56 protein-coding genes, 5 tRNA genes and 1 riboswitch (2 of these 62 only partly in view) are annotated in these 57,671 nt (G+C 39.4%); of the genes, 45 read left to right on the forward strand and 16 right to left on the reverse strand.

What is annotated here, in order from left to right; all coding sequences use genetic code 11:
* On the forward strand, window positions 1-648 hold the 3' portion of the coding sequence (locus QL995_RS10440) for a polysaccharide lyase family 7 protein (RefSeq protein WP_101216529.1). 540 nt of this gene lie to the left of the window's left edge; only the last 648 of its 1,188 coding nucleotides appear in the window; the start codon falls outside the window, past its left edge; its stop codon occupies window positions 646-648.
* Between the two features lie 77 nt (window positions 649-725).
* On the opposite strand, the gene QL995_RS10445 is transcribed toward QL995_RS10440, so the two are convergent.
* Window positions 726-1,697 carry a zinc transporter ZntB gene (locus tag QL995_RS10445; protein ID WP_101162841.1) on the reverse strand — a complete coding sequence of 324 codons (972 nt, stop codon included), beginning with the start codon at window positions 1,695-1,697 and terminating at the stop codon, window positions 726-728.
* Between the two features lie 285 nt (window positions 1,698-1,982).
* Here QL995_RS10445 and QL995_RS10450 point away from each other — a divergent pair, with 285 nt between their 5' ends.
* Genes QL995_RS10450 through QL995_RS10460 form a run of 3 tightly spaced genes read left to right on the forward strand, consistent with a single transcriptional unit; the run spans window position 1,983 to window position 4,370 of the window.
* The gene (locus tag QL995_RS10450) at window positions 1,983-2,417 is read left to right on the forward strand and encodes an ATP-dependent zinc protease (protein WP_007585784.1); all 435 of its coding nucleotides are present in this window, start codon (window positions 1,983-1,985) and stop codon (window positions 2,415-2,417) included.
* Between the two features lie 2 nt (window positions 2,418-2,419).
* Window positions 2,420-3,325 (forward strand): 30S ribosomal protein S6--L-glutamate ligase, encoded by a 906-nt coding sequence (rimK, locus tag QL995_RS10455; protein WP_002961977.1) that lies wholly within the window; start codon window positions 2,420-2,422, stop codon window positions 3,323-3,325.
* Window positions 3,312-4,370: a succinylglutamate desuccinylase/aspartoacylase family protein gene (locus tag QL995_RS10460; RefSeq protein ID WP_007585786.1), complete on the forward strand. Its 1,059-nt coding sequence runs from the start codon at window positions 3,312-3,314 to the stop codon at window positions 4,368-4,370. Before rimK ends, QL995_RS10460 begins: the two co-directional genes overlap by 14 nt.
* 88 nt (window positions 4,371-4,458) lie before the next feature.
* On the opposite strand, the gene QL995_RS10465 is transcribed toward QL995_RS10460, so the two are convergent.
* The 4 genes from QL995_RS10465 to recQ all read right to left on the reverse strand — a co-directional run bounded on the left by QL995_RS10465 (window position 4,459) and on the right by recQ (window position 9,097).
* A complete protein-coding gene (locus QL995_RS10465; protein WP_290294123.1) occupies window positions 4,459-5,031 on the reverse strand; it encodes a mechanosensitive ion channel domain-containing protein in 573 nt (190 codons plus the stop codon).
* Between the two features lie 69 nt (window positions 5,032-5,100).
* Window positions 5,101-6,810, reverse strand: coding sequence for a BamA/TamA family outer membrane protein (locus QL995_RS10470; protein WP_165735505.1), 1,710 nt, complete (start codon window positions 6,808-6,810; stop codon window positions 5,101-5,103).
* Between the two features lie 171 nt (window positions 6,811-6,981).
* The gene (locus tag QL995_RS10475; protein WP_007583724.1) at window positions 6,982-7,266 is read right to left on the reverse strand and encodes a DUF3630 family protein; all 285 of its coding nucleotides are present in this window, start codon (window positions 7,264-7,266) and stop codon (window positions 6,982-6,984) included.
* Between the two features lie 7 nt (window positions 7,267-7,273).
* A complete protein-coding gene (gene recQ, locus QL995_RS10480; RefSeq protein WP_010553279.1) occupies window positions 7,274-9,097 on the reverse strand; it encodes a DNA helicase RecQ in 1,824 nt (607 codons plus the stop codon).
* Between the two features lie 385 nt (window positions 9,098-9,482).
* Between recQ and QL995_RS10485 the strand changes: the two genes are divergently transcribed.
* Window positions 9,483-9,938 carry a thioesterase family protein gene (locus QL995_RS10485; RefSeq protein WP_007583728.1) on the forward strand — a complete coding sequence of 152 codons (456 nt, stop codon included), beginning with the start codon at window positions 9,483-9,485 and terminating at the stop codon, window positions 9,936-9,938.
* Window positions 9,939-9,989: 51 nt separating this feature from the next.
* Entirely contained in the window at window positions 9,990-10,907 is a 918-nt protein-coding gene (rarD, locus tag QL995_RS10490; RefSeq protein ID WP_007583730.1) for an EamA family transporter RarD, read from the forward strand.
* Window positions 10,908-10,924: 17 nt separating this feature from the next.
* Here rarD and QL995_RS10495 read toward each other — a convergent pair whose 3' ends face one another.
* Both QL995_RS10495 and QL995_RS10500 read right to left on the reverse strand, forming a co-directional pair.
* Window positions 10,925-12,160, reverse strand: coding sequence for a response regulator (locus tag QL995_RS10495; RefSeq protein WP_197141975.1), 1,236 nt, complete (start codon window positions 12,158-12,160; stop codon window positions 10,925-10,927).
* An 86-nt stretch (window positions 12,161-12,246) separates the two neighbouring features.
* On the reverse strand, window positions 12,247-12,621 hold the full coding sequence (locus QL995_RS10500; protein ID WP_007583734.1) for a DUF413 domain-containing protein: 375 nt from the start codon (window positions 12,619-12,621) through the stop codon (window positions 12,247-12,249).
* Between the two features lie 91 nt (window positions 12,622-12,712).
* Between QL995_RS10500 and QL995_RS10505 the strand changes: the two genes are divergently transcribed.
* The 8 genes from QL995_RS10505 to ung all read left to right on the forward strand — a co-directional run bounded on the left by QL995_RS10505 (window position 12,713) and on the right by ung (window position 20,811).
* Window positions 12,713-13,585, forward strand: a complete 873-nt coding sequence (locus tag QL995_RS10505; protein WP_007583736.1) for a LysR family transcriptional regulator — start codon at window positions 12,713-12,715, stop codon at window positions 13,583-13,585.
* Window positions 13,586-13,751: 166 nt separating this feature from the next.
* Window positions 13,752-14,684 (forward strand): porin, encoded by a 933-nt coding sequence (locus QL995_RS10510; RefSeq protein WP_290294124.1) that lies wholly within the window; start codon window positions 13,752-13,754, stop codon window positions 14,682-14,684.
* Between the two features lie 61 nt (window positions 14,685-14,745).
* Window positions 14,746-14,880, forward strand: a riboswitch (cobalamin riboswitch).
* 512 nt (window positions 14,881-15,392) lie between these two features.
* On the forward strand, window positions 15,393-16,205 hold the full coding sequence (locus QL995_RS10515) for an ABC transporter ATP-binding protein (RefSeq protein ID WP_290294125.1): 813 nt from the start codon (window positions 15,393-15,395) through the stop codon (window positions 16,203-16,205).
* Window position 16,206: 1 nt separating this feature from the next.
* Window positions 16,207-17,211 (forward strand): iron ABC transporter permease, encoded by a 1,005-nt coding sequence (locus QL995_RS10520; RefSeq protein ID WP_290294126.1) that lies wholly within the window; start codon window positions 16,207-16,209, stop codon window positions 17,209-17,211.
* Window positions 17,212-17,215: 4 nt separating this feature from the next.
* On the forward strand, window positions 17,216-18,700 hold the full coding sequence (locus QL995_RS10525) for a cobyric acid synthase (RefSeq protein ID WP_290294127.1): 1,485 nt from the start codon (window positions 17,216-17,218) through the stop codon (window positions 18,698-18,700).
* A complete protein-coding gene (gene cobO / locus QL995_RS10530; protein ID WP_007376484.1) occupies window positions 18,693-19,292 on the forward strand; it encodes a cob(I)yrinic acid a,c-diamide adenosyltransferase in 600 nt (199 codons plus the stop codon). The genes QL995_RS10525 and cobO overlap by 8 nt, the downstream gene beginning before the upstream one ends.
* Window positions 19,292-20,152 (forward strand): cobalamin-binding protein, encoded by an 861-nt coding sequence (locus QL995_RS10535; protein ID WP_290294128.1) that lies wholly within the window; start codon window positions 19,292-19,294, stop codon window positions 20,150-20,152. The genes cobO and QL995_RS10535 overlap by 1 nt, the downstream gene beginning before the upstream one ends.
* A complete protein-coding gene (gene ung / locus QL995_RS10540; RefSeq protein WP_290294129.1) occupies window positions 20,149-20,811 on the forward strand; it encodes a uracil-DNA glycosylase in 663 nt (220 codons plus the stop codon). Before QL995_RS10535 ends, ung begins: the two co-directional genes overlap by 4 nt.
* A 107-nt stretch (window positions 20,812-20,918) precedes the next feature.
* Here the strand turns inward: ung and QL995_RS10545 are convergent, their stop codons facing one another.
* Entirely contained in the window at window positions 20,919-21,107 is a 189-nt protein-coding gene (locus QL995_RS10545; RefSeq protein WP_007583746.1) for a DUF3545 family protein, read from the reverse strand.
* A 223-nt stretch (window positions 21,108-21,330) separates the two neighbouring features.
* Window positions 21,331-22,281, reverse strand: a complete 951-nt coding sequence (tal, locus tag QL995_RS10550; RefSeq protein WP_007376481.1) for a transaldolase — start codon at window positions 22,279-22,281, stop codon at window positions 21,331-21,333.
* Between the two features lie 225 nt (window positions 22,282-22,506).
* On the opposite strand from tal, the gene yaaA reads away from it, so the two are divergent.
* From yaaA to QL995_RS10565, 3 genes are all read left to right on the forward strand, one after another.
* Window positions 22,507-23,286, forward strand: coding sequence for a peroxide stress protein YaaA (gene yaaA, locus QL995_RS10555; protein WP_290294130.1), 780 nt, complete (start codon window positions 22,507-22,509; stop codon window positions 23,284-23,286).
* A 121-nt stretch (window positions 23,287-23,407) separates the two neighbouring features.
* Entirely contained in the window at window positions 23,408-24,364 is a 957-nt protein-coding gene (locus QL995_RS10560) for a mechanosensitive ion channel family protein (RefSeq protein WP_197187969.1), read from the forward strand.
* A gap of 236 nt (window positions 24,365-24,600) precedes the next feature.
* Window positions 24,601-25,284, forward strand: coding sequence for a hypothetical protein (locus QL995_RS10565; protein ID WP_007583750.1), 684 nt, complete (start codon window positions 24,601-24,603; stop codon window positions 25,282-25,284).
* A gap of 93 nt (window positions 25,285-25,377) precedes the next feature.
* Here the strand turns inward: QL995_RS10565 and QL995_RS10570 are convergent, their stop codons facing one another.
* Both QL995_RS10570 and srmB read right to left on the reverse strand, forming a co-directional pair.
* The gene (locus tag QL995_RS10570; RefSeq protein ID WP_010553266.1) at window positions 25,378-25,698 is read right to left on the reverse strand and encodes a BON domain-containing protein; all 321 of its coding nucleotides are present in this window, start codon (window positions 25,696-25,698) and stop codon (window positions 25,378-25,380) included.
* Window positions 25,699-25,970: 272 nt separating this feature from the next.
* Complete coding sequence (gene srmB, locus QL995_RS10575; protein WP_007376476.1) at window positions 25,971-27,197, reverse strand: ATP-dependent RNA helicase SrmB; 1,227 nt, start codon at window positions 27,195-27,197, stop codon at window positions 25,971-25,973.
* A gap of 75 nt (window positions 27,198-27,272) precedes the next feature.
* Here srmB and QL995_RS10580 point away from each other — a divergent pair, with 75 nt between their 5' ends.
* The 4 genes from QL995_RS10580 to QL995_RS10595 all read left to right on the forward strand — a co-directional run bounded on the left by QL995_RS10580 (window position 27,273) and on the right by QL995_RS10595 (window position 30,960).
* Entirely contained in the window at window positions 27,273-27,971 is a 699-nt protein-coding gene (locus QL995_RS10580; protein ID WP_290294131.1) for a methyltransferase, read from the forward strand.
* Window positions 27,972-28,032: 61 nt separating this feature from the next.
* Window positions 28,033-29,742 (forward strand): DUF4153 domain-containing protein, encoded by a 1,710-nt coding sequence (locus tag QL995_RS10585; RefSeq protein WP_290294132.1) that lies wholly within the window; start codon window positions 28,033-28,035, stop codon window positions 29,740-29,742.
* A 164-nt stretch (window positions 29,743-29,906) separates the two neighbouring features.
* Window positions 29,907-30,353, forward strand: a complete 447-nt coding sequence (locus tag QL995_RS10590) for a DUF2147 domain-containing protein (protein ID WP_290294133.1) — start codon at window positions 29,907-29,909, stop codon at window positions 30,351-30,353.
* A 139-nt stretch (window positions 30,354-30,492) separates the two neighbouring features.
* Entirely contained in the window at window positions 30,493-30,960 is a 468-nt protein-coding gene (locus tag QL995_RS10595) for a YHS domain-containing (seleno)protein (protein ID WP_169044284.1), read from the forward strand.
* Window positions 30,961-31,304: 344 nt separating this feature from the next.
* Here QL995_RS10595 and fldB read toward each other — a convergent pair whose 3' ends face one another.
* The gene (gene fldB / locus QL995_RS10600) at window positions 31,305-31,826 is read right to left on the reverse strand and encodes a flavodoxin FldB (RefSeq protein ID WP_007583764.1); all 522 of its coding nucleotides are present in this window, start codon (window positions 31,824-31,826) and stop codon (window positions 31,305-31,307) included.
* Window positions 31,827-31,920: 94 nt separating this feature from the next.
* On the opposite strand from fldB, the gene xerD reads away from it, so the two are divergent.
* From xerD to QL995_RS10690, 18 genes are all read left to right on the forward strand, one after another.
* Window positions 31,921-32,847 (forward strand): site-specific tyrosine recombinase XerD, encoded by a 927-nt coding sequence (gene xerD, locus QL995_RS10605; RefSeq protein WP_290294134.1) that lies wholly within the window; start codon window positions 31,921-31,923, stop codon window positions 32,845-32,847.
* 63 nt (window positions 32,848-32,910) lie between these two features.
* Window positions 32,911-33,639, forward strand: a complete 729-nt coding sequence (gene dsbC, locus QL995_RS10610) for a bifunctional protein-disulfide isomerase/oxidoreductase DsbC (protein WP_007583768.1) — start codon at window positions 32,911-32,913, stop codon at window positions 33,637-33,639.
* A gap of 81 nt (window positions 33,640-33,720) precedes the next feature.
* Window positions 33,721-35,442, forward strand: coding sequence for a single-stranded-DNA-specific exonuclease RecJ (recJ, locus tag QL995_RS10615; RefSeq protein ID WP_197111703.1), 1,722 nt, complete (start codon window positions 33,721-33,723; stop codon window positions 35,440-35,442).
* A gap of 143 nt (window positions 35,443-35,585) precedes the next feature.
* Window positions 35,586-36,684 (forward strand): peptide chain release factor 2 gene (prfB, locus tag QL995_RS10620; protein WP_165722105.1). Its coding sequence is split into 2 segments (ribosomal slippage): window positions 35,586-35,660 and window positions 35,662-36,684, totalling 1,098 coding nucleotides; the frame shifts between segments, so codons are not numbered across the junction.
* 26 nt (window positions 36,685-36,710) lie between these two features.
* Complete coding sequence (lysS, locus tag QL995_RS10625) at window positions 36,711-38,246, forward strand: lysine--tRNA ligase (protein ID WP_290294137.1); 1,536 nt, start codon at window positions 36,711-36,713, stop codon at window positions 38,244-38,246.
* 324 nt (window positions 38,247-38,570) lie between these two features.
* Window positions 38,571-38,753, forward strand: coding sequence for a hypothetical protein (locus QL995_RS10630; RefSeq protein WP_010553261.1), 183 nt, complete (start codon window positions 38,571-38,573; stop codon window positions 38,751-38,753).
* A gap of 128 nt (window positions 38,754-38,881) precedes the next feature.
* Window positions 38,882-38,974 (forward strand) — tRNA-Ser (locus QL995_RS10635).
* A 37-nt stretch (window positions 38,975-39,011) separates the two neighbouring features.
* A tRNA-Arg gene (locus QL995_RS10640) sits at window positions 39,012-39,088 on the forward strand.
* 74 nt (window positions 39,089-39,162) lie between these two features.
* Window positions 39,163-39,239, forward strand: a tRNA-Arg gene (locus tag QL995_RS10645).
* 51 nt (window positions 39,240-39,290) lie between these two features.
* Window positions 39,291-39,367 (forward strand) — tRNA-Arg (locus QL995_RS10650).
* A gap of 115 nt (window positions 39,368-39,482) precedes the next feature.
* Window positions 39,483-39,559, forward strand: a tRNA-Arg gene (locus QL995_RS10655).
* 745 nt (window positions 39,560-40,304) lie between these two features.
* On the forward strand, window positions 40,305-41,480 hold the full coding sequence (locus QL995_RS10660) for a DUF1343 domain-containing protein (protein WP_290294138.1): 1,176 nt from the start codon (window positions 40,305-40,307) through the stop codon (window positions 41,478-41,480).
* A gap of 9 nt (window positions 41,481-41,489) precedes the next feature.
* Window positions 41,490-43,148, forward strand: a complete 1,659-nt coding sequence (gene pbp4b / locus QL995_RS10665; protein WP_290294139.1) for a penicillin binding protein PBP4B — start codon at window positions 41,490-41,492, stop codon at window positions 43,146-43,148.
* 191 nt (window positions 43,149-43,339) lie between these two features.
* The gene (locus QL995_RS10670; protein WP_007583783.1) at window positions 43,340-44,716 is read left to right on the forward strand and encodes a Na+/H+ antiporter NhaC family protein; all 1,377 of its coding nucleotides are present in this window, start codon (window positions 43,340-43,342) and stop codon (window positions 44,714-44,716) included.
* A gap of 252 nt (window positions 44,717-44,968) precedes the next feature.
* A complete protein-coding gene (locus tag QL995_RS10675; RefSeq protein ID WP_197151707.1) occupies window positions 44,969-46,711 on the forward strand; it encodes a potassium/proton antiporter in 1,743 nt (580 codons plus the stop codon).
* 340 nt (window positions 46,712-47,051) lie between these two features.
* Window positions 47,052-47,198 (forward strand): hypothetical protein, encoded by a 147-nt coding sequence (locus tag QL995_RS10680; protein WP_175413907.1) that lies wholly within the window; start codon window positions 47,052-47,054, stop codon window positions 47,196-47,198.
* A gap of 120 nt (window positions 47,199-47,318) precedes the next feature.
* Entirely contained in the window at window positions 47,319-49,061 is a 1,743-nt protein-coding gene (locus tag QL995_RS10685; RefSeq protein ID WP_197153017.1) for a hypothetical protein, read from the forward strand.
* Window positions 49,045-50,736, forward strand: coding sequence for a hypothetical protein (locus QL995_RS10690; protein WP_138489630.1), 1,692 nt, complete (start codon window positions 49,045-49,047; stop codon window positions 50,734-50,736). Before QL995_RS10685 ends, QL995_RS10690 begins: the two co-directional genes overlap by 17 nt.
* A gap of 90 nt (window positions 50,737-50,826) precedes the next feature.
* Here QL995_RS10690 and QL995_RS10695 read toward each other — a convergent pair whose 3' ends face one another.
* The 3 genes from QL995_RS10695 to QL995_RS10705 are packed head-to-tail and all read right to left on the reverse strand — an operon-like array spanning window position 50,827 to window position 52,688.
* Window positions 50,827-51,450, reverse strand: a complete 624-nt coding sequence (locus tag QL995_RS10695) for a hypothetical protein (protein ID WP_290294141.1) — start codon at window positions 51,448-51,450, stop codon at window positions 50,827-50,829.
* Window positions 51,437-52,045 (reverse strand): sigma-70 family RNA polymerase sigma factor, encoded by a 609-nt coding sequence (locus QL995_RS10700; protein WP_290294143.1) that lies wholly within the window; start codon window positions 52,043-52,045, stop codon window positions 51,437-51,439. Before QL995_RS10700 ends, QL995_RS10695 begins: the two co-directional genes overlap by 14 nt.
* A gap of 13 nt (window positions 52,046-52,058) precedes the next feature.
* Complete coding sequence (locus QL995_RS10705) at window positions 52,059-52,688, reverse strand: energy transducer TonB (protein ID WP_290294144.1); 630 nt, start codon at window positions 52,686-52,688, stop codon at window positions 52,059-52,061.
* 155 nt (window positions 52,689-52,843) lie between these two features.
* On the opposite strand from QL995_RS10705, the gene QL995_RS10710 reads away from it, so the two are divergent.
* The 3 genes from QL995_RS10710 (at window position 52,844) to QL995_RS10720 (ending at window position 54,443) form a co-directional block, all read left to right on the forward strand.
* Window positions 52,844-53,350 carry a DUF3087 domain-containing protein gene (locus QL995_RS10710; protein WP_007583795.1) on the forward strand — a complete coding sequence of 169 codons (507 nt, stop codon included), beginning with the start codon at window positions 52,844-52,846 and terminating at the stop codon, window positions 53,348-53,350.
* 34 nt (window positions 53,351-53,384) lie between these two features.
* Window positions 53,385-53,834, forward strand: coding sequence for a low molecular weight protein-tyrosine-phosphatase (locus tag QL995_RS10715; RefSeq protein WP_010555493.1), 450 nt, complete (start codon window positions 53,385-53,387; stop codon window positions 53,832-53,834).
* 99 nt (window positions 53,835-53,933) lie between these two features.
* Window positions 53,934-54,443: a hypothetical protein gene (locus QL995_RS10720; protein ID WP_024607634.1), complete on the forward strand. Its 510-nt coding sequence runs from the start codon at window positions 53,934-53,936 to the stop codon at window positions 54,441-54,443.
* Between the two features lie 67 nt (window positions 54,444-54,510).
* Here the strand turns inward: QL995_RS10720 and QL995_RS10725 are convergent, their stop codons facing one another.
* The gene (locus tag QL995_RS10725) at window positions 54,511-55,626 is read right to left on the reverse strand and encodes an energy transducer TonB (RefSeq protein ID WP_197174399.1); all 1,116 of its coding nucleotides are present in this window, start codon (window positions 55,624-55,626) and stop codon (window positions 54,511-54,513) included.
* Between the two features lie 248 nt (window positions 55,627-55,874).
* Here QL995_RS10725 and ribA point away from each other — a divergent pair, with 248 nt between their 5' ends.
* From ribA to QL995_RS10740, 3 genes are all read left to right on the forward strand, one after another.
* A complete protein-coding gene (gene ribA / locus QL995_RS10730; protein WP_007583803.1) occupies window positions 55,875-56,498 on the forward strand; it encodes a GTP cyclohydrolase II in 624 nt (207 codons plus the stop codon).
* A gap of 81 nt (window positions 56,499-56,579) precedes the next feature.
* On the forward strand, window positions 56,580-57,368 hold the full coding sequence (locus QL995_RS10735; protein ID WP_007378958.1) for a BPSS1780 family membrane protein: 789 nt from the start codon (window positions 56,580-56,582) through the stop codon (window positions 57,366-57,368).
* On the forward strand, window positions 57,368-57,671 hold the 5' portion of the coding sequence (locus QL995_RS10740; RefSeq protein ID WP_024606256.1) for a regulatory protein RecX. 149 nt of this gene lie beyond the right edge of the window; 304 of the gene's 453 nt are visible here — the first part of the coding sequence; its start codon is at window positions 57,368-57,370; its stop codon lies off the right edge, out of view. The genes QL995_RS10735 and QL995_RS10740 overlap by 1 nt, the downstream gene beginning before the upstream one ends.

Genomic DNA, 57,671 nt, shown 5'->3' on the forward strand with positions numbered 1-57,671 from the left:
GACCTTGAAGGTAACGATCCTCATCCATTAGTAAATAGCGACACTTTAGAGTTTGTTCCTCTAGAAGCGCGTCATATCACTCCAAACGGGAATGGCTGGCGTCATGAATATAAAGTAAAAGAAAGTGCACGTGTTGCAATGACCGAAACCTATGAGGTTTTTGAGGCAACTGTAAAAGTTGAAATGTCAGATGGTGGTAAAACGATTATTTCTCAGCACCACGCTAGCGATACGGGTACGATTTCAAAAGTATATGTTTCAGATACTGATGAATCCGGTTTTGATGATAGCGTAGCAGATAACGGGATTTTTGACGTTTATGTTCGCCTGCGTAACACCAGTGGTAAAGAAGAAAAGCATGCACTAGGTACTATCAGAAGTGGTGGTTCATTCAATCTAAAAGTAGTTAATAATTACGGTGATGTAGATGTGACTGCATTAGGTACTACCTTTGGTATTCCGGTAGAAGATGATTCAGAATCTTACTTTAAGTTTGGTAATTATTTACAATCACAAGACCCATATACACTAGATGAGTGTGGCGAGTCAGGAAACTCAGATTCATTTAAAGAGTGCTTTAAAGATTTAGGAATTACAAAAGCTAAAGTAACAATGACTGACGTTAGTTATACGCGTAAAACTAACTAATTATTTAGTAGTTTAGAAAGCCACTCAGTTTAAAACTGAGTGGCTTTTTTAATGCTTTTTAAATGTATAAACTTAATTTATAACCATTTTTTATTTTTAAAATACACACCAATACCGCCAGTAAGTACAATCAAAAATATAACAAACGCACTAAATGCATAGGGGCTCTCGGTACCCGGAATACCTCCTACGTTTACGCCTAACAGGCCGGTTAAAAAGCCTAAAGGTAAAAACAATGCAGCCACAACCGACATTACATACATACGCTGATTTAATTGCTCAGACACTTGGTTAGTGATTGTTTGCTGAATGATTTGCGCACGTTCAATAGAGCTATCAAGCTCCTCTAAATAACGAATAAGTAAGTTTGTTGTTTCGTTTAATTTTGCTTTATCGTCATCTAACAGCCACGGGTAGTGATTATTTACCATTGAGCTAAGGGCTTCTTTTTGCGGTTTTAAATAACGCTTTAAGGCAATTGTTTGACGGCGCAACTGTGATAAACCTTGGTTATCAAACTTTTTACTTGGTTCATCTATTTCTTCTTCAAACTCGTCGAGTGTTTCATCTAGTGAGTCAATAACGCTTTGCATACGTGAGGTTAATTTTTGTGTAATAGAGCACACTAATTCAGAAATATTGCATGGGCCTTTATTTTCATTTAAACAGGCGAGCGTATCTTGCACCGATAATAAACGACGTTTGCGGGTAGTAATAAGAATGTCTTCGCTAATAAATAAACGAATTGAAACCATGTCTTCAGGGCTTTGTGCTGGATTTAAATTTACACCACGTAAAAATAACATATGTCCGTTAGTCGTTGATGTAATTCGCGGGCGTGTTTCATCAGCAATTAAGGACTCTAATTCGTAATCGTTTAAATGAGGCTGTGCCTTGAGCCATTCAACAGCCTCGCTTTGGCTATAGTCCATGTGCACCCAAAGTTTTCCGTGGCTTGGTTGCCAGCTATTTAGCTCATTAGTGCTTTCAATAGGGCGAGCGCCGCCTTGTCCATCAAGTACAAGTGCATGTAGTAAACCATTAATCATAATTATTTCTCATAATAGTGTATTTTTAATACCGTTAACTATAGTGTATCTACTTAAGTATTTTAAACTTACCTTTATTTTTAATAAGTTAAGCTTAAATAGCAAAATATATGCAGAGCCTTTGGGCTGAGTAAAGTGGCATAAAGTACTATTCAGCAAGGCGTGCATTGTGTGACCAGTTGTTTAAAAAGATCAATTTAATTTACTAATCGACTAGATAAATTTATTTCGTTGGTGTTTTTTTACCTGTAGCGTATAAGTCACTTTTTTATTAAGGGCACATTTATGACAGCAAAGATCACAGTTGGTTGGCGTGAGTGGTTAAGTTTACCTGGGCTTGGTATTAACGAGATAAAAGCAAAAATTGATACTGGCGCTCGCACTTCATGTATTCATGCAATTAACATTGAAGAATACGAAGTTGACTCAGAAAAATGGGTTAAATTTACGGCCCAGCCACTGCAAGATGATGAGCAAACACAAGTCACTTGCAATGCAAAAGTTAAAAAAATGAAGTACGTAACCAGCTCAAGTGGGCAAAAAGAGTTACGTTACTTTATAGAAACTACATTGCATGCAGGCGAGCATAGCTGGCCTATCGAGCTTACTTTAACAAGCCGTGCAACAATGAAGTTTAGAATGTTATTAGGGCGTACAGCCATGGAAAATCGTATAGTCGTTGACCCGGCTTTATCTCAACTATTAGGTCGTAAGGTTTAACTATGAAAATCGGTATTTTATCTCGCAACAGAAAATTATATTCAACACGTCGCTTAATTGAGGCGGCAGAGGCACGCGGTCACGAAGTTAAAGTGATTGATGCATTGCGCTGTTATATGAATATCAACTCTGAGCAACCAGAAATTCACTATCGCGGTGAAAACTTAAAAGAATTTGACGCAATCGTCCCGCGTATTGGTGCATCGGTTACATTTTATGGCTGTTCGGTACTTCGTCAGTTTGAAATGATGGGTGTTTACCCTGTAAATGAATCAGTCGCTATTTCTCGTTCGCGCGATAAATTACGCTCACTTCAGTTACTTTCGCGCAAAGGCGTTGGTATGCCAGTAACAGGTTTTGCTAGCAAACCAGATGATGTAAAAGACTTACTAGAAATGGTAGGCGGTGCACCTGTTGTAATTAAATTACTTGAAGGCACACAAGGCATTGGTGTTGTACTTGCTGAAACACGCAAAGCGGCAGAAAGCGTTATTGAAGCGTTTATGGGCTTAAAAGCTAATATTATGGTTCAGGAATACATTAAAGAAGCGGGTGGTGCCGATATACGTTGTTTCGTATTAGGCGATAAAGTAATAGCAGCAATGAAGCGCCAAGCACAAGAAGGTGAGTTCCGCTCTAACCTTCACCGTGGCGGTAGTGCTACATTAGTTCGTATTACTCCAGAAGAACGTAAAACGGCAGTAGCCGCGGCTAAATCAATGGGCTTGAACGTAGCGGGAGTTGATTTACTTCGCTCATCTCGTGGACCACTTGTGATGGAAGTAAACTCATCACCAGGTTTAGAGGGCATTGAAATAGCAACAGGTAAAGACATTGCAGGCATGGTGATTGATTTCATCGAAAAAAATGCTTCAAGTAAAGGAACAGCAACACGTGGCAAAGGTTAAAATTAACCGTCCTTTTTCCTTATTAGGAGAGAGTGTAGGCGTAGGCGAGCGTAAAACACTTGCCTTAGAGGCAGCTAAACTTTATACCCATTCACCACTTAATATTCCTATTGAAGTGGTTAACGGTGTAATGGAAGGTCCTGTGCTTATGGTGTGTGCGGCTATTCATGGTGATGAGCTAAATGGCGTAGAAGTTGTGCGTCAATTAATTGCTAAAATAGACCCAAGCCAACTGCGCGGTACAATAATCGCTGTGCCTATTGTGAATGTGTTTGGCTTTATTCATAAATCGCGTTACTTACCAGACAGACGCGATATGAATCGTAGCTTCCCAGGTTCTGAGCGTGGCTCACTTGCTGGGCGTATGGCTTATATGTTTTTTAATCAAGTGGCAATACATTGTACCCACATTATTGATTTACATACTGGCGCTATTCATCGAACTAACTTACCGCAAATTCGCGCTAACTTAGCTGATGAAGCAACCGCTGAAATGGCTAAAGCATTCGGCACGCCAGCAGTTATAGATGCATCATTGCGTAATGGCTCATTACGAAGTGAAGCTGCAAACCTAGGTATCCCGGTTATAACCTATGAAGCTGGTGAAGCACTGCGTTTTGATCCAATCGCAATTGCGGCCGGTGTACAGGGTGTTGATTATGTTATGCGTCATTTAAAAATGATCCGTGGCAAGCGTCCTAAAAAGTTACCAGATCCTATTATTGCAGGTTCAACTAGTTGGATACGTGCCGAAGTTGATGGCATTGTGCGTGCACAAGTATCACTAGGGGAGCATGTAACTAAAGGGCAAGTACTTGCTTATATTAGTAGCCCACTAGGTGACTCTGAGCTTGAGCTTTTAGCGCCTAAAGGCGGTATTGTTATTGGTCAGCAAACTATGCCATTGGTAAATGAAGGTGATGCGGTATTCCACCTTGCTTACTTTGCAAATGATAATAGCCTAGTAGAGCAGCAACTAGAGAACTTTATTGATGAGATAAATGATTTAGATGACGAGCTTAAAACAGCAGAATTAAATAACTAGTAGCCAGCCTGAACTCTATTTAGTTAAAGCATTAAAAAGCCGCAGTAGGTAATTACCTACTGCGGCTTTTTTGTGTGTTTATTTTAATTTAGGATTTTTTAGGTCCAATAATACGCTTTATAACGGGGGCTTTTGTTGGCTTTGGTTCTTTATTTAAAACCATGACAGGGCGTGTCACAAATAAATTATTAGGGTAAATTACACGGTGCCCATCAATATGCTCAAGTACTACATTCATTAAGCCCATTTCAACAATGCGGCCTTCAATATGATTCGCACCATCAATAATTCGTACCCAATAGCCAACACGGCAATCGTTTTGAATAAACATTAGTAAAAATGCGGTGAGATTACTTAATAATGACCAGGCAGCGAATAGTGCTACGCCCAACATAGCGAATAAAGAGGAGCCTAAAACCAATAAGCCACGCAGCTCTATACCCCAAAATACTAAAACCAAACACAGGACTACAAAGGCGAGTATAATTTTTAGTAAAAGCTCTGCACGGTATTTTCGGTGTAAATCAACTTTCCCCTTAATTGCTTTTTCGAGTAATTTTTTGGTTATTTTTAATAGCAGAGGGAAAACCAAAATAGCGATTATAGTTACAACCAACTTATATTGTGATGCAAACAATTCTAAAACTTCTATTATTTCCACATTAGACCCTGAACTTTTATACCAATTTAATTTAATGCAATTGGTATTAGTTTAACGCGTTTGTATTATTTAAAAAGTATTTTTAACGCTCACTAACCACTGTACTGAGTCTACGTCATCGTAGCTATCAACTGGGGCTGCAATATCAATGTGAATCATGGTTCCTGAATTTGCACGACTCGGTGCTAAACGAAGACCCACGCCTATATTTTTTAATACATGTGCGTTTTCACCATTATCTTTATCGTTAAACCATGCTCTGCCCACATCCACAAAAGCTGCGCCACCCACTTTAAATAGTTGTAGTAAATCGTACTCCCAGTAATAGCGCTTTTCTAGATTAACTAAAAAGCTGCGGTCGCCATGTTGATAATCCATAGGGTAACCACGCAGGCCTGTTTCGCCGCCTAAAGTAAGCTGTTGATCAGCAGTAAGGTTTTTTGCGTATTGCACGCGGGCTTTAACATACCAAGATTGGTCTTCACTGGTATTTAAATAATATTGTACTTGGCTGGTGGCCATAAAGTTTTCGAGTTTTTTCTGTTCTTTATTCCAATAGCCATCAATATCAGCACTAAAACGCCATAAGGTATTATCGTTAGTAAAGTGGGCTTTTTTAAAGTTAACAGAATACACCGCGCGGCTGTCGTCATTACTTAATGATTCGTCTGAATAGCCAATTAAGCTTTTAATATTCCAACCTAAGTTTAAATCCTCAGTGCGAGATATACTGTCAAAATTGCGTACTTTTATGTAGTTATCTTCAAACCAATGGCCGCTTATAAAGGGATAACTTAAACTTCTGTCATCGGCAAGTGGTGCAAATGTAGTGTCTATAGCTTCAAAGGTATGCTGCTCGTCGGTATAACCTAAGGTTAAGCGTTGGGTCCAATTATTATTAAGCGCTTTAGAGTGTCCTATAAATGCACGGTTTAAATCAGTAGTTTGATCAAATTCGCTAAACTCTTCGCCGCGTTTATATAGTGACTCTTCGCGCTGCTCAGAATAGCTTAAAATACCGTAACTAAAAGGGGTGTCTATCGCGTAAAATGGATAGGTTAGCTCAAGTAAATGGCGCTTGCCATCGCTGTTATCAGCGTACTCTAAACGGCCGCGGTAGCGAGTAGATAAAATATTAGGATCGTCGTAAACAAATAAATAACCGCTACGATCGCTGTCGGTCGTGCGTGACAACGAAAGGCGCTTCCCCCAACCAAGCAGGTTTGATTCTCTAAAACCTATACTTGATTTATTTTCTCCGCCGCTACGGCTAAAGTTTACTTCAGGTAAAAGTGTCCACAAATCACGGGTAACCACTTCTACATTAACGTCACCGTCGCAGTTTTCGATTGCACTAATTTGTGCATCATATAAGTAGCTTTCTTTACGAAGTAGGCGCTCAGACTCTGCAAGCTTTTTAGCATCGTACTTGTCACCAGGGGAGAATAATAAAAGGTTATTAATGACATCGGGCTCTGTTTGAATATGAGCGCGGTTAGCAAATCGGAATAGGGCATTATTTTCCTCTTCAAGCTCAGTATTAAATACATTAAGTTGCTTGAGCTTTATTGAGGCTATTTTAGCGTTACTATTACTGTGCGTGAGGGTTGTTTTGTCTTGAACTTCTCGGCGTAAGTTTTTATTTGTGCTTAAATCTGTCTGTTCTACAAGGCAGTTATCAGTTTTCGTTGAAGATTGTTGTGCGAATGCATTAGGCACATAAAAGCTTAAAACCGTTAAGCTAATACAACATTGTGCTATCCATTTCTTGTTCACCATTAAACCTCTTTACTGCTACGTAGCAAATGACTATCGTAATATCAGCTTACATCATTGTTATTATAATGTAAGTAAAAGGTATGGATTTTGAAACTAATTAATTGTTACTCATATTCACTTATGTTAATAACCAACCTGGTTTAGAACCGCCTCTGGGCGGGGTATTAAAAGCTAACTTAAATAAAATGCTAAAGCGGCTAATAAGTGCTCAGCTTCATGGCCTTCGGCATTAATCCAAATACTTTGGCTGTAATGCTCATAGTTTAAATTAAAGGTCTGCTGATTATAGGTAAAGCGGACTTGATGGCGATCGGCGCCTGCAGAATACTCATTGAGTGTTACATCGTCTGAGTGTAAAAAGAGTGTGCTCCACAGTTCAAAGTCTTCATCGTGTGGAGGCTCGACTGGTGTAATTAAAATGTATTTATGGGCGTGGTCATATTCTATTTGGGTCATAACATTCTTAATTTGTAGCTAGGTAATTGCGAATTGCAGTTAAAAATTCGCCGCCGTACTTATTTAACTTAGTAAAACCCACACCCGACACTTTTAAAAATTCACTGTCGTTTGTTGGCATAAGCTGCGCCATTTCGGCTAGCGTTTTATCATTAAATACCACATAAGGTGGTACATCATCGGCATCAGCAAGTTCTTTACGTAGTGCGCGCAGGCGAGCAAACAGTTTTTTGTCGTAATTAAATTGTGCTAATTTATCTTGATAAACGTGTTTGGCTTGCAGGCGTGGCTCGGCTAATTGCAGTGCGTACTCACCTTTTAAAATTGCACGCGCGGCTTCGGTTAACCTAAGTGACGCACCTTGCGTTATATCTTGGCTAAGTAAGCCTTGGTGAATAAGTTGGCGTAAAATACTAAGCCAAAATTCACTGCTTTTATCTTTACCTATGCCGTAAGTGCTTAGCTCATGATGATTGTTATCGCGTATGCGGCTAGTATTTGCACCACGTAGTAATTCAACAATGTACCCAAGACCAAAGCGCTGGTCAGCTCTATACACACAAGAAAGCGCTTGTTGGGCAACCAATGTACCGTCAAAGCTTTTAGGTGGATTTAGACAAATATCGCAGTTACCACAAGGTTCGCGCTGATACTCACTAAAATAGTTAAGCAATATTTGGCGGCGACACGTTTGTGCTTCTGCAAAGCTTGCCATTGCGTTAAAGCGTTGTTCTTCTACACGGCGGCGTTGCTCGTCGTCTATGTCTTCAAAAAAGCGTCTTACACGGCCAATATCAGCTGGGTCAAAATACATTATGGCTTCTGCGGCAAGTCCATCTCGCCCAGCACGCCCCGTTTCTTGATAGTACGACTCTATACTTTTTGGAATATCGTAATGCAGTACAAAACGCACGTTAGGCTTGTTTATACCCATACCAAAGGCAACGGTTGCGACCACTATTTGTATATCGTCACGTGCAAAACCAGTTTGTACAAATTGTCGTTGCTCGTTACTCATACCTGCATGGTAAGCGGCAGCGTTTAGCCCTGCATCTGCAATTTTTTCAGCAATGTCGTCTACGCGTTTACGGCTGGTGCAATAAATAATACCGCTTTGGCTTTTTTGCTCTTTTAAGTAGCGAAGCAGTTGCACCATAGGTTTAAATTTTTCTTCTATGGTGTAGCGAATATTGGGGCGATCAAAGCTGCCAGTATGAATATAAGGCTGTTGTAGTTTTAGTTGCTCAACTATATCAAAACGGGTGGCTTTATCGGCAGTTGCAGTGAGCGCCATCATGGGTACATGTGCAAAACGTTGCTTTAATTCGTTTAAGCGAAAGTAATGAGGCCTAAAATCGTGGCCCCAATGCGACACACAATGCGCTTCGTCAATGGCAAATAAGCTTACATTTAAATGCGATAAACGCTCTAAAAATTCGCGTTGTAATACTTTTTCAGGTGCCACATATAAAAGCTTAATTTGCCCCTGATGAAGCTGTTGATACACCAATTGCTGCTCTTCTCGCGCTAAGCTGTTATTTACGTAAGCGGCTTTTACCCCAAGTGCTTGAAGTTGACTTACCTGATCTTGCATTAGCGATATGAGCGGAGATATGACAATAGTTACGCCTTCGAGCACTAAAGCGGGTATTTGATAGCAAACCGATTTCCCGCCGCCAGTAGGGAGCAATACAAGCGAGTCTTGGCCGTTAATAGCAGCATCAATAACTGTTTTTTGGCCGTCGCGAAATTCACTGTAGCCAAACACTTGTTTGAGGACAGTTTCGGGTTTACGCACAAGGGTGCTAGAAGGTGGTGTTGATGTATTCATTGGCGGGTATTTTAGTGGTTTTTTAGTGAGATGTCTTTAGCTGAGTTACTTATACCAATCCGCAATACTACTTAATCAATTTGAGGGGTTAAATCTGACGCTAGCTGCGTTAAAAATTTCTGATATAGAACAACTAAATAACGAGTTTTTTGCCTTGTTATAGACACTATTTTCTTACCTCCAGATAGATCACTTAATTAAGCTAATTGGTATTAACCTCAACTCTATTGTAAGTAAATTAAACTCTGGTAGTGTTGAAACCGCTTATTAAGATAGATCTGCTTTCTTAAAGTTAGGTTGCTAAGTAAATGATTTAACTAGAACCTCGTAGTTTTGCTTAAGTTATGCTTTACTCATCGTACCAGTTTAAACATAGAGAATAATAATGAATAAAGAAATGTTAATTGAACAAGTGGGCGCATTATTTGTAAATGGCATGCCATTTAACCAGTTTTTACAAATATCGGTTGAGTCGTTGAGCCCTGAACAGGCCAAAATTACGTTTCCGTGGCAGGATGTACTCATTGGTAACCCTGCGCAAAAAATACTGCACGGTGGTGTTATTTCAGCCGTACTTGATAATGTAGGCGGTATGCTCGCTGCAGCAAGCGTGATTGATAAGCTCACCGATTTAGATATAGGAAGTGTGCAAACAAAATTAGCCACGCTTGGGACTATCGACTTGCGCACTGATTATTTGCGCCCTGGTAAAGGAGAGAGCTTTACAGCGAGTGCCACACTTATTCGCTCAGGTAATAAAGTGTGTGTTTGTCGAATGGAATTACATAACGAACAGTCTGTTCAAATTGCTTTTGGGACAGGCACGTATTTAGTTGGATAAAACGTGTATGGGAAGTAAACTAGCGGCCTTTTAAATCACTAAGTGTTTATTATGTCGATTGATACTGAGCAGCGTAAAGGTGCTATTTTTGCTTGTCTTGCTTTTTTTATGTGGGGCCTTGCGCCAATATATTTTAAGTTAATTCAGCATGTTTCTGCCTTTGAAATTTTAATGCATCGGGTTGTTTGGTCGGTTGTATTTTTAGTATTAGTAGTAAGTGTTTTAAAGTATTGGGGTAAAATTAAACGCATTATTGTTCAGCCTAAGCTTTTGCTTATGCTTGTTATTACCTCAACATTACTAGGGTTTAACTGGGGTTTATTTATATGGGCTATAAATAATAACCATATGCTTGATGCGAGTTTGGGCTATTACATAAACCCTCTTTTAAATGTATTACTGGGTATGCTCTTTTTAGGTGAACGCCTGCGTAAGTTTCAAGGTGTAGCAGTGGCACTGGCCTTTACCGGTGTTGTGCTGCAGCTAATTAGTTTTGGCTCGTTTCCGGTAGTGGCATTTTCATTAGCTATATCGTTTGCGCTTTATGGTTTGTTACGTAAAAAACTACCCGTTGAAGCCTTGCCTGGCATTTTACTCGAAGCACTTATATTACTGCCTGTTGCACTCATTTATTGGTGGTTAATGGTGCCTACAACAACATCAAGCCTGCCAGCTAACGATTGGCATACTAATGCATTACTGATTAGTGCAGGTATTGTAACTACATTACCATTGCTGTGTTTTACCGGCGCCGCTAAGCGTTTGCAATACACTACATTAGGCTTTTTTCAGTATATTGGGCCAAGCCTAATGTTTATATTGGCAGTGGTGTTTTACGGTGAAGTGTTTGACGCTGAGAGATTAGTAACGTTTGCATGTATTTGGAGTGCGCTAGCTATTTTTAGTTGGGACTCTTACAATCAATCACGCAAACGTAAAAAAGCGGCTATTACAGCCGCAGAAGTATAATTAACCTAATAGAGCTGTTAGCTAACTACTTTATTACGACCAGATTCTTTAGCGTCGTAAAGCTTTAAATCGGCCTGTTTTAATAATTCATCAATTTGATAAACAGGCCCATCTGCAAAACCAATAGATATAGTAAATTTGATTTTTTCTTTACTAAACTCTTGGCTGTTCGCCTCTATAAAGTACCTAAAACCTTCAAGTCTTTTTAGTGCTTCTTGTTTATCCGCATTTGCAAAGTAAACGGCAAACTCTTCACCACCTAAGCGGGCCACTAAATACTTTTTAAAATATTTACTAAAGCAAATGGAGAGCCCTTTTAATACTTCGTCGCCTACATCATGTCCGTGAGTGTCATTAATTACTTTAAAATGGTCAATATCAAGCATGGCTAGCGCTCCTGAACCTTGCTTATTTTTAATATTTTTAAGTGATTTGCTTGTTTCTTCAAAAAAGTAACGACGATTAGGTAGATTAGTTAGGTAATCGGTGTTGGCTTGGCGTTTAATTGTGGCTATTTGCTCTAGCATATCGACGTTTTGGCTAAGCCTGCAGTAAAACTCTTCACTATTAAAAGGTTTATGTAAATAATCGTTTGCGCCATTTTTTAAAAATAAACTAGAAAGCCCTAAAGAGTCAGAGCCCGAAATACCAATAATGGCTTTTTCGTCGTTGCTATATAAGCGGCGAATTTCGCTACATAACTCATCACCATTCATGTTTGGCATTTCGTTATCAGTAATGATGACTGAAATGTCGGGTGAATTTTCGAGCATTTTTAATGCTTCTTCACCGTCTTGTGCTTCAATAATTTGATATTTGTGACGAACTAACAAGCTGCAAATGTATCGGCGAGTCGATTTAGAATCATCAACAACGAGTACTTTTACATTTTCATTGCGAGGTAAGCGGTGTAATTGTTTTTCTAGGTATTGGTAAGCTTGTTTGTTTTCTTTAATGATGTAATCGATGATTGGGTATTTTTCGACGGTGTCGCGGGTTTTTTTATCAATATTACCCGTCATTACAATAGTTGGGATATCAGCATTAACAGTGCAGGGTACTGCTTCACCTGATGGGGCATCAGGTAATATAAAGTCAACTACAGCGCAAAAGTAGCTATTTTTACTTATAAGCTCTTTTGTTTGTGCTAATGACTCTGCTATATCAACTTCATAGCCTGCTTTAAGCGCGATGTGCTTTTGCACTCGCGCCATTGCAGGTGTATCTTCAACTATTAGTATTTTTCGCGTCACGGAACAACCCTGTTTATATTTTGCAAAAATATTTGCTTATACAAGTTGTAACTGTTAAAACGCAAAAAAGCAAATAACTTAAGTACTTACAGATTATCCGCTTCTGAATAATACTCTTGGCTAATCGGTGCCGGTCCTGACATTTTTGAGCGGCCAAATAAAGTATGAAACTTAGTTTTGCAGGTCGTTAGCTTTAAGTATTTTACCCAAGCACGTTCGATTGGGTTAGTAGGTTCTTGTGAGCCAGTTACTACTGCTACAAACTGTTCTTGATGTTCGTTTTGCGGCTCAATTGTTTTGCTATATAAGCCTCTTAAAACAACACCATGTTGTTCTAATATACTGGCTTCTAATAAGGTGAAGTTTCCGCTGCGGCTAAAACCACGTGGAAAATTCTGATCATCATAAAATTGACGTTGGCTAACAAATGCTTGGCGTAGTAATGAAATGTTATTGCTCATAGCTTTATCCTCATACCCTATTAATTAGCTGGAGTATGATGCAAGTTTGGCAATTTATTAAACAAATTATTTTTATCGTGAGGATAAAAAATTGGATATCGATTTATTAAAAACATTTGTTGAAGTAGTGCGTACGCGTCACTTTGGTAAAGCGGCAGAAAACCTTTATATTACGCAGTCTGCAGTGAGCTTTAGAATTCGCCAATTAGAGCAAGGGCTTGGTGTTAATTTGTTTATTCGCCAGCGTAATAATATTCAACTTACAGCACCTGGCGAGCGCTTATTACCGCACGCACAAATGATTATTACGGGCATGCAGCGGGCCAAAGTCGATGTTGCACTTGCCGACAATATGCATAAGCAAATTAGCTTAGCAGGAACGCCTAATATTTGGGATGCTTTTTTACAGTTTGGTATAACAAATATTGTATCGGCGATGCCGGGCGTGTCGTTGGTTGCAGAAGTTAAAGCACAACAAGAGAGCACTCGACTTTTATTAGAGCGTACTCTCGATTTGGCAATATTATTTGATCCACCAAAAGTAGATGAATTAGTGGTAGAGCGAATTTGTGAGTTGCCAATCATTCCAGTAAGCGGATACGACACCGCAACGAACGAAAACTTTTTTGATAATCAATATGTGTATGTTGATTGGGGAACTACTTTTTCTCTTTGGCATGCGCGTCAGTTTACAGGAAAAACACCCCCTTACTTTAGAACCAGCACGGGGCGTATTGCACTTGATTTAATACTGCAATGTGGTGGTAGTGCATTTATACCTCAAGTATTGGTTGAAGGGCATTTAGAAAAAGGTGAGTTGTTTCATGTTAAAGGGGTAGAAAACACCTCAAGAGACGTATTTATTGCGTATCACAGAGACAACGAGCAAAAAGAGCTAATAGAAACCTTAGTTAATTTACTTTCGCAAATGACGCCAAGCTTGTCATTAAAGCAAGATAAGTAAGTACGACCATTTACTAGGCTTTCATGTTATTTTGATTTCACATTTAATGCATTTTTATTAACAAAAAAAGACATTAATATTTCCGTTGTAATATTACTGTCATTTAGCGGTGACAAAATGCAGCAGTTTTGAAAATTAGTCTTTTGTGATTATCCAAGGAAATAACATGAAATTTGTAAAATCGAGCTTATGCTTAGCACTATTAAGTGGTTTATCTTTTAATGCACTTGCCGACGTAGACATTTACGGTAAAGCGAATGTAACAGTGCAATCATCTGATGATGGCGAAGGGTCTTTTACCGAGATAAAAAGCAATGCATCTCGTCTTGGTGTTAAAGGTTTTGAAAAAATAAATGATAGTTTAGAAGCCGTTTATAAGTTTGAGTTTCAAGTTGATGTGTCTGATGCTGATTCAAAAGGCGATAACGACGACAATATTTCTGCGCGTAACCAATACGTTGGTTTAAAAGGTGCGTTTGGTCAGGTTGTAATTGGTCGTAACGATACTGCGCTTAAGCAATCTCAAGGTAAGTTAGATTTATTTAACGACCTTGAAGGCGATATTAAAAATGTATTTAAAGGTGAAAACCGCTTAGGAAACACAGTTAGCTACTCATCAAACTCATACGAAGGCTTTAAGGTACTTGCTACTTTTGTAGCTGAAGATGATGTAGACGCTGATAACGGTTATTCAATGGCGGTGACATACGGTGACGTGGCACTTAAAAAGAGCGCGGTATACGCCTCTATTGCAGCCGATAGTGAAGTAAATGGCTACGACGTAGTACGTGCATCAATCCAAGGTAAAATCGAAAACTTTAAATTGGGCGCAATGTACCAAACACAAGAAGCAGTAGATGGCAGCGCAGAAGCGGATGGTTACTTGCTAAATGCTGCTTACAGCATGGGTAACAACACATTTAAAGTGCAATACCAAGATATGGACTTTGACGACAGCGACGATAAGTCAGCAATTTCAGTTGGTCTTGATCACAAATTAAATAAAAACATTAAAGTATTTGGCTTTTATTCAAGCTTCGATATGGACAACAACGTTGACCAAGACTACGTAGGCTTAGGTATGGAATACAAGTTTTAACTATTCGCTAAATTAGTTAAAACACTCCCTTTTTAACCGCGCTCTTTTGAGTGCGGTTTTTTTTGCTTTAAATTATTTACTTAGCCGCCCATAATAGAGCTTCATTTGGAATGAGGTGCGAGTCCTCGACTGTTCCCGCAACTGTAATTAGCGCAAAGCTTTAAGTCAGATACAAATGGTATAATACCAATTTTATTAAAAACATGATCTTTCTAGCGAATTAAATAACTTACTAACTTCGTTAAAAATTATTCATATAGAACAACTATATGTCATAATTTCCGCCTTGTTATTAAGCTATTTATTTGTCGCTATAATAAATCACTAATTTAATGCAATTGGTATGAATTCTTTTAACGAGCGGGTTTACTCATTTTTTCTTGTAGTGCATTAGTATTTTTATCGCATTTTTAGTGAGTTTAACCTAGGGTCTGCTGATCTTTGCGGATTAAAATTTGTTCAAACTAGGGGCTATTTAATCGCGGCGCGAGGTTTGTAACCTAGTGGGCTAAGTAAAAACCGAGCAACAAAGAGTAAATAGCCCCTAGGAAGAACCCTTTGGGCAGCGCCTGTTTGGCATTAATGCTACGTTATCGCCCATTTATGGGGAATAACCACACTACATAGGCTCTGCCTTGCCTAAATACCAAACAGACTGTTGCAAATTTAACCTTGAAAGATCAACAGACCCTAGCCTAGGACTGACTATTGCACACTCAAACGCCATTAAATAAACCATTACTAAACGTTAAAAACGTATCATGGGGTATTGGCAATAAAACGATCCTCAAAAAAATAAACCTTAAAATAACCACAGGTAAATTTGTTGGTTTAATTGGACCTAATGGCGCAGGTAAATCGAGCTTATTGCGTTGTTTATATCGTTTTAATAAACCCAGTGATGGCGTTGTAGAGTTTAACAACACCGATATTTGGCAGCTAAAAAGCGATGAGTACGCAAAAAAAGTAGCGGTTGTTTTACAAGAAACCCCCTCGCAATTTAACTTAAGCGTATTTGATGTTATTGCGCTTGGGCTAACGCCTCATAAATCGCTATTTAGCTCGGTAACTAGCATTGATAAACAAAAAATTACCCAAGCTATCAACACTGTAGGGTTGGCAGAACATAGTGATCAAAGCTTTGAGTCGCTCTCAGGCGGTGAAAAGCAACGTGCCTTGATAGCCCGCGCCATAGTCCAGCAACCTCAACTGTTAATAATGGATGAGCCAACTAGCCATTTAGATGTTAAATACCAAATACAGGTTATGGAGCTTGCTAAATCGTTGGGTGTAACGGTATTTGCATCGTTTCATGATTTAAACTTAGCCTCTGCAATGTGCGATGAACTAGTGGTTATTAAAAACGGTGAAATTACACATACAGGTACGCCAAGGATAGTATTAACCGAAAACATGTTAGGCGACGTTTTTGGTGTCTGCGCCCAAGTAAATGACCACCCGCAAATATCGAAGTCGGGAAATAGCATCCCTCATATCACTTACTTTTATGGTTACAAATAATATGAGCGCAGTTAATAATCTCCACTCATTTGCGCTATTTATAAGTGTTGTAGCTGCTTTATTTAGCTTATTTGCAGCACTTAGTTTTGGCGCAGCAGAGACCTCACTTCAAGACGTACTTAATAGTTTTTTGCTCTCAAATGATGCGTCTTTTAATACGCGTATTATTTACGAGCTAAGAATGCCACGCACATTACTCGCCTTTTTAGCAGGCTCTGGCTTAGCAATTGCGGGGCTTATTTTACAAACGGTAACGCGCAACCCTTTAGCCGATCCTTACTTATTTGGTATATCGTCGGGTGCCTCATTTGGTGTGGTGTTACTTATGGCATTAGCAGGCATTAGCGCAGGCTTTATGTTATCGGCAGCAGCACTGCTGGGCAGCTTACTCGCTATGAGTTTATTAATACTTATTGCAGGTAGGCAGCAAAGTGCACAGGTAGAATCAATGTTATTAGCTGGTGTTGCTCTGTCGTTTTTATTTAGTGCATTTACCAGTTTGTTGCTTTATTGGAGCGATCCTCAGGCGGTAGCTGCTATTTTATTTTGGACACTGGGCAGCTTTGCTCGTGCGCAGTGGGCTACGCTTTGGTTACCTTTATTGGTAATTACATTGTGTACGTTTGTAATGCTGAGCTTTAGAAGGCAGCTCAATGCTATGTTACTGGGCGATGAAAGCGCAATTACATTAGGTGTGAGAGTTCAGCGCTTTAGAATACTTATGCTGGTTTTGAGCTCATTAATTACCGCTGTGCTGGTGGCTATGTGTGGTGGTATTGGGTTTGTAGGATTAATGGTACCGCACATTGTGCGCTTTTTTATCTCCCAAGGCACCATCGCTGGCTTACTGGTAACCAGCTTGGTGGGCGGTACATTTATGGTGTGGGTTGATGTACTTTCGCGCTCCTTGCTAAAAAACCAAGAGCTGCCCGTAGGCGTTATTACTGCTGCTATTGGTAGTGTGTTCTTTTTAAGTTTATTGTTTTTTAGAAAGCGAAGGGTGTAATTCCATGAAAACCTTAATGGTGCAAGGCACTACTTCCGACGCTGGTAAAAGTACCCTAGTTGCAGCCCTTTGCAGGGTATTTGCTAAGCGAGGGTTAAAGGTTGCGCCTTTTAAACCACAAAATATGGCACTTAATAGCGCAGTAACAAAAGATGGTGGCGAAATTGGTCGTGCGCAAGCTTTGCAAGCAATAGCGGCTAAAGTAGAGCCCGAAATAGACTTTAATCCTATTTTACTTAAACCTAATAGCGATACGGGCGCACAAGTGATTATTCACGGAAAAGCCATTAGCAATATGGAAGCGGGCAAATATCACGACTATAAAAAAGTGGCGATGGATGCAGTAATTACCTCACATAACCGCTTAGCTAAACGTTTTGATTTACTCCTTGTTGAAGGGGCGGGGAGCCCTGCTGAAATAAACCTGCGTGAAAACGATATTGCCAATATGGGTTACGCCGAAGAGGTAGATTGCCCTGTCATTATTATTGCCGATATTGATAAAGGTGGTGTGTTTGCACATTTGGTAGGTACGCTTGCGTTGTTAAGCGAGTCAGAACAGGCGCGCGTAAAAGGCTTTGTTATAAACCGCTTTAGAGGCGATATAGGTTTGCTGCAAGGCGGGCTAGATTGGCTTGAAGAATACACAAACAAACCCGTGCTTGGCGTATTACCTTATTTGCACGATCTTGCGCTTGATGCCGAAGACGCCGTCGCAATTGATAATAACGTAACCAACGCCACAATTAATATTGCAGTGCTACTTGTTCCCCACATTAGTAACCACACCGATTTTGATGCACTGCGTTTGCACCCAAACATTAATATAAATTACGTGCGCCATACGCAAACGATCCCAGACGTTGATCTGATAATTCTTCCAGGTAGTAAAAATGTGCTGGGCGATTTAAACTTTTTGAAAAATGAAGGCTGGGACACTCAAATTAAACGCCACTTACGCTATGGTGGCAAAGTACTTGGTATTTGTGGCGGCATGCAAATGCTGGGCAATACAATCAATGATCCCGATGGTATTGAATCGTCATTAAAGCAAGTAAATGGGCTTGCTTTGTGCGATTTTGAAACCACGCTAACAGCACAAAAAGTATTAACCAAAATAACCGCTACACTACTTTTAAATAACCAACAAACACCCTGTAGTGATTACGAAATACATGCAGGAATTAGCCAAGGTACAGCGCTTAATAAGCCATTTTTAACCTTTGATGAAAGCCATCCACATGGTTTTACGTTTGATGGCTTTATTAGCGATGATAACGCCATTGCGGGCACCTATTTACATGGTTTATTTGATGAAGCCGATGCTACATCGCAAATTTTAAAATGGGTAAAACCAAGCGCCTCAATTAACCCAATTAGTATTGCCACTCATCGCGAGCAGCAGTTAGAACGATTAGCAACCATGTGCGAAACGCATTTAAACATACAGCAAATTATCTCGATTTATGAAGGGCACAATAATGACTGAACAAAACAACGATAAGCACAAGCAGCGCCAACAAAAAGTAAAAGAACAAGTGGATGCACGTGTTGCTGCAGCACAAGATGTAAAAGGTATTTTTCAGGTAATTACCGGTAACGGTAAAGGTAAATCAACCTCGGGTTTTGGCGTTGTAGCACGCTGCGTAGGGCATGGTAAAAAAGCAGCCGTTTGCCAATATATTAAAGGCACGTGGGAATGTGGCGAGCGTAATTTATTACAAGGTGCAGGCGTTGAGTTTGTTGTAATGAACACCGGTTTTACCTGGGATACGCAAAATAAAGAAGCCGATACAGCGGCCGCCCAAGCAACATGGCAAGAGTCAAAACGCATGCTTGCTGATAGCAGTATTGATTTAGTATTACTCGATGAGCTTACGTATATGGTGACCTACGGCTACGTTGATTTGGATGAAGTAGTAACAGCACTTAATAACCGTCCGCCCATGCAGTCAGTTATTATTACAGGACGTGCAGCACACCGTACTTTAACAGACCTTGCCGACACTGTAAGTGAAGTGCGTAATGTAAAACACGCATTCGATTCAGGCATAAAAGCGCTTGAAGGGTTTGATTACTAATGTTTAAAGCGTTTTTTATTGGGCTACTGCTTTTTAGTGTATCGGGCAGTGCACTTGCAGAGCAGGTTAATGATTCTAAAAAACTGCGAATAATCGCGCTTGCACCACATATAGTCGAAAACCTATTTACCATAGGGGCGGGCGATAATATTGTGGGCACGGTTGATTACGCCGACTATCCTGCTGAGGCCCAAGGTATTGAGCGCATAGGCGGTTATTACGGTATCTCGCTTGAAAAAGTATTGGCGCTTAAACCTGATTTAGTCATTGCGTGGAAAAGCGGAAATCAAAGCGAAGATTTAGCCCAAATAGAGCGCCTGGGCATAAAAGTATATTTAAGTAACCCGACCACAATCGCTGGTGTGGCCGATGAATTACTTACTTTTGGTGAATTTACAGGGAATATTAAGCAAAGCCAGCAAGCGGCAAATGCATTTAAACATAAGCTAAATGGTATTGTTAAAAGCCAGCAAGATAAAAAAAATATTACCGGGTTTTATCAGTTATGGGCTGAGCCCATGATGACAGTAAGTAAAAATACATGGATAAGCCAACTGATTGAAACATGCCATGTAAGTAATGTATTTGCACAGAGCGTTACAGATTACCCGCAAATTAGTATCGAAAATGTCATTGTTACTAAGCCACAAGTTATTATTATCCCTGATGAAAAATCAAAAACGCCACAGCCGGTTGTTAATTGGCAAAAGTGGCCAGAAGTGCCAGCAGTTAAAAATGATCAATTTATTAGCGTAAATGCCGATTTATTACATCGTTTTACTCCGCGCATGCTAGATGGACTCGCGGATATGTGTGATAAAATAGACGCATCACGTAAACAGATTAAGAGTACACAATGAGCGATTGGGCTACATTTTTAGAAAGTGAATTACAGCAACCTTACATGCAGGAAACGTTAGAGTATGTGGCTAATCGAAGCAATGAAGGTGTTGCTGTTTATCCGCCTGAACCTCAAGTATTTAGTGCTTTTGATGCCACAGCACTAAATGACATCCGCGTTGTAATTTTAGGACAAGACCCATACCACGGAGAAGGGCAAGCGCATGGCTTGTGTTTTTCGGTATTGCCTGATGTAAAAAAGCTGCCGCCGTCGCTTAAAAATATGTACAAAGAGTTAGCTACCGATATCAGCGGTTTTGCTGTTCCTGAACATGGGTACCTGCAAAGCTGGGCAGATCAGGGCGTGTTTTTACTCAATACAGTATTGACCGTTGAGCAAGGGCAAGCGCATTCTCATAAGCATTTAGGGTGGGAGCAATTTACCGATAATGTAATAGCGCATATTAATAAACACTGCGAAGGTGTGGTATTTATTTTATGGGGTGCACATGCACAAAAAAAAGGTAAAGGCATAGATAGCGCTCGCCATCATGTTTTAAAAGGGCCGCATCCATCACCGCTTTCGGCGCATAGAGGCTTTTTTGGCTGTCAGCATTTTTCAAAAACGAATGAGCTATTACAAGGCCAAGATGAAAAACCGATTAACTGGCAGGTGTAAATAACCTGGGCTCCGAATAATAAATTTATCTCATGCAGCTATTTTCAGCGCATTAAAAAAGGCTTCCATATATCGGAAGCCTTTTTGTTTAGTTGGGGCGTATTGAATTAAAAATCGAGCTCTTCAATTGCAATACTGTCTGTAAAGTAGTCTAGTTCTTGTAGTTCTTTACGTAGGCGCTGTTTGTCTTTTATTGCTTCTATTTCGCGCCATTTTCTTTTTTTATTTTTCTGAGAGGTTTTCCTTGTTGTATCTGGTCCTTCTAATATCTCTAATATATCGTTTAGGCTATCCATGAACTTCTCCTATTGATTTTATTGACCTCAAGAATACCTATACCACAGGCCTAGTTAAAATAGAATAAAAAAGTGACAGTTATGTTACATAAGTGTGATTAATTGATGAAGGTTTATACGAGGATTATATGAAGTCGATATGAAGATTATATAGAGGGGTAGCGTATTTTAGGCATAAAAAAACGCCGCTATTGCGACGTTTTTAAAACACGATTATAGCAAATTACATTGCTTTAAAGCGCGCCTCTAGTTGTTCTTGTGCATCAGCAAAAGAGCGAATACCTTCAGCTAGTTTTTCAGTAGCCATAGCATCTTGGTTATGTAACCAACGGAACTGTGCTTCTGTTAATGGCTCTGGTTTTGGCTCTTGTGGAACATCGCTTTCAAGCAAATATTCTTGTGCGCCTTCAAGGTTACCTAAATCTTCTAAAAGATTAGGGCTAATAGTTAGCTTGTCACAACCTGTAAGTGCAATAATTTCGCCTGTATTACGGAAACTTGCACCCATCACAACTGTTTTGTAGTCATGGCGTTTGTAAAATTCAAAAATGCTGCGTACAGACTGAACACCTGGATCTTGTAGCGGATCGGTTGGTTTTTCCATACCGTTAGCAACGTGCCAATCTAAAATACGGCCAACAAATGGCGAAATTAGAAATACGTTTGCATCGGCACACGCGCGAGCTTGGGCATCGCTAAATAATAAAGTAAGGTTACATTTAGTCCCTTCTTTTTCTAGTTGCTCAGCGGCTTTAATACCTTCCCATGTAGACGCTACTTTAATTAAAATTTTGTCTTTGCTTACACCTTCTTTTTCGTAAAGGCTAAGTAGGGTATGTGCTTTATCAATCGTAGCTTGCGTATTAAACGAAAGGCGTGCATCTACTTCAGTAGAAATATAACCAGGTACAATAGCGCTAATTTCTTTACCTAGTAATACGGCAAAGTAATCACATGCTAGTTCAAGTTGTTTAGCAGGCTCTTGCTCGGTTTCTTTTGCGTAGCTCCAAGCTTTATCTAGGTAAGGCTTATATGCTTCAATCTCGCTCGCTTTTAATAAAAGCGACGGGTTTGTAGTTGCATCTTCTGGTTGATGCTTTTTAATAGCTTCAATATCACCAGTGTCGGCTACGATAGATGAATGTTGTTTTAGCCTTTGTAGAGCTGAAGTCATTTGCTTTCCTCATTCCAAGCAAGTTAAAAGAAAAATCTAATCACTCTTAATATATACAATCCATACTGCAACAGTGTGACAATGCTTGATAGGTCTTATGTCCTGATCAATAAAAAAACGGCAATGCATGGGTTATTAAGAGAGGATTTATTTAAACAAAACGTGCTTTTCGTTTCATTTAATGTTGAAATTGACACTAAATAAATTACAAGTCAATAGCTAACTATGATCACTGTTATTTCACCTGCAAAAAATCTTGATTACGAAACGCCACCCGCAACAGACAAGTTCACTCAGCCTGAATTACTAGAGCACAGCGAAGAGCTCATGAAAGTATGCCGTGAACTAACACCAGCGCAAATTGGCAGTTTAATGAAAATTAGCGACAAGCTATCTGGGCTTAACGCAGCACGCTTTAGTGAGTGGGCGCAGCCGTTTACACAAAGTAATGCTAAACAAGCCGCACTTGCCTTTAATGGTGATGTATATGGCGGTTTAGATGCAAGTACGCTTAAAGCTAGCGAGCTTGATTACGCACAAAACCATTTACGTATACTTTCGGGTTTATACGGCTTATTAAAACCACTTGATTTAATGCAAGCTTACCGTCTTGAAATGGGCACCAAGATTGAAAACTCACGTGGCAAAAACTTATACGAGTTTTGGGGCAGCGTAATAGCGAATAAACTAAACGACGTATTAAAAGCACAAGATGCACAATATTTAGTTAACCTTGCTTCAAACGAATACTTTAAAGCGGTAGATAAAAAAGCGCTTAATGCACAAATTATTACCCCACACTTTAAAGACTGTAAAAACGGTCAATACAAAGTAATTAGCTTTTACGCTAAAAAAGCACGCGGCATGATGGCGCGATACATTATCGAAAATAAAGTAACGCAATTAAGCCAACTTAAAGAGTTTACTGTGGCGGGTTATTACTTTAGCCCTGAGGCAACAGTTAAAGAGCTTGAGCCGGTATTTATGCGCGACGAACAAAATTAGGTTTATAAGCTTAAATAAAAAATTTAAAAGCCATGCATTGCATGGCTTTTTTGATGTTGGCGTTATATTTGCAATCTCATCTAATATTAATGAGAACACTAATTAAATAGGCGCAAATAAAATGATCAGCATTCCGTCAATTGATGAAGCCGAAAAACTAATAGAAGAAAAGCTCGGAGGGTGGTTTGATGTTGTAATAAGTCATATCCCTAATTTTATAGTTGCGATACTGATCGCAATTGTGTTTTCAATATTGGCACGCTTTGCTGGCAAGCTGATGAAAAACGTATTACGCCGCTCACTCGACTCAACACAAATTGCCGACTTAATGGCGTCAATTTTTAAAGTTATTGTGTTGTGCATAGGTTTATTTATAGCGCTCGATTTTGTTGGCTTAAAAGGCACCGTTACTTCGCTACTTGCTGGTGCGGGTATTGTGGGTTTAGCCATTGGTTTTGCGTTTCAAGACATGACCGAAAACCTAATTGCAGGTATAGCAATGGGTGTACGTAAGCCATTTAAAACAGGTGATGTGATAGAAACCGATGATGTGTTTGGTTCGATACATTCTATAAACCTACGTAACACGCTAATAGAGAGCTTTTACGGGCAACTAATACTTGTACCAAACAAAGTCTTATTTAGAAATGTACTAAAAAATTACACCACGCTAGGTATAAGACGTATAGAAGTACCCGTAGGTATTTCGTACGGCGATGACATAGAAAAAGCAAAAGACGTTATAGTCGAAAAAATTAACGAATTTGACTTTGTAATACGCAAAGACGAAACCGCCGTATACGCTGAAGGCTTTGGTGACAGCAGCATCAACTTACTGGTGTGGTTTTGGATTAAATACCCAGGCGAGCCTGACTTTATGACGGTACGCCATAAAGGTATAGTTGCCGTTAAGCAAGCACTAGACGAGGCGGACATTAGCATTCCATTCCCAATTCGCACTTTAGATTTTGGTATTAAAGGGGGCGAAAAACTCGATGCCATGATTAGCGACAAAATAAGCCAGCAGTCATCAAATAAAGACAGTAGCGACGGTGCTGACTCTAGCCAAAGTGAGTAATTTAGTTAAAGCTCATTAGGCAAAAGCATTGGAAATAGTTACTTACCAACAGCGCATTTTTACAGAGTAAAAATGCGCTTTTTAATTAGTTCAAGTCACTTTTCTTTATTCATTAATTATTTTCTCCAGCAGATTTTGTAACGTATTTTTTATAAGGTAAGTTTCCCTTTTATCTATTTATTATGCAATTATTGGTTATACAAGGTGTATTTTTTAGATATTAGGGTTACAAACAAATGAAGTTAAAGATTAAATGGTTTACAAAAATAATTTTATTTTCAAGCCTAGTTATTAGCTTTATTTCAGTAGGTAACGAATATAATGCTAAATATGATGTGAGTTATAAATTAAATATAGATAACAATACCGCTGAAATGCTTTTTCTCGATAAAAACAAAAACCTTACCTCTACATTAATCTTACCAAATAAAGCGGCATATATTGAAAAAGAGAAGTTACGAGAGTTTTGTAGCTCAGATGATGTTTTATGCCCTAGAAAAAGTTATGAAAGTAACGTTATCACTTGGTCACCTGATAATGAATATTTAGCTGTGTTTGTGGGTAATACAAAAGGGTTTTGGTTTATCCCCAGTAAAGAGATAACAAAAGCCGCATTCAATAAAAATAATGTAGTTAAAGTCGGCTTACATACTCAAAACGATAAAATAAATATTGCTCTATTTCATGGCGCGGCAGGATGGGTTGATAATCATCATTACGTTTTTTCAGCGGGTTTAAGTGGTGACAATTTTGTTTATAAGTTTAACCCAAAAACAAAGGAACTTAAGGGTTTTCCTTTTGAGCTAAATGAAGATTCTACGGTAAGCAGTTTTAAAGAAGTTTTTGTTGAAAGTTTTAATTCACAAAAAAGTAGTTTTAAATTAAGTGATGTTATTCAACAACTAGATAAATTGAAATAACTACAAAAAATAAACATAAAAAAGCGCAGCTTGTGTTGGAGTAACAAGCCGCGCTTATGAATTAGTTATACAAATAAGTTTATGTGGTGCGTATTAAATAACACTAATTTTATTACGAATGATTTTAACCCCATCCATATTTTCTAAAAACTTTTGAGCCAGTGCGCGCTGAAAACCAGTTTGTGCTTCACCGTATAAATCTACTTCCCCATTTTTTACCTGCACACGAATATCACTTAACGCTAGGTTAGGATTAGTTCGTAGGGTGTTGGTGATAGCTTGTTGTAAGTTAGGTTGAGTGGCTACACTGCTTACTACGGCCATGTTGGTTGCTGCACTTACTTTTGTAGCGCAAGCTAATAAAAATAAACAACAAAATGATACTAAAGCGATAGTTAACTTGAAGCGGTTCATAACTTAATCCTTACATTACGGTGAATAGTGCAGCCACAATATGGAAATTCCATCGGCTAGGTTATCTTTGTAGTTACAATTTCGGTGCCAATATTAACGCTATGAAATATAAGGAAATTTTATTAAGTGGGAATTCAGGTGGGCAAAAATTACATTTAAATGAGTATGAGTTACATGCTTGGGTTACATATGTAACAGGTACAAACAGCAGAGCCTGCAAGGCTTGCATTAAAAAGCCGACAAAAGTCGGCTTAGTATAAAAATGTTTTAGGTTACTTTTTCTTTTTAACCTTAGCCTTTTTCTTGGCTTTCATTTTTACTGGATCTTTACGCTTTTTAGCTGGTGGCTTAGCTTCTTTATGCTGTGGCTCAACACCTCTAATTACACGGCGTTTTAATTTTTGTTCAACGTAGCGCTCTACTTTATATAAAATACCAATATCGTGTGCTTCAACTAGCGATATTGCTATCCCTTTTTTACCAGCACGGCCAGTACGACCAATACGGTGTACATATACGTCGGCAGTACGCGGCATATCAAAGTTAATAACGTGGCTGATGTCAGATACGTCAATACCACGTGCAGCTACGTCGGTAGCAACTAATATGCTTGTTTTGCCACTATGGAAGTTTTCCATGGCTTTCATACGTTTGTCTTGTGGCATTTCGCCGCGTAACCACGCCGCTTTTACATCATTAGTTGTAAGTTCGCCAATCAATGTTTCTAAGCGTTCGCGAGTTTTAACAAACACAATCGCTTTAGTTACGTCAGGGTTTTTTAGCGTATTAACTAATAATTCAAGTTTGTGATGATAATCGTCGGCTAAATGTACCCATTGGTGAATTTTAGCTTTTTCTTTACGTGACGATTCGGCTTCTAATAGAGCTGGGTCGTTTAATGTTTTTTCAGCAAACCTTTCTACGCTGTCACCTTCAAGTGTTGCTGAGAATAAAAAACATTGGCGACGATTTTTAGCTTCGTCACAAATACGGCTCATTTCTTTTTTGAAACCCATATCTAACATGCGATCTGCTTCATCAATAATAAGCATTTCTACGTGTTCAGCATGAAAGTTTTCGGTTTCTAGGTATTCCATTAATCGACCTGGTGTGGCGATTAAAATATCATTATTTTTTTCAAAAATTTCTTTATGCGTGCCGTAGTTAATACCGCCTGTTACTACACCAATTTTTAGGTGTGTGCGTTTAGCTAGCAGTTCACATTGTTCATGAATTTGATAAGCCAGCTCACGAGTCGGGGTCATAACGAGTACGCGCGCAAAACCAGGGTCACGACGTGGGAAATCCAGTAAGTACTGAATAGCCGGAATTAAAAATGCCGCTGTTTTACCTGTACCAGTAGGCGCAGATGCTAAAATATCGCGCCCCTGTAGTGCTTCAGGAATAGCTTGTTGTTGAATGCTGGTTGGCGTCTCGTAGCCCATTTTATTAATGGCATCGAGTAGCTTGTTATCAAGATCAAATTCAGAAAATTGCATAGAGTGTCTAAAATAAGGGACAATTACCCTGATTATACGCGCTATGCTGCGCTTGGTGAATGAAAAGGTGAAAAAATGTCTGGTTTTGTATTTAAACAATTTAAAGTTGAACACGACCACTGTGCAATGAAAGTTTCTACCGATGGCATTTTGCTTGGCGCATGGGCTAATTTAAGCGGTGCAAAGTCATTACTTGATATAGGCACCGGCACTGGCTTGTTAGCACTAATGTGTAAGCAGCGCAGTAATGAGCTTGATATAACTGCGGTAGAAATTGACGAAAGCGCCTATACCCAAGCATTACAAAATGTAGCTAATAGCCCGTGGCCAACTATAAGTATTACGCACCAAACTATTCAAAGCTTTAATAGTGAAGTTAAATTTGACGTGGTTATCTCTAATCCACCGTATTTTAATCACAGTTTAAAAGGCGATAATGTTGCGCGTAATACCGCACGTCATACCGACGGCCTAAGTTTTGAAGAGTTAATTAATGCGTTTAAACATTTAAGCCATAGTGGTTCTCGCTTTAGCTTAATACTCCCAAGCGTTGAAGGCGCATTATTTATTGAGCTTGCTACTCAAAATGGGCTTTATTTAAATGCTCATTGCCAAGTAAAAGCCACGCCCAACAAAGATATTAGCCGCAGTTTAATGACATTTAGCTACGTAAAAAGCGATATAGAATCATCAACCCTGTGTATTAGAAACTTAGATAATACCTACACTGCTGATTATATAGCCCTATGCAAAGCATTTTATTTGAAAATGTGAAGCAATTGTAAAATAGGAACGAATAACGCAAACTGACTAAAACCTATTGTTGAGAACAGATATGGATAGTCAGTTACCAAAATCTTTTATAATTATACTTGCCGTACTACAGGCTATTGCTCTTACCCTTTTGTATAGCAGTATAGAAAATAATGTGTGGCCAGCAACAAGCCCTACATGGTTAGTCTCACTTATTACATTTTCTATGAGCTTTCCTTTATTAATGCTAATGACCGTTAATAAAAATAATATAAAAACGTCGTTGCTTTTAATCCTTCCTTTTTCCTTGTTGTTATCTTTATTGGGGGCGTATGTTGGCTTTCAGCAAGAGCCTCAAGAGTACGTAAGTAATAACACTTTAATGTCAGTTTTTATTTTTACTAGTTTAATAGCTGGCTTTAAAGGCCTTATGTACATACAACAATTTGGTAGCTCAGAAAATGTTAGTTACAGTCGTTTATTTAAGCTCTCTTGGCGTAATTTTATAATATTTGGAGAATGCTGGCTGTTTGTACTTATTTTTTGGGGAATTCTAAATTTAGGTGCGGCTTTATTTGATATTTTAGATATAGAATTTTTCTCTGAGCTACTAAGAAATGAATGGTTTTGGATCCCAACCTTAACGCTCGCATTTGCCTTTGCGAGTGTCATATTTAGAAAGCTTTTGAACATTGAAGATAATATCGCTTTTTTACTACAAACTTTAATTAAGTTTTTATTGCCTGTTTTATCAGTTATTTCTCTCGGTTTTTTAGCAACACTTCCTTTTACCGGACTCAATAAATTATGGGAGACCGGAAGTGGCAGTTTATTAGTAATGTGGCTGCAGGTGCTCACGTTGTTTTTTGTTAACACTGTTTATAAAGATGACTCATCAGTTCGCCCTTATCACATGCTCTTGCACCGACTCGTTTTTATAAGCGTTGCGTTACTTCCAGTTTATAGTGTTATTTCTGCCTATGGAATTTACTTACGGGTAGAGCAGCATGGGCTAACAGTAGATCGTTGTTGGGGCATTTTGATTTGGTTTTTATTGGCGTGTTTTTCGTTTAGTTATCTTGTTGGAATTATAACAAAGCGAGACAATTGGCTAGAGCCGCTTAGCAAAATAAATATTGTGATGGGGTGGGTGGTGCTCGTTAGTATGCTTGCTGTTAACTCCCCTTTATTAAATTTTCAAAGCTTATCTACACACAGCCAAATAGCGCGTTTAGATGCAGATAAAGTAACAATAGAAAAGTTTGACTATTACTATTTTGAGCACAGCTTAGGTCGCCAAGGTTATTTAGCTATGCAGTTATTAAAACAGAAAATTGAAACGAGTCACCCAGAGCAATACGCTATCATCGATAGGATGTATGTAAATAACGAGTTTGCTTTAACGCTTGAACACACAGTCGATGATTTTATTGAGCGCAGTGTATTTTGGCCATCACAAGCGCTAATACCTCAAGGTTTAATAGAGGCAGTATTTTCTGAACAACATTTTTACGATCGTAACTCTTTAAAAGAACATACTTACTATTTCATTGGCATGGATTTAAACAAAGATGATGAACTCGATTTTATAGTGATTGACGAAAGTAATGAAAATATATCCGCATATTTCTGGTTATTCGACATGGGTAAGTGGCGCTCAAGGTATATGAATGTCGAAAATCCTGAAGAGATTAGATACCTTAAAAGCATGATTGATAATAACGAATTATCTTTAGTTGAGCCTGAATATTCAAATCTAAAAATAGGGGATGTTGTTTTTAAAGTGAGGTAATACGTAACTTTTTTTTATGCTACTGCCCCTTAAACCTAAACTAATGATTATTAGTTTAGGTTTTTTCTTTTAGTTTTTTATTTTATGTACAGCGCTTTAATAGTGTGTTTATAAATCACCTGATATGATTTAGCCATTGGCCACTTAATTTAAAAGGCAACACAGTGAAAAAGTTAAATAGATTAGCATTACTTAGCACGTTAGCAGCCACCATTTTTGCAAGCCAAGGTGTGTTTGCTGCTATTACGCCTGTAGGGCTTTGGAAAACGATTGACGAGGATACAAACCAAGCTAAGTCGTATGTACGTATTACCCAAACCAACGGTGTATTAAGCGGCAAAGTTGAAACCATTCTTAACCCGGCAAAACAAAACGATATATGCAGCAAATGTGATGATGAGTTAAAAGATCAGCCTATTTTAGGAATGACTATAATCACGGGTGTAAAAGCACAAGATGATGGCGTTTGGGGAGACGGTGAAATACTCGACCCAACAAATGGTAAAACCTACACTTTACAACTAACCCCGCAAGATGAAGGTGAAAAGCTCGAAGTACGCGGCTACATTGGCTTTTTTTATCGAAACCAATATTGGCTAAAAGTAGAGTAAGTTTTACTACTTATTTAATTACTAAACGTTAAATAGTTAAGTATTAACTGAAATCATTTTTGCGCTTTGCCTTTCTTACTCATTAAGCCAGCTATATTTAATTGGCATTCAATTTTGAGTAAATAATAAAGGAAAAAAGATGATTAAGTACATAGTTGCTTTAATAATGCTTAGCGCACTGTTAATAAGCGGTGGGGCAAATGCAAAGGATGATGCTGTAAATACGGGTTGGTTTAATAACACGGCTATTAAAGGGTACGACAGCGTTGCTTATTTTACGCAAAATAAAGCCGTTAAAGGCAGCGAAAAATACACGTTTAGTTATTTAGGTGCCAACTGGCACTTTTCGAGTGAAGAAAACAAAACGACATTTGCAGAAAACCCAAAGCGTTATGCACCGCAATACGGTGGTTGGTGTGCTTATGCAATGGCTGATGAAGGTAACGCTGTAGGTATAGACCCAGAAGCATTTTATATTCACGAAGGTAAGCTTTACTTAAACTATAGCGAAAGCGTGCAGCAAAAATGGTTAAGTAATTTACTACCATACATTGTTATGGCAGATGGGTACTACCCACAAACAACCAATGTGATGACGTTTCAATAAATTACTCATATTGCTAGGGCGTGTTGATCTTTGTGGATTGAAATTTGTTCAATCTAGGGGCGATTAAATCGCGGCGCGAGGTTTGTAACCTAGTGGGCTAAGTAAAAACCGAGCAACAAAGAGTTGATCGCCCCTAGAAAGAACCCAGAGGGCAGTGCATGTTTGGCATTTATGCTGCGTTATCGCCTATTTATGGGGAATAACCACACTACATAGGCTCTGCCTTGCCTAAAAACCAAACATACTGCTGCAAATTCACCCACCAAAGATCAACACGCCCTAATTAAAAAGCCCGCAACTAAACTAGTTGCGGGCTTTTTGCTTTTTATTTATTAGCTTATTAATTAAAGCGTTTCGCCGTATTCAGTCATTACCTGTTCAACCCATGTTGCAATGCGGTCGTCGCTTAGCTCGTATTGACTGTCTTCGTCGAGTGCGAGTCCTACAAACTGTTTACCATCAGGCGTTAATGCTTTTGAAGCTTCAAACTCGTAACTACTGTCGTTTGGCCAAAAACCAAGTTGAGTAAATGTTTGCGTATTTATTTCGTCGTGTAGCATGCCTAGCGCATCTTGAAACCACTGCCCGTAACCTTGTTGATCGCCCATGCCAAATAAAGCAATGGTTTTACCATTTAGGTTTACGTCGGCTATGTCGTCCCACTTTGACTCCCAGTCTTCTTGTATTTCACCAAAATCCCATGTTGAAATACCAAAGATGATAAAGTCATACTGCTCTGCATTTTTTAGTGGCTCGTCTTTAATATTGTGCAGGGTAACTATATCGGCACCAATAATGTCGCGAATCTTTTCTGCTGCCATTTCGGTGTAGCACGTAGTAGAACCAAAAAATAAACCAATTTGCATCGTATTTATCACTGTGTAATTGCCTGATATGATAGGCTCAAGTTTACCGTAAGGTATTTTTAATTGATACCTTAGCAAAGCATGAGAGCATAATGTGACAACGCTATCTGACGATTCTTTTGAAAATAACAGCAGTATGAGCAGTAATAGCGACTACCTAGAAACCTTTTTAGATAGCCTGTACTTAGAACAAGGCGTAAGCGAAAACACATTAAGTGCTTATCGCAGTGATTTAGATAAGTTTTGCCTATTTTTAAAGGGCGAAAATTTAATGACGGTAACAGGGCTTGATGTAGAGAGTTACTTAGCGCACCGAGTCGATTTAGGCTTAAAACCACGCAGTACGGCACGTAGTATTAGTGCGCTAAAGCGTTTTTATCAGTACTTTGTGCGCGAAAAACTAATTAGTGACACCCCCATGCTAAATATTTCTCAGCCAAAAGCAGGGCAGTCGTTACCTAAAACACTTTCAGAGGCTGAAGTTGAGGCATTATTAAATGCGCCTAATAACGAAGAACCGATGGGACTGCGCGATAAAGCCATGCTAGAGCTACTTTATGCAACGGGTTTGCGTGTAAGTGAGCTTGTTGGACTGCGCATGGAGCAAATTAATTTGCGCCAAGCAGTGGTGTTTGTAAAAGGTAAAGGTAATAAAGAGCGCTTAGTTCCACTGGGTGAAGAAGCCATGTATTGGCTTGAGCAATTTTTAAAGGGTGGGCGTGCGCAAATGATAAAACATGCCACCGATTTTGTGTTCCCATCTAAACGCGGAGTAGGCATGACGCGACAAACCTTTTGGCATAGAATTAAACACTATGCTATTTTGGCAGCCGTTGAGTCTCCATTATCGCCCCATACTATGCGCCATGCTTTTGCTACGCACTTATTAAATCATGGGGCAGATTTACGTGTGGTACAAATGATGTTGGGCCATAGCGATTTATCGACGACGCAAATTTATACCCATGTTGCCAATGAACGGTTAAAGTCGGTACACGCAGAGCATCACCCGCGTGCGTAAGTTTGAAAGTAAATATCATTAAGCCGGTCAATATATTAAGTATTTTTAGGATAGAGAGAAGTTATGAAAAAATTAATGTTAGCAGGTGCCATGTTGTGCACAAGTATTAGTGCATTTGCAAATGGCGTTGCTGTAACACCAGATGCTAATGATCCTATTATTACTAAATTTGCCGAGCTTGGTGTAACTGTAAAGCAAATTAATCCAAGTCCAGTAACGGGTTTAAAAGAATTGATTACTAATAAGGGCGTGCTTTACGCAAGTCCAGACGGTCAATATTTAATGCAAGGTACGTTAATTGACTTAAATAATCGTAATAACCTAACAGAGCAAGCATTAAATGGCGTGCGTGTTGAAGGTCTTAAAGAATACGAAGAATCGATGATTGTGTACAAAGCGCCAAACGAAAAACACAGCATTACTGTATTTACCGACATTAGCTGTGGTTACTGTCGTAAATTACACCGCGAGTTAGACGATTTACTTGATGCGGGTATTACCGTTAAGTACTTAGCGTTTCCACGTGGTGGCTTACAAGGTTCAGGTTACGCAGATTTAATGAACGTATGGTGTGCACGCGATCAGCAAGAAGCACTAACAGAAGCTAAATCGGGCACAAGCACTAAAGTAGTTGCAGGCTGTAGCGCACCGGTTGCAGAGCATTACCAATTAGGTCAAAGCTTTGGTATTAGCGGCACACCCGCTATTATTTTAGAAGATGGTACAATGATCCCTGGTTACCAGCCAGCAGCAGCACTAAAAGCAGCATTAGAAGCTAACAAAGCGTCGTAATTAAACGCTTAGTTATTATTAAAAAGGCCTTAATGGCCTTTTTTTGTCTTTTTAATACGACTCAATAAGTTAAAACCCTGCATGAAAAAACTAATCATTGCGCGTGAAAACGTTGACGACTCGCATCTGCCGAGTAATTTACACCCTGTAATTAAACAAATTTATGCTAACCGCAATGTATTCAATGCCGAAGAGCTAAATAACAGCGTAGCTACGCTTCACGACTTCAAATTGTTTAAAGACATCGACAAAGCCAGCGACTTATTAATTGAAGCATTAAAAGCGCAAAGCCAAATATTAATAGTTGGCGACTTTGATGCCGATGGCGCAACAAGCACTGCAACATTAATGCAAGGCCTTGAGATGTTTGGCTTTAAACATTTAGATTACTTAATTCCTGACAGGTTTAGCTTAGGATATGGCTTAAGCCCCGCGCTTGCTGAGCAAATAGTACAAATAAAACCTGATTTAGTGATCACAGTAGATAACGGCATATCGTGTATTGCCGGTATTGATATTTTAAAAGCGGTTGGCATAAAAGTGCTGGTAACAGATCACCACTTACAAGGTGAACAGCTGCCAAATGCCGATGCAATAGTAAATCCAAATAGACATGAATGTGATTTTCCGTCTAAATCTATTGCAGGCGTTGGCGTTGCTTTTTACTTATTAATAGCGCTGAGAAGCGTAATGCGAGATTTAGGTTATTTTGAGCAGCAACCGCCGCCTAATTTAGCTAACTTGCTCGACATTGTAGCGCTTGGCACGGTTGCCGATGTAGTGGCACTTGATGCAAATAACCGTACCTTAGTACACCAAGGTTTAGCACGTATTCGCAGTGGTAAAACACGCCCTGGTATTACCGCGCTTATTGAAGTGGCTAACCGCAATGCTGCCCGCTTAAGCGCAAGCGACTTTGGCTTTTCACTTGCGCCGCGTTTAAATGCAGCAGGGCGATTGGACGACATGAGTTTGGGTATAGCGTGCTTGCTTAGCACCGACATAAACCAAGCGCGTAGTATAGCCGGCGAGCTCGATAGCTTAAACTTTGCAAGGCGCGAAATAGAACAAGGCATGCAAGCCGAGGCGCAAGCCGTGCTTGATAGGCTCGCATTTAGCGACGATAACATCCCTGATGCTATTTGTTTGTTTCAAGACGATTGGCATCAAGGTGTTATTGGAATTTTGGCTGGTCGCTTAAAAGAAAAATACCACCGTCCAACCGTTATATTTGCTGGTGGCGAAAACGGTGAGATTAAAGGCTCGTGCCGCTCTATTGAAGGGCTGCACATGCGCGATTTACTCGAAGGGCTTAATACAGCCGACCCACACTTAATTAATAAATTTGGTGGCCACGCCATGGCAGCCGGCTTAAGTATTAACGAGCAGCACTTTAACGACTTTAAAAAAGCGTTTGATGCCGCTGTTAGCGCGCAACTGAGTGAAGAAAGTAAGCGCTGCATTGTATTTACCGACGGTGAGCTGCCAAACGACTGCTTTACGATGGAATTTGCCCAGCTATTAAAGCAATCGGGCCCGTGGGGTCAGCAATTTCCTGAGCCGGTGTTTGAGCATACCTTTGAAGTAATACAGCAGCGCATAGTAGGCGAAAAGCATTTAAAGCTCGTGTTAAAGCATCAATCTGGTCGATTAGTTGACGCCATTGCTTTTGGTATTGATGTAAAAGAATGGCCAGATACTGAGGCGAAGTTTGTAAAAGTAGCGTACCAGCTCGATATAAATGAGTTTAGAGGTAAATTTACGCTGCAATTAATAGTTAGAGAGCTTAAAAAAGTACACTAAAAAATATGTAATATCATGCATAAAATGCTAATAAAGCGCGCGGTTTTTTGTTAAAATCGGGCGTTTTTATCATTTGACGATAATTTATTGCGAAAATCCCATTTAAAGGGGCGCAATTACCTAGCCATTTTGGAGTGATGTACATGTTTGAAGTGAATCCTGTGATTAATCAAATCAAGGAAATTCGCGAACGTACTGAATTGCTTCGGGGGTACCTTTGACTACGCTCTTAAACAAGAACGCTTAGAAGAAGTTAACGCCGAGCTTGAAGATTCAGCCGTGTGGAATGAGCCTGAACGCGCACAAGCGCTTGGCCGTGAAAAGTCAGCATTAGAAGCTGTTGTTGAAACAATCGACAACCTTGTAGCCGGTACTGATGATGTTGAAGGCTTACTTGAGCTTGCTGTAGAGGCTGAAGACGAAGATACCTTTATTGAAGCGCAAACTGAGCTTGCTGATTTAAACGGACAGTTAGAAGGTTTAGAGTTTCGTCGTATGTTTTCAGGTCCTCATGACTCAAACGATGCGTACCTTGATTTACAATCAGGTTCTGGCGGTACTGAAGCACAAGACTGGTGTAATATTCTACTTCGTATGTATTTACGTTGGGGCGAGGCTAAAGGCTTTAAAGTTGAGCTAGTTGAAGCGACCGACGGTGATGTTGCTGGTATTAAAGGCGCAACTGTCCGCTTTGTTGGCGAATACGCTTACGGTTGGTTACGCACAGAAACTGGTGTGCATCGCTTAGTACGTAAAAGTCCATTTGACTCAAGTGGTCGTCGTCATACTTCATTTGCTTCTGCGTTTGTATACCCAGAAGTTGACGATAATATTGAAATTGATATGAATCCGTCAGACCTGCGTATAGACGTTTACCGTGCATCGGGCGCGGGTGGTCAGCACGTTAACACCACCGAATCGGCGGTTCGTATCACTCACGTACCAACAAATACCGTAGTGCAGTGTCAAAACGAGCGTTCACAGCATAAAAATAAAGCCCAAGCGATGAAGCAGTTAAAAGCTAAATTATTTGAGCTTGAGCTACAACAGCAAAATGCTGAAAAACAAACGCAAGAAGATGCTAAATCTGATATTGGTTGGGGTAGTCAAATTCGTTCATACGTACTTGATGACGCACGCATTAAAGATTTACGTACAGGCGTTGAAAACCGCAATACCCAATCGGTACTTGACGGTAACTTAGATAAATTTATTGAAGCCAGCCTTAAATCTGGCCTATAACCACCAAGCTAATAAAGAGCTAAAAAATGACTGATAAAATCCAAGACGAAAACAAGTTAATCGCTGAGCGTCGCGGCAAGTTAGACGCTATACGCGAAAATTGCCCAGCCAACGGTCATCCAAACCAATTCCGTCGTGAGCATTACACGGCTGATTTGCAAGCCCAGTTTGGTGATAAGAGCAAAGAAGAATTAGTAGAGATGCAAGAAGTTGTGTCTATCGCTGGCCGTATTTTAGCAAAGCGTGGACCGTTTTTTGTAATTCAAGACATGAAAGGTCGCGTACAAGCGTATGCATCTAAAGATGTTCAAAAAGATCTTAAAGAAAAATATGGTCAACTAGACACTGGCGATATTATTGGTGTTAAAGGCGCATTAAATAAATCAGGTAAAGGCGATTTATACGTAGAAATGGCTGAGTATCAATTATTAACAAAGTCACTTCGTCCGTTACCAGAAAAATTCCATGGCTTATCAGATCAAGAAACAAAGTATCGCCAACGTTACGTTGATTTAATTACTAACGAAGCAACGCGCGAAACATTCCGCATTCGTTCACAAGTAGTTGAAGGCATTCGTCGCTTTTTAGCAGACCGTGACTTTATGGAAGTAGAAACACCAATGCTACAGGTTATACCTGGCGGTGCATCTGCGCGTCCGTTTGTAACTCACCATAACGCGCTTGATATCGACATGTACTTGCGTATAGCGCCTGAGCTTTACTTAAAGCGCTTAGTGGTAGGTGGTTTTGACCGTGTATTCGAAATTAACCGTAACTTCCGTAACGAAGGGTTATCTACGCGTCACAATCCAGAATTCACAATGATTGAATTTTACCAAGCATACGCTGATTACATCGACCTGATGAACATCACCGAAGACATGCTTCGTACGGTTGCAGAAAACGTACTAGGTAGTGCAGTTGTAGTTAATACAACTAAAGACGAAAACGGCGAAGTAATTGACTCAGTTGAGTACGACTTTGGCCAACCGTTTACACGTTTAAGCATGAGCGATGCAATATTAAAATATAACCCTGAGTTTGATGCTGCGGTATTTAACGACCCAGAAAACCACTTTGACGAATTAAAAGCGTACGCTAAACAAGTGCACGTTAAAATTCCTGAAAATTGTGTTTGGGGCCCAGGTAAGTTCTTGTGTGAAATATTTGAAGAAACAGCAGAGCACATGCTTATTCAACCTACGTTTATTACTGGCTACCCGTGGGAAGTTTCTCCACTTGCACGCCGTAACGACGAAAATGCATTTGTTACAGACCGTTTTGAATTTTTTGTTGGCGGTCGTGAACTTGCAAATGGTTTCTCTGAGCTTAACGATGCACAAGACCAAGCTGAGCGCTTTACTCGCCAAGTTGAAGAGAAAGACGCAGGCGATGATGAAGCAATGCATTACGATGAAGACTACATACGCGCACTTGAGTACGGCTTACCGCCAACTGCAGGTGAAGGTATTGGTATTGACCGTTTAGTAATGTTGTTTACTGACTCATCAACAATTAAAGACGTTATTTTGTTCCCGCATATGCGTCCACAAGCTGACTAAGCTTTGGGTAGAACAAAGTAAGTTAATAAACGCCGCTTAATAGCGGCGTTTTTTTTGCTTTGCATTAGTATTTTAATTAATAAGTACTACACTAAAAATTAAATGTAGTTATTAGTGCTGGTTAATGTGCAATTCAGCTTCGCTAATTTATTGTTATTGGCAGTTTTTAATATTAAAACTAACAGTGCTATAACTTTTTAGTATGATTGTTTTTTAAACATATGTTGTATTTATGTAAAGGTTTTAGCTAGAATACGCACGAAATTTACACTGCTTGGTATTTAGCAGTTAAATATAGATTCTTAAAGGACTTAGAATAATAGTATGAAAGACAAACGAGTAGATGATTTATCAGAAGAATGCACATCAGAGCAAGAAAGAAATGCTTACTACCGTGCTTGTATTGCTGAATTTCAACAATTAGGTTACCAAGAACAGTATTTGGCTCAGTTAACTGATGACTTAGTTCCTGTGCTAGGTGTTAATCCTTCAAATAAAAATACGTAACCCGCTTAAATTTCAAACTAATTACACTTTTAAACCAAGCATATGTGCAATCTATAACCATATAGTCGTTTTTGGTAGAAAAGTGTTTGACATATTTTCTGAAATCTTTATTATACGCCCCACAAGACGGAGAGGTGTCCGAGTGGCCGAAGGAGCTCCCCTGCTAAGGGAGTATAGAGTTTGTAGCTCTATCGAGGGTTCGAATCCCTCCCTCTCCACCATTTTTTTAATGGCGTGTTTTGTAAAGTTTTAAAGTATGGGTGCATAGCTCAGCTGGATAGAGTACTCGGCTACGAACCGAGCGGTCGGAGGTTCGAATCCTCCTGCGCCCACCATACTTTAATAACTCTGCTTAGAGTCTAAATAAGCAAAAGCTCTACTTAGAGTTAAAATAAGTAAACTATAAAGTGGGTGCATAGCTCAGCTGGATAGAGTACTCGGCTACGAACCGAGCGGTCGGAGGTTCGAATCCTCCTGCGCCCACCACTTTATAGACTCTCACTTAGAGTAAAAACAAGTAATAGTAAAAATGAAAGTGGGTGCATAGCTCAGCTGGATAGAGTACTCGGCTACGAACCGAGCGGTCGGAGGTTCGAATCCTCCTGCGCCCACCACTTTCATGTTTTCATACACTTTTAAGTGTAAGAAAAATAAACCGATGGAAATCGGTTTTTTTATGTCTGAATTTATACGCTCTGCTTAGAGTTTAAATAAGCAATCTATGAAAGTGGGTGCATAGCTCAGCTGGATAGAGTACTCGGCTACGAACCGAGCGGTCGGAGGTTCGAATCCTCCTGCGCCCACCACTTTCATAAACAAGCCGACATTAAGTCGGTTTTTTTGTGCCTAAAATAAAGTGAAATGTAAACTACCACTCCTGTAGCCGCAGAGCTTGCTCGCGTGAGAAGCGGAAGCTTCTAATCACTGATACTTTATTTACGAGCTTTGCTCGTCGCGTCAGCAAGCTGCACGCCTACAAGTAAAACCAGCCCTAATCTTTAAATCTAAACTCCGAGTTTATTTATCCGTTGTAGACGCTGAGCTTGCTCGCGTGAGAAGCGCTAGCTTCTATTCCCCCCTCAAAAATATAATTTATAAGATTTTATTCGTTGGCAACGCCAGAAATAAGTAATTTATTCACAAAGAGGTTAAGAGGCGCTGCGCTTTTAGAGGTAGTAATAAAGCTAAGCTAAACTAATAAACCCGGGCTTATGTCTTCTCATTTACTTCTCTTTCGCTTCTCTTTGTGTAATAGATCTTTAAGTGGTTCATTGACCAAGAAATTAAATAACTAGAAGCGTTTAGCTCTAAGAAGGTTAAATACGGTCTTTAAGCTTAAAATGAGAGGTGGTATTTTCAAGTAAAACTAGCTCTAATATTTAAATCTAAACTCCGAGTTTATTCATTCGTTGTAGACGCTGAGCTTGCTCGCGTGAGAAGCGCCAGCTTCTAATCACTGTATCTACTCAAGCCCACTTAACCCTTTTCTAAAGCTGCTCTTTAATATTACCTATGTTATTTTAAACGCCTTGTTTAAAAGGATATTGCAGTATGTTTAAAACCCTATTTATTACGTTATTTTTTATTTTTAGCGCTATTTGTATTTCCAGCGCACAAGCCAACGAAGCTAATAACTCACTTGTGGTAGGTGCGCAGCAATATGCTAAATATTTACCACAGTTAAAAAATAAACGCGTAGGGCTAGTAGTTAATCAAACATCAACGGTAGGGCAAACTCACTTAGTAGATGCGCTGCTGACTAAAAATATTAATATAACTAAAATTTTTGCACCTGAGCATGGCTTTCGCGGCGATCATGATGCGGGCGCGCATGTAAAAAATGCCGTTGATAGCAAAACCGGTATTCCGCTTATTTCTATTTATGGTAAAAATAAAAAACCAAGCCAAGCTGCTTTAGCTGATGTTGATGTGATTATTTTTGATATTCAGGATGTGGGAGTACGTTTTTATACCTACATAAGCTCTATGCACTACATGATGGAAGCCGCTGCAGAGCAGGGGATAGAATTTTTAGTACTCGACAGACCCAATCCAAATATTGCCTACGTTGATGGGCCAATATTAGAGCCAGAATTTAAATCGTTTGTAGGCATGCACCCAATTCCTGTGTTACACGGTATGACCGTTGGCGAACTTGCCAAAATGATCAAGGGCGAGGGTTGGATCAATAAAGCGCCCGATTTAAAATTAACCGTGATCCCTGTTGATCATTACACTCGTAAAAGTACTTACAGCTTGCCTGTAAAACCCAGCCCTAACTTACCTAACGATCAGGCGATTGCACTTTACCCATCACTTTGTTTTTTTGAAGCAACGCCTATCAGCATTGGTAGAGGCACCGACTTTGCATTTCAAGTAATTGGCTATTCGCCAGTAGCATTAGGTGATTTTAATTTTACACCGCGCGCAATTAAAGGGGCTGCTTTAAACCCTAAATTTAAAAACCAAACCGTACAAGGGCTCGATTTAAGACAAGCAAATACCACAGGCCTAAATTTAACTTACTTAATAAATGCGTACACTGAGCTTAGTAAAAACAACATCTCGTTTTTTGAGCGCGCTGACTTTATGGATAAACTAGCGGGTACTAATAAATTGCGCTTAGCTATTGAAGCAGGGCAATCAGAAGCGCAAATAAAACAAAGCTGGCAGGCGGGGCTTGCGCAATTTAAAGCGCAAAGAGCGCCTTACTTGTTATATAAATAAGGGCTAAGCATGTTTATTGCTTTAAAAAATCAAAGGTGTGGTTATATTAAAAAAATATTTATAGTGGCTTTGAGTTTTATTGTTGTAGGCTGTAGTACACCACCGGAGCCTATTAGCTCGGTGCTACCACTTACAAAAAGCCAACTTTTAGAGCTGCCTAATGCACAAGTGGTTGTAACGTTTCCTGAGGTAAATCCAAGTAGCCGGTTTTATGTAAATAACCGAGGTACGTTTAAAGCTTACAAAGGGCGCGGGCAATTATTAATACAAAACCACAACGCACAAAGCGCCGATATTTATATTAATAACCAAAAGCTCGACGTTAGCCAACTGAGCGGCAACACTCTATACAATTACAGTTTGGCAAAAAATACTCACAACGGTGTTAATACCTTTAAGGTTGAAAATATTCTCCCTGCTGGCGCAAGCTTAACACTGCGTTTTGCATTTCCTACTTTAAGCGATGAGTCAATAAAGCTCGTAGATTTTAGTGAAGTAGACACATTAATTGAGCGTGATGTAAAAGCGGGTTTTCCTGGGGCTGTGTTGGCCGTTGTTAAAAATGGTGAACTAATAAAATTAACCGCCTATGGCGATGCAAAGCAATATCAGCAAAGTGATTTAATGTTACTTCGACCAGAGCCCATGCAAACTAATACCTTGTTTGATCTTGCCTCAAACACCAAAATATTTGCCACCAATTTTGCACTTATGAAATTAGTAAGCGAAGGGCTGTTAAATATTAATAAACCCGTGCAAAGCTACCTAAGCGAGTATAAAGGCGAAGGGCGAGTACAACGTACAGTAAAAGAGTTACTCACTCACAGCGCCGGATACCCGCCAGTATTTGACTTTCACCGTAAAGATGGCAGCTATGGCGACGCGTTTTATTCGCAAAACAGTAAAACCACCAAACAGCTATTACTTACCAGCGTGCCTTTTAGTAGTAAATCATCTGGGCAGCCTATTTACTCAGATATTGATTACATGATTTTAGGCGTACTAATTGAGCGCATTACAGGGCAGCCCCTTGACGAATACCTAGAGCAGCAAGTGTACGCGCCACTAAAATTAACTAACACGTTATTTAATCCACTTAAAAAAGGCTTTAAGCCGCAGCAATTTGCAGCCACTGAGCTTAGCGGCAACACACGAGACGGGCGCATTAAGTTTGATAATGTTCGAACTGGGGTTTTACAAGGCCAAGTGCATGACGAGCGCGCTTACTATTCTCTTGATGGTGTAGCAGGGCATGCAGGATTATTTAGTAATGCTCACGACTTAGCCGTGCTTTGCCAGCTATTATTAAATAGCGGTGGCTACGGCGACCAACAATTATTTAGTGCAAGCGCCTTAGCGCAATTTTTAACGCCGCAATCAAGCGATGAAACCTACGGGCTTGGTTTTAGGCTAGCTGGTAACAATCAAGCAAGGCGCTGGCACTTTGGCCCTTATGCAAGCGCACAAGCATACGGGCACACTGGTTGGACGGGGACAGTGACCGTAATTGACCCCGCTTACGACTTAGCTATTGTTTTACTTACTAATGCTCGCCATAGCGCAATTAAAGGTTCGCTAAAACGTTACGAATTTACAGGCAAACAATTTGAAACCGCACAGTACGGATCGGTGGTGTCGCTTATTTATGAAGCGTTACTAAATCAATAAGCTATCGTATAGGTTAAAACGTACTAACCGTGCCACCTTAAGTGATTTATTTACAGGTGACTTGAGTAAGCCAATCCATTAAGCTAAGCGGTCTATAAAACTAAGCCGGTTTATGTTGTTAGGCTTAACAAATAAGCGTTAAAACGCGTACAAAGCGAGGTTTACTCGCTAATAATTAAGGTTAACTTTTTATGCATTGGTATTCTATTTTACCGCCGCTAATTGCGATTGCTATCGTGTTTTGGCGAAAAGAAGTGATTATGGCGCTACTTGTTGCTGTTGCTTCTTCTGAGTTTTTACTCGCCTTTCAGGGCGAAGGTAATAGCTTGTTTGACACTTTTTTAAATACCATTGAACGTATTATTTCGGTTGCCAGCTCGCCAGGTAATACACGCATACTAATTTTTAGTATTTTAATTGGTGCACTGCTTGCCTATATTCGCGAATCTGGCGGCGTTGCAGCAACTGTTAATATGCTAATGAACAAAGGCATTGCAAAAAGTAAGCGCCAAGTGGGCTTTTTAACCATGTTTACCGGCATTGCGGTGTTTATAGAATCTAACCTGAGCGTACTTACCTCGGGTATTTTATCGCGTGGCTTGTTCGATAAATTTAAAATGAGCCGAGCGCGTCTAGCGTACATTATTGACAGCACCAGTGCGCCAGTGTGTATTTTAATACTACTTAACGGCTGGGGTGCATTTGTACTTGGTTTGTTAGGTAACTACGAGCTAGGTGAGTCGGCTGTATCGGTACTGTGGGGCAGCGTAGGGTATAACTTTTACGCCATAATCACCCTTGTTATTGTTTTTTACACCATCGCGTTTGATAAAGTGCATGGCCCAATGAAAGAAGCCGAAGAAAAACTAGAGCTTCAAACAACCGACTTAAAAGATGAAATAAAAGCCTCTAAAGCGCGTTATATGTTAATCCCGCTTATTACGCTAATTACCAGCATGGTTGGCTTTATGTATTACACCGGTAATGGTGTGTTGGCAGAGGGCAGTGGCTCTAAATCAGTATTGTACGCAACGGTTTTAGCCATTGTTGTCGCTTACTTTTTAATGATTGGCTCACGTAAATTTACGCACCATCAATTAGTTGATACCGGTTTTAAAGGTATGGGCGAATTAATGCCGCTAGTCGCTATTGTACTGCTTTCGCTTACACTTGGCGCAAGCTTAAAAGAGCTGGGTACTGGCGTATTTGTAGCGTCACTTGTTGGTGACTATTTACCTATTTACTTAATCGTACCGGTGCTGTTTTTAACTGGCGCGGTAATGTCGTTTACTACGGGCACATCGTGGGGTACGTTTGCTATATTAATCCCAATTGGTGTGCCACTTATTCAAGCGCTAGGTTTACCGCCGTCGCTTGTTGTTGGTGCTATTTTGGGTGGTGGTATATTTGGCGATCATTGCTCGCCTATATCCGACACCAGCGCTGTATCGGCTATTGCATCGGGGTGTGACTTACTCACCCACGTTAAAACACAGCTACCGTATGCCTTATTTGGTGGTGGCCTTACGTTTTTAGCGTACTTAGTAACAAGCATTATTGTTTTATAAAATTTGATTATTTAAATACTCAAAAGCCTGCTTAATCGCAGGCTTTTTTGTTTTCAAAATAAATAAAGCTAATTAAGATAGAGCCAAGCAATACCAAACTAAAAGGGTCTATAACTATTAGAAAAATGATTTAATTATAGACTTAAGTACCCGTATTTATATTTTTTAGGTTATTGTATAGCATGAGCTTTAAGCTTTTTGATAGCTGGCAATTCTTACTTTTCAACTCATATAAGGCTGTAAATCCACACTATGTTTGCAATTGATAATATCATTCTCGTTAGTGCCATATTAATTTTACTAGGAGTGATCTCGAGCAAGTTATCTGCACGTGTTGGCTTACCTGTGCTGGTGCTATTTTTACTTGTAGGTATGCTCGCAGGTGAAGACGGTATTGCAGGTATTTCATTCGACAACGCAGAGGCCGCACATGCTTTGGGTACTCTTGCGCTTGCCATTATTCTATTTGATGGCGGCTTACAAACGCCTACCAGTTCAATTAAACAAGTGTGGAAACCCGCGTCTGCTTTAGCAACCGTCGGGGTGTTATTTACCGCTGTAATTACAGGCCTTGTGGCCACTTATATTTTAGACCTGCCCATATTACAAGGTGTTTTACTGGGCGCTATTGTTGGCTCTACAGATGCTGCAGCAGTGTTTGCGCTTTTACGAAGTGCGGGCATTCACTTAAACAAAAAGCTTAAATCTACGCTTGAAATAGAAAGTGCCTCGAACGATCCAATGGCTATTTTTCTAACAGTTGGTTTGTTAGAAATGCTCGTTAACGACATGCCAATAGGGCTGGATTTACTACAGTTATTTGCTCAACAAATGGGGGTTGGCGCTATTTGTGGTCTTTTAATTGGTAAGGTATCGGTTTGGTTTATTAATCGAATTAAACTAAATGCATCGGGTTTGTATTTAGTGATGGTAACCGCATTTGGACTGCTTTCTTTTGGCCTTTCTGCAACGCTCGGCGGCAGTGGATTCTTAGCTGTATTTATAACGGGTGTTATTTTAGGTAACAGCAAATTTGTATATAAACGCGGTATTTTTCTGTTTCATGACGGCTTAGCATGGCTTGGGCAAATAACCATGTTTGTTGTATTAGGACTCCTTATTAACCCATCGTCGTTGGTTGATGTATGGTTAGAAGGATTGCTTATTGCATTGGCACTCATTTTTGTTGCTCGCCCATTAGCGGTAGCGCCTATTTTAAAACTGTTTGGCTTTAATAATCGCGAAACCCTGTTTGTATCTTGGGTTGGCCTTAGAGGCTCAGTACCCATTATTTTAGCTATATTCCCATTACTATTTGGCCTTTCAGGGGCTGAACTTATTTTTAATGTTGTTTTTTTCGTGGTATTAATTTCAGCAACGTTACAGGGCTCAACAATGCCTTGGATGGCTAAAAAACTAAATTTAGTAGAGCCGCCGCCCGACCTAGCCGCTGCAACACTCGAAATTACAGCACTAAACGATATTGATATAGAAATTGTAGAATACACCTTAAGTGATGTTTCTCGGGTTTCTGGGCGCAGCTTGTCACATGCGGCACTTCCTGAGAGTGTGGTTGTTGCTATGATCACACGGGGTCCGTCAATCATACCGCCACGAGGCTCAACTAAGTTAAAAGCAAACGATCACTTATTTGTTGTTTTAAAACCAGATAACAGACCTTTTGTTGATTTAGTTTTTACAGCAACCGATAAAACAAACCATCAAGATAGCCACTTAGCTCACAACGAACTTAAAGTGAAAGGAGTAACGTTGGTAGGTGATATATTTTACTCTTACCACATGCACATAGACGCTCCAGAAGAGATAAGCTTGGAAGAAGTGATTAACCAAAAGCTTTCAGGAGAAGTCAGTAAAGGCGATATTGTTGTTATTGGCAATGTGCAAATACGCGTTATAACAATGGTACATACACGCATAGTTACCATTGGCTTAAAGTACTTAAATAATCCAGAAAAGCGACTTTTAAAGCAGTAATCATTAACAGTGATTTGTTAGATGGTGACAGTACTTTTATAGCTAAGTAGGTTGGGTTGAGTGACACGAAACCCAACTGTTCGCCAATGCAATGAGCACACCAAAAGCTAGTTATATGTAGTGTTTATTGTAGGCGAACAGCTTGCTGGCGCGTCGGGCGGTAGCCTGAAAGTTAAATACAACATAAAACCTCATTCAGGTTTTTATCGTGCTGGCGACAGCGGCAAAGGTATACTGACGCTTATATCCCCTGAGCTTTCCCTGTACCACCGAGCATCACATTACTCCCTTCAAATATTGATAGATGTGAAAGTAAATGGTGAAGATAAGATACCAATGCGTGAAATTACTCATCAACTACCTATTTTCATGTCGCGATGTCGGGAAAATTGTTAAACGTGAAATTTATGTTTTAGTTTGGCAAGAAATAAGACCTGACTCTGAGGGATGGGATGCAAAATCTAGCCCAGCGGGTTTTGCAAATTAAATAAATAAGCGCTAACTCAGAAGCTTAGTTTAGAATGATGATATTTCTCCTCAATTGACTTGTGGTATCTGTCAATTTAAAGTGGGATTAAATACTATCCCTTAATTCAAAGGTTCTGCAATGGAACAGGCGGAAATAAAAGCGACTCTAGAGGATGCGGTAAAAAACGATACCTTACTTAAGGTTTTAAATGACTTGGATTTCAGAGATATTCGTAATAAAGATAGTTTAATAGCTGAAGAGTTGGCGTATCTCCACAATAATCAAATCTTGGATCTGAATGAGCAATTACTAAAGCTAACAAATCAAGAAAATAATTATAACTCTTCAAGTCTGACATTTGCCTATTGTTCTGTATTGCCCAAACTTGATACTACTGTGATTGATGTTGTTAATGTATTCGTTCACTTAAAAGATGAAGAATTAGTTTATGGCGATTATGAACAAGCCTATTTTTTGTTTTGCCAGCAAAATTTAGATCGTTGTAAAGCTGGTTTAAGTTTTATATTAGAGCAACCGGAAAATAGTTATCCTTTATTAGCTAATACAATAATGGCTGCTGCGAAACTCGACTCTTCATGGGTAATAGAACAACTTTCGACGTTGATCAAGCACGAAAGTGCGGGTATACGATTACAGATATATTCGGCTATAGGTCGGGTCTCATTGAATGATTTAGATATGCCATCAGTTCGTCTAAAGCTATTAGAAAGCGCTTTAAATATTGAAACAGGTAGTTCTGAAAAATCTGAAATTTTTCGCTCAGCTTTTCTTATTGCGAAACAAACTCCCATATTATGGCCTCAAGCCCAGTTATTGTTTGAACAATGTCTTCAGAAATATGAACACTTGGTAATACAAGAAGCTTCATACCTAGCAGCTTTTAATGGACAAGATCTTCCTGATAACGTCGTTACATTTCTAATACCTTATTTCAAAAATACAACGCCAGCTCAATCTAAAACACTAGATCACTTGTCCTATTTTATTAGAAATGAAATTAATGGTGAGAAATGTTCTTTAGTAGAAGATTTACTTGAAACCCTACTTATAAAAAATAATGAGCTTAAAGTTAGTGATTTTCAGCACCTAGATCATGAGCTTGTGAATGAGCGAAATTCAGATTTTTTAAATAGAATAGTTACAAAATGGCTTTTAATAGGAGATGTTCAACTGTGTTGTGCGTTGCATGATGTAATTACTAAAGGTGATAGATACTTGATTGAACTCTCAATTGATGAATCAGTTTTACCGCTTACAGATAGTGAGTTTTTATTTATGATTAAAAAAGCTGTTGGCTGGCTTTTTTATAGTCCAATCGCTGTTGTCAGCTTTTTACTCTCAATTATTTCCCATACGACGGCGGATACAAAAAAACAAATAATTAGATTGATTTATGATCCATTACTTCTAAGTTATACGGAAAAAGTAAAAGAATTTCTGACAAAAATACAAGAGAGTGCGGACAGCGATATTTTGGTTGTTATCGACCAACTTTTATCTGAATTAGATAGCTATAATGCAAATTTTAAAGGCATAAATAAGATCAAAGAATTAAAAGCGCCTCAAAAAGAAGTTCACCTTTACTGGCGAGATTTTGAAGTGAAAATGTCTCAAAGTATGAATGAAGCACGGAAAGGTTCTATAGTTAATTTAATTGCTACAACACAAACTATTTTATATGGTAATGACGTAGTCACACCTTCAATTTTAGGAAGTAAAAGTCAACGAATGAAGAATACGCTGCACTCGTTTTCGCAAAAAATAGACATTCCCAAAATGACTGTAGTTGATCCTGAAGGTTTAGAAATGATGCTAAGGGTGTTTCGTTATGAGAGGTTCATAAATGAAAAAGATGCTTAAGGAGTATTTAGCTTCATTAAAGGAAAGAGATGAACTTGATGTTATTTTACCTGATTTGTTGAGTCAGATGGGTTTAAATGTATTTATAAAGCCTTCTCGAGGGTTCAAAGAATACGGCGTAGATATCGCTGCTGTAGGTAGTATAAATGGTGACGTTGATAAAGTTTATCTATTCTCAGTTAAAGAAAAAAACCTAACACGCAGTACTTGGATAGGTGATTCACCGCAATCGCTGCGTTGGTCACTAGATGAAATACAAGACTCGTTTATAGAAAGCCGAATTCCTCTTGAACACAAGGCTAAGCCTGTTGTTATTTGCTTGTGCTTTGGTGGTCATATCATTACAGGTGTAAGGCAGGACGTTACAGGTTATATTAGAAAACATACAAATGAAGATCTATCTTTTGAAGAATGGAATGGCGATAAGTTATCAAGCCTAATTCTTGAATATATGTTCACTGAAGCACTCCTCCCCGTTGGTTGGCAGCCTTTACTTCATAAGTCAATTGCGCTTATTGATGAACCAGTAGAATCTAGAAAATACTTCAGTATATTACTGCAATTTATTTTTGATAAAGATAAGAAACAAGCCTCCACTATTAAATCCATCAATCAAGTGAATTTAGCTTTGTGGTTGATATTTAGTCAACATAGAGAACAAGATAGCTTAGAGGCTTCTTATCAACTAGCAGAATACTCTTTACTTGTCACATGGGACTCAATTAAAGATAACCTTAATCAAAAGTCCATCCGTAATGCATTTGAAGGGCTTTTACATACCTATCATACGATCACCGAGGCGTATTTTGAAAAAGTGATATTTCCATTTGTAGATAAAAGACATGCAATATCACATTTAATCTCTGCACCATGTTCAATAAGCATTAATCTAAAATTATTTGATATTTTAGGTCGCTTAGCTCTTAGGGGGCAATGGTTGTTATTTAATCTGACGGAATTGTATAAAAAAGATATCTCGAAAAAATACGAGAGTGAAGAATTTGAAATACTGCAAAACAAACTAAGTAAAGTAAAAAGAGCAATAAATCATTTAGTTGTTAATAACCCTTTATTGCTTTCACCCTATAAAGATGATCAGGCGATAGACTTGGTATTAGCTCTTCACCTTTTATACCAAAGCAGTCAAGATGATGTCTTCGCAAAAAGTTGGTTGGATGCCATCATTGATCGTGTTACTTACTCTTATGAGTTTAATGGTATGTATCCCACAAACCTGCATGCATATGAGCAATTACTAGAGCATCGTAATAAAGAAAAAATGGATATTGTTTATAAAGAGTCAATGACAAAAGCGAGTATTCTTTATCCCGCTTTAACTTTGTTCTGCAATTTGTACGATATGCCTGACTTAGCAGAAATATTAGAAGAGTTTTGCAATAAAAGCTTGAAGCACTGTACTCTTCAATATTGGTATCCAAATGAAACTTCTGAGGAGTATTTTTTTTCAGGTACTAACCAGCATGGAGTGGCAACGACTAACTTTCCAATAAATGGTGTGGCTGCTGTAAAGCACGTAAAAGAAGAGTGTAAGCATTCTAATTTTTTTTGGGAGCTTTCAGCCGTAAAGCAGGGCTATACACCATTGGCTTTAGTCGCTTGTCGACATTATCGCTACCCTACGCCATTTAATTTATTATTTCCTGAGATGAAATAAATCTACATTTGCGAGCCTCTTCTGTATAGCGTGAATTCTCTTTAAGCTAGGTGATAATTTACTATTTAAATTATCACCATCCCAAACCACCTAAGCCCCACACTGTCTAACCCCAGCACCCGCATGTTTAAGTGCAATAATCTGCCCTTTGCCGTTATGCGCCATAGCGAGCATATCACCCGTATTTATATTACTTTCAACCGCGTGTTTACCTTTTAAATCATTCAACAGTGACTGCTTAATTTGCACGAGCATTTCATCATTACAGCTGGCTATGTACCAGTCGTTATCTACCTTCACTAGAGTGCCGTATTCTATGTGGCGTTGTTGGTGGCGGCGTAAATCGTTAGCTAATTGACTATCAAGTGCGTGTTTTTGCTCGTTTATGGAGCTTGCATAGCTACCAGCTTGGTTTATTTCGTGTGTTTTTATAAATGAATAGTCGTGAATATCTATAGTGTTAAATACGCTGTTAAGTACGGTTTTAGGCTCTGTATTTATTACGTTGTTATTATCAAACACAATAAAGGCGAACACACCCAGTGCACAGGCAAGGCTGGTTAGCTGTAGCGTAAAACCGAACTTTTTAGGCTTAGTGTGCGTGGCTTTATTAAGTAGCGCTTTTTGCTGGGCAGCGGTGAGTGTAGTGCGCGCTTTTCGCTCTTTGTAGTGTTGTGTGAGCTTTTGATCAAGCGGCTCATCAGGCTTGTTCATTGTTTGCTCCTAATAAACGTTTAAGGTTTTTCTTGGCATAGCGCAGCCTTGTTTTAATGGTCTCAAGACTGCTTTGCGTTATAAGTTCTATATCGGTGAGCGAAAAGCCTTCTTGTTGTAAGGTTATGGCTTCGCGTTGTACAAAGCTGAGTTGTTTTAGGGCGGCGTCGAACGCGTCATAGCTTATGTTTGAGCTGCCTATATGCGAGTCTCGACTAGCTAAGTCACTGCTATTTAAGTCGCTTTCGCTTTTATCATTTTGTGCTGCTAAATGCGTGTTTTCGTCAAGCTCTACAAAGTGCTGTTGCCTGCGGTATTCGTCAATGAGTGTGTTGCGGGCAAGTTTAAACAGCCACGCTTTGGGTGTGGTTTGCGCTTGGTAAAGGTGGCGTTTTTCGATTACTTTTAGCCATGTTTGTTGGCTTACGTCGTATGCTAAATGCGTATTAGATTGCGTAACAAGGTAGTGGTATAAGTCGTTACTGTAGAGGGCAATAAGCTGCTCTAAGTAACGATTGTCGCCACTTTTTGCGTAACTTGCCATGCAGTCCTTGCTTGGCGTTTCAAATAACCATGACTTAATACTTAGTAGCATAGGCTCATCGCTCTTATTGTTGTAATTTGAAGTCGAGTTGTACGGTTTGACCTGTTTGTAATTGTGCCACACCTTCAATTACTTTGGGGCGATATTTCCAGCGTTTAATGGCTCGTATTGCTTCGCGATCAAAGGTACGTTTAGGCTCGGCGTTAATAACTACTGGGTCGATTACCTCCCCCGTTGGCGAAATACTAAAGCTTAGTTGTACCCAACCTTCAATACCATCGCGCGCTGCTGTGGTTGGGTATTTAGGGTTTATGCGCACTATGGGGGTTGCATCCCCTGTTGGACGATTAATGGTGTTGTTAATGTCGCCACCAAAATCGTCAATTGTAATCGGCGTAAAGTCGCTAATTGCCAACACAGGATCGGCTGATGTATCAAGCGGTGGAGCTTTTTGCGGCACTTTAGGCATTGGCGGTGGCGGCTGTATTTTTTGTATATGCCTGACTTTTGAATCCTCAGGTGCCTGAAAAATCTCTACTATAATATCGCCCCCTGGTTTAACCGGTGCGCGTTGCTCGCCACTTATTAAATATTGCATAAACGCAAAAGCTGCAAAGGTCATTGCGGCGCCGCCAATAACGGCAGTCGATGTTTTAATAAATACTGGGTTGTTAGGTACTTCAAGTGTGTGCATAAGCCGCTCCAAATTTTATTGACCACTACAATTAGGGTATTTTCAAAGCTATAACGGGTGGCAAATCAAAAAAGGGTGAAATAATTTTATAAAAAATGTGGGGTTTAGTTACAATAGCCATTCGCAAATATTAAAACTTAACTTTTTAGGCTGTTATGCAACTCATTGAAATAAATAAAGCGCGTTACCGTAAACATTTAAACCGTGTTATTGCAGGATGTGGTATTGGTTTGGCTGTAGGCAGCTTGGCTATATCGCAAACGCTGATTGCTTTATTTCCTGATGAAAGTGGTAGCCACTTTCATTGGAACTTAATAGGTGTTGCTATTACTAGCGTTGGGCTTGCGTGGTTACTTCATAAATACCGTACACATACGTTTATGACAGAAGTTGTTTATGTGTGGGAGCTTAAAAAAGCACTTAATAAAATAACCCGTAAAATGGCTAAGTTAAAAGCTGCTGGCCGTGAAGGTAATGCCGATGCGTTATTAGCGATTCACTATAGCTACGCGGGCTCTCGGTTATTGTGGCAGTTAGACGATAACCTAATCACTATGGACGATTTAGCCATTAAACAAGCTGAGCTTGAATCTGTTGCAGCGCAACATAACGTAACGCTTAACGTTGAAGATTACGACGCAAGTATTTTAAAACAGTTTTAAAGCTTAGGTTTTTAAATTAGTTAGAGGAGCCTTAATGAAAAAAGTACTCATAGTTTGTTTAGGTAATATTTGCCGCTCGCCAACTGCAGAGGCGGTATTAAAAGCCCGTGCTAAAAAGCTCGGCGTTAACGTTAAAGTTGATTCGGCAGGGACTATTGGTTACCACGAAGGTAAAACGCCTGATAGTCGCTCAATGGCTGCAGGCGAAAAACGTGGTTATAGCTTTAAAGGTATTTATTCGCGTAAAGTACGCACAAGCGACTTTACTGAGTTTGATTTAATTTTAGCGGCCGATACACAAAATTTAGCTGATTTAACAGCGCAATGCCCTGAGCATTTACGCTATAAGCTGGCGCTATTTTTAGAATATGGCGAGCAAGCCCAAAGCGCTATTCCCGATCCTTATTACGGCGGCGATGATGGCTTTGAAAATGTGCTCGATTTAATAGAAGCGGCTAGCGATAAAATACTCGCTAAAATTTAATCCCTATTTTATTACTAAAGCTAAATTTAACGAGCTTTTTGTCGTATTGCATGATGTTCCTAAAGTAAGTACATTTTATGCTTACTCAAAGGGAACTTTATGAAAATAAAAATATTACTACTCACTTTATCTATCGCTTCTTGTTCTACTTTTGCTAACGATGTTAGTTTTTCGATTGGGGGTGGCTATCCTTACTTAGTTATTCCTGAAGTGTCTTTGTCGGCTAACGACGACACACAACGCTGGTATGCAAACTATAAACTAGGCCTTGATGATGGATTTTCTGCAGGTTTTGAACAAGCAGTAAGCGATAATAAAAAGCATGCTTTTGGCGCGCTTGTGGGCGCTATTGGTGCAAGAGATACAGACCAAGAGTGTGAAGGTTCAACTAATGATGTAGCAACTGACTTTGCTAATACGCTAGGTTGTGTAATTGGCGGTATTTTTGATGAAGAAACAACAAACGGAATAGGGCTTACGTACAGCTATAACTTTAATGGATTGAACAGCGCTGGTTTTAGATTAGAGCTAGATGTGGGCTATGGTAAAGCAAGCGACAGCAACGAAAAAAGAGCCGATGGCGGTATTAGCGTAAGTTACGAATTTTAACTACGTAGAATTTGTATTAGTTGGTATTAAAAAAGGCGCATAAAGCGCCTTTTTTAATGAGCCGCTTTTAGTGGCGGTTAATTTTAAAGTCGAGTTGTACCTGAGAAATAGCGCTAACGGGTTTGCCATTTTCAAACTTTGGCGCGTAACGCCATTGCTCAAGCGCTGCTTTGGCTGACTTTTCAAATGCGCTGCCGCCTTCAGAGCTAAGTACTTTTGGGTTTTTTACAAAGCCAGCTGCGTCTACCTCAAACTCCATAATAACGCTACCATCGGTACTAAATCTGGCTTTGTGCACTGGGTATTTAGGATTAACACGATAGAGTGGTGTTTGCTCTTGCGATTCTTTCCATGGCACCATTTGAGCGATAGCGAGGCAGTGTTTAGTTGCTTCTTCGCTTTTGCCTTGTTTTTCGTACAGACCTACAAGTTTAGAATGAGCGGTTAGCTCAGCACTGTGATCGTATTTTAAGTTATCGTCAAACGCGGTAACTATGTTGTTTAAGCGCTCAATTGCCTGATTATATTTTTTACTACCTTCGGCAAATGCGGCTATTAAAAAATTAGCTTTAATTTGCTCTACCGAGCTACTAGGCAGATTTTCACGGTAGTATTCGTCGGCTTCTTCTAGGTAGTTTTTCGCTTCGCGATATTTTTTAGAGCTAAACTTTTTAGCAAGCAGTGATGCTGCTTCTAGTTTCATGTCGGCTACAAATTTAGGCTTATTTTGTGTTTTAGCTATATCTATTACTTGTTCTAAAAAGTTAGCTGCTTTGTAAGCTGATGTTGTGTAGTTAGCTTGGCCGAGTAGTGCATCAATTGTTTCTATTGATAGTTTACCGTGGTTTGCAGCTAAAATAGTATGGGCTTCGTTATAGAGTGCAAAACGCTGTTCGTTTAGCTCATCGCCGTAGCCTTTTATTGCTTTAGCGTAATTAATAGCTAAGTTGGCAGTATTGTCGTCGCTTTTACCGTAAACGGCTTTACCTGATGTGTAAGCAAGTTTGGCAGTTTGTTGTACGTTTTCGTCTGCTTTAACTGCTGCTAAATAGCTTTGGTATGCTTGGCTAAATACCGTTTGAGGATCGCTTGCTTGGCTGGCAAGTGCTGTAGTGCTTAAAGTTGTTGCGCTTAAAGCAGACAAACTTAAGCCTATAAATAAAGCGAGTTGCTGACGTTTCATAATAATCCCTATCGTTGTTTAAAATACAAAATACCAAACGCGCCCGTAAGTGTCACTGATTAAGGTAAATCAACGTAAATAACATTGGCTGTTATTTGTATTAATTTATTGCTAACAATCATTGAAAATAACGCCTGTCGTCGCCATATAATTGCCATAAATAGTCTTGTACTACGGTGTATTTATCCTATTTTGTGATATTATCACTTTATTGTCGTGTCGTAGTTATTTAAATATTTGGATTTGTCGTGGCGCAAGTAAGAGCAAGAGTCCAGCTTAATGTTGGCAGAAATAGTGATATCCCTGCAGAAATAATCTCATTTACTGATTTAAAAGATGGTAAAGAACATATTGCTATGGTGTTTAACAACGCTGATACAGAGCAAGATGTACCGCTTATTCGTATGCATTCAGAGTGTTTAACAGGCGATGTATTTTACTCATCGCGTTGTGATTGCGGCGAGCAGCTAAATGAGTGTATTGAAATGATGCACGAGCAAGGCGGTATTTTATTGTATTTACGCCAAGAAGGCCGTGGCATTGGTTTATACAACAAAATTGATGCTTACGTACTGCAATCGCAAGGTATGAACACCTACGAAGCTAATAATCATTTAGGCTTTGCTGATGATTTACGTGACTTTTCGGATGCGGTATTAATGCTTAATGCGCTTAATTTAAGCCACGTTAAATTAATGACCAATAATCCTAAAAAGCTTAACGCATTAAAAGATGCCGGTATTAATGTTGACTCGGTTGTGGGCACGCATGCGCACATTAAAGCGGGTGTTGCGGGTAATAAATCGTACCTAGAAACAAAAATTAAGCATGGCGCGCATATGTTAGATATTAAGAAAATTAAAAAACCTTAATCATTTAATTACGTTTCGTCTATTAATACCCCCTCACGCCAAGTTATACTTGGCGTGTTTCGTTTTAAATTAAGAGCAAGTATGTCTACACAATTACGAATTTTTAAAGCCGATGCAGGGCTAAAGTGGTTAAAAGCCGGATGGCTTATTTTTAAAACCCAGCCAGCAACCTTTATTTTTATGCATTTATTTATTGGTATTGTAGGGCTGCTGTCTTTATTTTTACCGCTGCTGCAAGTAGTAGCAGCACTAGCTACGCCATTTTTAACCGCAGGGTTTTACCAAGCGGTGCTTAGTAAGCAGCAGGGCGGAAAAATTATGCTAGCCGATATTCTCAAGCCATTTACGGCTAAGGGAAATCGTTTAGGGTTATTGCGTTTAGCACTTTATCAAATGGGTGCGGGCATTTTAATGGCGTTACTTGCTAATGGCTTATTTGCCGATGCAGTGGCTGTTATGAGCCAACCGGGACTTGATCCAAACGTAGCACTTGAACAAATGCTTGAGAGTATTTCGGGCGCGAATGTCATTTTGTTTTTTATGGCAATGCTAATTTATTTAACGGCGTTTGCTTACGCTGTACCGCTTGTTTATTTTAGTAAAGAAACACGTATTTTAACGGCGCTTAAAAAATCGTTAATGGTGTTTTATCATAACATTTTGCCACTTGGCGTTTTTGGCCTTATTTGCGCATTATTTATGGCGCTTTCGATGTTCTTATCGTTCTTACCACTGTTGATTTTAATGCCGATTTGCTACATTAGCTTTTTTGTATCTTATCAAGCCATTTTTATGCCTGTTGTACCACCAAGTGACGACATTAATGTTAAGCCACTTAGCAGTGAAACAAGCGGGCGTTTTGACGCTTAATGGATGATAAATTAAAGCAAAAACTAAAAAACTATGTACTTTGGTTACTAGGGCGCCAAGAATATTCGCGTCGAGAGTTAACGCTCAAATTACAGCAAAAAGAAGCCACAGAAGAGTTTATTGAAACGCTGCTTGATTGGTGCGAAAAGCATAATTTTATTAACGAGCAGCGATACTGTGAAGGCTTTGTAAGAAAACACATATTTAAATGCCACGGGCTTAAGCGAATACAAAGCGAAGCTATGGGCAAAGGGATTGATCGTTCGCTACTTGAATTGGTAGTTGAAGAGCTTGAAGTAGATT

The sequence above is a fragment of the Pseudoalteromonas sp. APC 3358 genome (assembly GCF_030408075.1).
Lineage (GTDB): Bacteria > Pseudomonadota > Gammaproteobacteria > Enterobacterales > Alteromonadaceae > Pseudoalteromonas > Pseudoalteromonas arctica.

Excerpts from the sequence above, each read along its gene's own strand:
- rimK (WP_002961977.1), top strand. The coding sequence starts at position 2,420 with ATGAAAATCGGTATTTTATCTCGCAACAGAAAATTATATTCAACACGT.
- srmB (WP_007376476.1), bottom strand. The coding sequence starts at position 27,197 with ATGCAATTTTCTGAATTTGATCTTGATAACAAGCTACTCGATGCCATT.
- yaaA (WP_290294130.1), top strand. The coding sequence starts at position 22,507 with ATGATCACTGTTATTTCACCTGCAAAAAATCTTGATTACGAAACGCCA.
- QL995_RS10710 (WP_007583795.1), top strand. The coding sequence starts at position 52,844 with ATGCAACTCATTGAAATAAATAAAGCGCGTTACCGTAAACATTTAAAC.
- QL995_RS10690 (WP_138489630.1), top strand. The coding sequence starts at position 49,045 with ATGAAAAAGATGCTTAAGGAGTATTTAGCTTCATTAAAGGAAAGAGAT.
- QL995_RS10560 (WP_197187969.1), top strand. The coding sequence starts at position 23,408 with ATGATCAGCATTCCGTCAATTGATGAAGCCGAAAAACTAATAGAAGAA.
- tal (WP_007376481.1), bottom strand. The coding sequence starts at position 22,281 with ATGACTTCAGCTCTACAAAGGCTAAAACAACATTCATCTATCGTAGCC.
- ung (WP_290294129.1), top strand. The coding sequence starts at position 20,149 with ATGAGCGATTGGGCTACATTTTTAGAAAGTGAATTACAGCAACCTTAC.
- QL995_RS10725 (WP_197174399.1), bottom strand. The coding sequence starts at position 55,626 with ATGAAACGTCAGCAACTCGCTTTATTTATAGGCTTAAGTTTGTCTGCT.
- QL995_RS10595 (WP_169044284.1), top strand. The coding sequence starts at position 30,493 with ATGATTAAGTACATAGTTGCTTTAATAATGCTTAGCGCACTGTTAATA.
- QL995_RS10660 (WP_290294138.1), top strand. The coding sequence starts at position 40,305 with ATGTTTAAAACCCTATTTATTACGTTATTTTTTATTTTTAGCGCTATT.
- QL995_RS10485 (WP_007583728.1), top strand. The coding sequence starts at position 9,483 with ATGAATAAAGAAATGTTAATTGAACAAGTGGGCGCATTATTTGTAAAT.
- recJ (WP_197111703.1), top strand. The coding sequence starts at position 33,721 with ATGAAAAAACTAATCATTGCGCGTGAAAACGTTGACGACTCGCATCTG.
- QL995_RS10545 (WP_007583746.1), bottom strand. The coding sequence starts at position 21,107 with ATGGATAGCCTAAACGATATATTAGAGATATTAGAAGGACCAGATACA.
- pbp4b (WP_290294139.1), top strand. The coding sequence starts at position 41,490 with ATGTTTATTGCTTTAAAAAATCAAAGGTGTGGTTATATTAAAAAAATA.
- QL995_RS10715 (WP_010555493.1), top strand. The coding sequence starts at position 53,385 with ATGAAAAAAGTACTCATAGTTTGTTTAGGTAATATTTGCCGCTCGCCA.
- QL995_RS10670 (WP_007583783.1), top strand. The coding sequence starts at position 43,340 with ATGCATTGGTATTCTATTTTACCGCCGCTAATTGCGATTGCTATCGTG.
- QL995_RS10565 (WP_007583750.1), top strand. The coding sequence starts at position 24,601 with ATGAAGTTAAAGATTAAATGGTTTACAAAAATAATTTTATTTTCAAGC.
- QL995_RS10510 (WP_290294124.1), top strand. The coding sequence starts at position 13,752 with ATGAAATTTGTAAAATCGAGCTTATGCTTAGCACTATTAAGTGGTTTA.
- fldB (WP_007583764.1), bottom strand. The coding sequence starts at position 31,826 with ATGCAAATTGGTTTATTTTTTGGTTCTACTACGTGCTACACCGAAATG.
- QL995_RS10695 (WP_290294141.1), bottom strand. The coding sequence starts at position 51,450 with ATGAACAAGCCTGATGAGCCGCTTGATCAAAAGCTCACACAACACTAC.
- rarD (WP_007583730.1), top strand. The coding sequence starts at position 9,990 with ATGTCGATTGATACTGAGCAGCGTAAAGGTGCTATTTTTGCTTGTCTT.
- dsbC (WP_007583768.1), top strand. The coding sequence starts at position 32,911 with ATGAAAAAATTAATGTTAGCAGGTGCCATGTTGTGCACAAGTATTAGT.
- QL995_RS10520 (WP_290294126.1), top strand. The coding sequence starts at position 16,207 with ATGAGCGCAGTTAATAATCTCCACTCATTTGCGCTATTTATAAGTGTT.
- QL995_RS10475 (WP_007583724.1), bottom strand. The coding sequence starts at position 7,266 with ATGACCCAAATAGAATATGACCACGCCCATAAATACATTTTAATTACA.
- QL995_RS10735 (WP_007378958.1), top strand. The coding sequence starts at position 56,580 with ATGTCTACACAATTACGAATTTTTAAAGCCGATGCAGGGCTAAAGTGG.
- QL995_RS10705 (WP_290294144.1), bottom strand. The coding sequence starts at position 52,688 with ATGCACACACTTGAAGTACCTAACAACCCAGTATTTATTAAAACATCG.
- QL995_RS10700 (WP_290294143.1), bottom strand. The coding sequence starts at position 52,045 with ATGCTACTAAGTATTAAGTCATGGTTATTTGAAACGCCAAGCAAGGAC.
- cobO (WP_007376484.1), top strand. The coding sequence starts at position 18,693 with ATGACTGAACAAAACAACGATAAGCACAAGCAGCGCCAACAAAAAGTA.
- QL995_RS10470 (WP_165735505.1), bottom strand. The coding sequence starts at position 6,810 with ATGGTGAACAAGAAATGGATAGCACAATGTTGTATTAGCTTAACGGTT.
- QL995_RS10500 (WP_007583734.1), bottom strand. The coding sequence starts at position 12,621 with ATGAGCAATAACATTTCATTACTACGCCAAGCATTTGTTAGCCAACGT.
- QL995_RS10685 (WP_197153017.1), top strand. The coding sequence starts at position 47,319 with ATGGAACAGGCGGAAATAAAAGCGACTCTAGAGGATGCGGTAAAAAAC.
- QL995_RS10525 (WP_290294127.1), top strand. The coding sequence starts at position 17,216 with ATGAAAACCTTAATGGTGCAAGGCACTACTTCCGACGCTGGTAAAAGT.
- QL995_RS10630 (WP_010553261.1), top strand. The coding sequence starts at position 38,571 with ATGAAAGACAAACGAGTAGATGATTTATCAGAAGAATGCACATCAGAG.
- QL995_RS10580 (WP_290294131.1), top strand. The coding sequence starts at position 27,273 with ATGTCTGGTTTTGTATTTAAACAATTTAAAGTTGAACACGACCACTGT.
- QL995_RS10675 (WP_197151707.1), top strand. The coding sequence starts at position 44,969 with ATGTTTGCAATTGATAATATCATTCTCGTTAGTGCCATATTAATTTTA.
- QL995_RS10450 (WP_007585784.1), top strand. The coding sequence starts at position 1,983 with ATGACAGCAAAGATCACAGTTGGTTGGCGTGAGTGGTTAAGTTTACCT.
- QL995_RS10585 (WP_290294132.1), top strand. The coding sequence starts at position 28,033 with ATGGATAGTCAGTTACCAAAATCTTTTATAATTATACTTGCCGTACTA.
- QL995_RS10535 (WP_290294128.1), top strand. The coding sequence starts at position 19,292 with ATGTTTAAAGCGTTTTTTATTGGGCTACTGCTTTTTAGTGTATCGGGC.
- lysS (WP_290294137.1), top strand. The coding sequence starts at position 36,711 with ATGACTGATAAAATCCAAGACGAAAACAAGTTAATCGCTGAGCGTCGC.
- QL995_RS10570 (WP_010553266.1), bottom strand. The coding sequence starts at position 25,698 with ATGAACCGCTTCAAGTTAACTATCGCTTTAGTATCATTTTGTTGTTTA.
- recQ (WP_010553279.1), bottom strand. The coding sequence starts at position 9,097 with ATGAATACATCAACACCACCTTCTAGCACCCTTGTGCGTAAACCCGAA.
- QL995_RS10720 (WP_024607634.1), top strand. The coding sequence starts at position 53,934 with ATGAAAATAAAAATATTACTACTCACTTTATCTATCGCTTCTTGTTCT.
- QL995_RS10445 (WP_101162841.1), bottom strand. The coding sequence starts at position 1,697 with ATGATTAATGGTTTACTACATGCACTTGTACTTGATGGACAAGGCGGC.